The following is a 55,421-nucleotide window of genomic DNA, read 5'->3' as shown; positions in this document are numbered from 1 at the left end:
GAATCGGTGGTCCCAGTCGTCGATGACGTCAGTGACGTCGCCCTTGTCGACGACCCATCCCTCGTTCGTCAGGTTGCCGCGAATCGTGACCGAAATCTCGTAGTTGTGGCCGTGCGGGCGAGCACACTTGCCGTCGTGGTGCAGCAAGCGGTGCCCACTACTGATGCGAATCGGGCTGTCGTGGCCGATTCGCAGTTCGTGAACGCGCTCTGTGAGCGCAACCTCGTCGCGCATCGAGGTTCTTGAGAGCATACTGTGAGATTATTGAGAGAGTATATAGATGTTTCCACTTTGCGGACTATCAGAAAAATAGTTAGCAAAAGGAACGCTCTCAGTCCGTGTGCACGTGTTTTTTGGACGAATAATGATGAGACGCACAACCCGGCAATGCGTTGGGGTTACAGGGGTCGTCCGGATATTCGAATCAACTGCGACGTGGGCCGAAAATCGGCCGCTCAGGCGGACTCTTCGGCCGGTGGCATGAGGTGTTCCTGGCCCCAGTCGTGCATCGCCATGATGAGCGGTTCGAGAGATTTGCCGCGGGCAGTGAGCGAGTACTCGACGCGGAACGGTTTCTCGCTCACGACTGCCCGGTTGACCAGGCCGAATTCCTCTAAGTTTTCGAGGCTATCGGAGAGCACCTTCGAGGAGATGCCGTCTACGGCCGCTTTGAGCGCGTTGAACCCCGAAGGCCCGTGTTTCAGCAGGCGGTGGATGATGACGGGATGCCACTTCTTCCCGAGAATCGTCGCCGTCGAGGTGATGGGACACCAATCCTCGCCCACACACGGGATTTCGAGCGGTTCCGTACCGTCGTCCATGACGGCAGTACAACGCCCGCCGATAAAAGGTTACCCGCGACTACCGGATTACCGGGAGTAACTCACTTGCGGAGCACAACCTGCCCTTCGTCGGTGGAAAGTCCATGCCCAACCTTCACCTGCGAGCGGCTTGAGTATGCGTCACACCACAGCGGCGACAAGGTTTACGGCTCTCGTAGCGAGTATTCAGACGTATGGACACCGCCGAATCCACGCATACGTGCGAGGCCTGTGGCCGGGAATTCGAGACCGAAGCAGACCTCGAAGCCCACATCAACGCCGTCGGACTCGCCGAATAACGCACCCCCTATCAGCTGAGACGACTGGTATCATTTTTGTCAGACAATAGTATGACACATTGTAGCAAGGGTTATGACTCGTGGGTTGGTACCGTGGTATGTAGCGTACCAAAACACATCGCTACCTACCCCAAATGACCCCCACATCAGATCCGAAGCGTCGGGACGAACCCCCCACCGACGACTACCTCGAGTACGCACAACTCGAACTCGCAACGGGCGAGATCGTGATCTACGACCGAACGAACCCGGAAGCATGGATTCAGACAGACGAAGCCGTGATAATCGCGGCTAACGCCTGATTTTTTCGTTACCAGTTACTGACAAACAGGGATCAGAACCCTCCCTGAGTCGTCAGGCCGAAACGAGTTGCGTGACGCCTACCGTTCGAGTGTCTGGCGGAGTTTCCTTCGTTCCGAAGTTTCGTGTAGTCACGAAACTCGGGGATTGAACTGTCGATAGCTGAGAAGGTTGGCGTGAACAGTAGTTATTTACCGATTCTCAACAGCCATACGTAACGAATGAACTTGCGAGCGTGTCAACCGAACCGGACACACGAACGACGCCCAGCTGTAATCATATATGCCGATTCGGTGCGTCATTCGGCGGTCGCGAGGAGGCGGGGGCGGTGATCTTCGTCGAGGTACAACTGGACACGCCAGTCTTGCAGGCGGCCCTCACGGCCAGGACAGATGTGGTGGTCACCGTCGAAGAAAAACGCGCCCTCCCGTCCGGCGTGGTCCGGTTCCTCTTTTGGGCCTGTACTGAAGATTTCGACACCTTCGAGACGGCTCTCGCCGACGACCCGACGGTCAAGGCACCGTCGGTGTTACACGAAGTCGAGGACAAACGCCTCTACCGCGTCGAACTCACGGAGGAAGGGAAGGCGACGACCGTCCACCAGGCTTACGTAGAACTCGACGCAGTCCTCCTCGAAGGGAAAGGAACCCGAGACGGGTGGTTCCTCCAGATGCGGTTTCCAGACCACGCGACGTTCAAGGAGTTTCGACAACGCTGTGACGACGTGGGCGTCGAAGTCGACCTCTACACCATCTACAACCAGACCGAATCGTCGTCGGGAGACCCAATCTACGACCTCACCGAATGCCAACAAGATGCACTGGTCGCAGCTTACGACATGGGGTATTTCGAAATACCGCGGAACACCTCGCTTGCCGACCTCGCGAGTGAACTCGGCGTCTCCAGTCAAGCCACCTCTGAACGACTCCGGCGCGGAATCGAACGACTCGTTCGCCACTCGTTCGCCGAGCAAGCCAGCCACCGTAGCGGATGACAGTTCAAGGCCACCACGATGGATGACGTTTTCCGCTGCTCGCAGTGCGTTCGAAAACAGTTATCAATGGCCCGTTCGTGTCATTCGAGTATGCTTTTAGAGGCCGAGTGCGAACGTGCGCGTGCTCGGGGTGATGCGTGGGGGAGGTCTGTCGAAATCCAATGTGGGCCGTCACGGGACGACAGCACCTTGCCGACCGGAAAGCCAGCCCACCGGAACGGGATAGCGAACCGATGATTCTGGTCGAGTGTAAACTCGAAACACCGATACTCGCGGCGACTCTCGCCGAGAATCCCGCGTTCACGCTCACGTATGAAGAGGAGCGATTGCTCCCCGACGGGCGCATCAGATTCCTGTTCTGGGCCAGTGGCGGGGATTTCGACGACTTCGACGACGGCCTCGACGCCGACTCGACTGTGGAGAACCCGGCCGTCCTCGGCGTGGACGGCTCGGAGCGTCTGTATCGCGTAGAACTGGCCGACACCGTAGACGAGACGACGGTGTATCAGGCCTACACGGAGGTCGATGCCGTGCCCATCGACGCGACGGGGACGGTAGACGGCTGGAACGTGAAGATTCAGTTCCCCGGTCGGGCGAATTTCAAGCGGTTCAGGCGGCAGTTGCTCGAAAGCGGCGTGAGCGTCGAACTGTTCACCATCTTCACGACGCGCCCGGACGACCAGAACACGCCCCGTTCACTCACCCAGTGTCAGGAGGACGCACTCGTCACCGCACTCGAAAACGGCTACTTCTCGATTCCGCGGGAAACCTCGCTCGCCGACCTCGCGAGCGAACTCGGCGTCTCCAGCCAGGCCGCCTCTGAGCGACTCCGGCGCGGAACGGAGCAATTAGTACGACACACACTCACAGACCAGCCGTAGTGACGATGCCGACCGACGAGATTCACACGCGATCGGCTCTCCTCGAGCGGGCGAGTGCGTACGCACAAACGGTTCCGCTCGACGTGGAGTTGGAGACGGTGTCGTGGGAGATTTCAGCGCGCGCTCGGCGTCGCGCTGGGCAGTGTCGGTACGACGAGCAAACCGGGGAGGTGACGATTCGATTGACGTGGGCGGCGTTCGAGGCTTACGGCTGGGAGCAGTTTTCTGGCGTCGTTCGCCACGAACTCGTCCACGCCTGGGAGTTCCAGCAGTTTGGCGAATCGAGCCACGGCCCGCGATTTCGCGCGAAAGCGGGTGAGGTGGATGCACCGCGAAGGTGTGAACCCTTCACCGACGGGCGGCTCGTACTCACGTGTGTGGACGACCGGTGTGATTGGCGAGCAGAGCGCCACCGCGCCTCCGCGGTGGTGACCAAACCGTCGCGCTACCGGTGTGGGACATGTCGGAGCGAACTTGTCGTCACCCACGTCCAGACGGCCGAATCCTGGCGGACGAACGCCGGCTACGAGGACGCTCGCTCCCGAATCGGGGCCGAGTGGTGATGGCCAGATGATTAATCATTATACACCTAATACAGATATGCAGAATTTAACATGAACGACCATTAACTTTATCTGCATCTTCCGTCTCGAACAGGATGCAACATGACACCCGCCCAGTACACAGACGGCGAGAACACCGGCGCACCAATCGTCCCGCTGGTCACAGATACCGACATTGCTGCCGACGGCGGCCCGGACACCACGCTCGAATATCTCCGCGAGATGGTCTGGAGTCACCGAGCAGAAGAGTAATGTGCCCGCCACCAACCACACACGCCCACCCTGTACGGGGGCTGGCCCCGAATAGTTTACATAAATCGACCCGTGAATAGCGTTTATTTTTAATAAATTTCGCCGAATTAGATTCAAGTCAATGGACTAACAGACGTGGGTCTGTAGGCATGACGGACGAGAACGAACCAAGTAGTCGATCCGACCAGTCGGGACTGTCCCGTCGTACCGTCCTGAAAAACACGGCACTCGCCGCTGGCCTCAGCGCGGTCAGCCTCACCGAGGGAACCCACGTCGCGAAAGGCACGGAACGCGACGGCGACCAGTACGTCTCCGGGAACGTCGTCGAGGCGGCAGGTGGCATGGTCTCCTCGCTGCACCCCCGTGCCTCCGAGATTGGCGCGAAGGTCCTGAACGACGGGGGCAACGCCGTCGACGCGGCCGTCGCGACCCACTACGCGCTCAACGTCGCCGCCCCGCCGACCTGCGGAATCGGTGGCGGTGGCTTCATGATAATTTACTCAGCCGACGACGACGAGTTCACGCTCGTCGATAGCCGTGAGGCCGCTCCTGCAGGGGCGGAACCGGACATGTTCCTCGGCGACGACGGAGCGCCGATTCCGTTCGACGACCGCCACACGCACGGGCGTGCCGTCGGCGTCCCCGGCACCGCGATGGGCCTCCAGAAGGCGCTCGACCTCCACGGAACGCGCCCGCTCGCCCAGCTCATCACCCCCGCGATGAACCTCGCGAAAAACGGCGTCGAGGTTGGCGAGGTGCTCGCAGAAGAAATCGCGAACAACTGGTGGAAGCTCAACGACGCCGCCCGCGAGGTGTTCTCAGACGAATGTGGCGACCCACTCGAAGCGGGCGACCTCCTCGTCCAGCCGGAACTCGCAGAGACGCTTCGCCTCATCAAAACCCAGGGCACGGAAGCAGTGTTCGAGGGTGAAATCGCCGAGGGAATCGCACAGACGGTCCAGGAAAACGGCGGCACGATGACTGTCCAAGATCTGGCCGAATACGAGGTCACGCTCGACGAACCGACCCACGCGGAGTACAAGGACCTCGAAGTGGTCTCCCAGCCGCCGCCGAGTTCGGGCGGCCTGATGGTCTCCGAGATTCTGAAAATCGCAGAGGAGCGGGCCGTCGGCGAACACGACATCCGGGACGCAGAGAAGTACCACATCCTCGCAGAGGCAATGGGGCTCTCCTATGCGGACCGCGAGGCCCACGTCGGCGATCCCGAGTTCGTGGACGTTCCGCGTGAGGGCTTCCTCGCCGATGGTTACATCGAAGAACGCGCCGCAAACATCTCGATGGACGCGACGCTCGCAGATTACGAGGCCGACGAGTGCGTCGAAGCTGGCAACCCGTGGGCGTATCAGGAGGGTGACGGCGAACCCGCCGCGGAGGAAACCGCGTCGAGTACCGGCGGGCAGACGAGTCACTTCACCGTTGCCGACGCGGAAGGGAACCTCGTCAGTTACACGACCACCATCGAGCAGTTCTTCGGGACGGGGCTGATGGTGCCCGAGTACGGCTTCATGCTCAACAACGAACTCACGGACTTCAACGCGATTCCGGGCGGCCCGAATCAGGTCGAAGCCGGCAAGCGCCCGATGAGCTCGATGAGTCCGACCGTCGTCATGCGCGACGGCGAGCCGGACCTGACGGTTGGCTCACCGGGTGGCTCGACCATCATCTGTTCGGTCATCCAGACGATTCTTCACCACTACGAGTACGGCCTCTCGGTGTACGAGGCCATCAACGAACCCGCGTTCTACACCGACGAATGCCCGCCAATTTACTGGGAACCAGACTTCCCCCAGGAGGCGAAAGCGGACCTCGAATCACTCGGCCACGTCTTCCGCGACGAGTCGATGGTCCTCGGGAACGTGAATTGTATCGAGGTTCTCGAAGACGCCTACCGCGGCATCGCGGACCCGGCCCGCGACAGCGAGGCCGTCGGCGTCACAGCTCGCGGCGAGAGCGACGACTAGGCGCCAACTGCGGCTATTTTGTTTGAACTCGGCAAAATGGATTTTCGGCGGTCAGAACAGCGGGTCGAGCGACTCGTCCGTGTCTATCAGGTCAGCGAGTGCGCCCGGGGCAAGTTCCGCGCGGTCTGCGATGTTGCGCTGGGCTTCGATGGCGACCTGCTGGAGTTCCTTGATGCGCGGCACGTCGTACACCCCAGAGAGCAGGACGACGGCCCCGAGGTGGTCGGTCTTCGCGATGGGATAGTCCCCGCCGCGAACCTCCATGCTTCCGGTCTCGGCTTCGAGCCACCTGCGGGCGCGTTCAATGCCCTTGCGGTCAAGGTGCCGCGGCTGGCCCGCGACGACGACGAGCGCCCGTTCTGCACTCTTTACGTTACACGGGAGGCTGAGCCGACCGAGCGTCGCCCGGCGCACCACCGACAGGACGCGATTGGTCGCGTTGTCGTCTGGCGTCTCCGCGTGGCCGTTGCGGAAGCGCGCGAGCAAGCCAGGCGACTGGTGTTCGACCGCCGCCGAGGCATACCCGATGGTCGAGACACCGCCAGAGGCGAGCGTGTTGATGAGTTCACTCGCGTCCACGACGCTCTCTGCGACCTCTCCTTCGGCGGGTTCGCCGGCACTGAGCAGGAGGCCGATGTGGCGCGCGATTTCGCGGTTCATCTCGGTGTACCCGCCCTGCAAACTCTCTCCGCCTTTCCGCCAGGCGTCGTTGTCGAAGACGATGAGGTTGTCCACCTCGCGGACGAACGTGAGGAACGACCGCGCGGCGTTCAGCGTGTAGATGCCACCTTCCTCTGGACTCGGCAGCAGGCCGAGGCCGTAGACCGGTTCCGTGTAGAGACGCTTCAGTTCGCGGGCGATGACCGGTGCGCCCCCGCTGCCCGTCCCACCGCCGAGTCCGGCGACGAGAAAGAACGCGTCTACGTGGTTCATCGCGATGTCGTCGATGGCCGCGAGCACCTCGCCGATGTCCTCAGACGCGACGGTCGTCCCGAGTTCGTTGTCCGCGCCGACGCCGTGGCCCTTCACGTGGTACTGCCCGATGAGCACGCGGTTCTCCTCTGGGATGTGTCTGAGTCCCAGCAAGTCTGCCCGCGCTGTGTTCACCGCGATGGCGGCGGCGATGAAGTTCACTCGCGACTGTAATTCGTAGTCGATGAGCGCTTCTACGACCTTTCCCCCTGCCTGTCCGATTCCGATAAGTGCTACTTTCATCCGTAGTCCCCCCAGACTGGACGATAAAACGCGCTGAGAGGAGAAAAAGACGACTGTGAGCCAGGTCGTTTCGGGGCTGAAACCAGCGAAGAATTTCGATTCTGTGTCCCGTTCACCCGCACCGACCCATAAACCCATCCCCGAGGGAGACGAACCTGTTCCAGATGCTCACGGTCGATGGCAGTGACGGTGGCGGTCAGATTCTCCGGACAGCATTGAGCCTGAGCACCTGTTTCGGGCGGCCGGTCGAGGTGACGAACATCCGGGGTGCACGACCGAACCCCGGACTTCGAAATCAACACCTGACCGTCGTGGAGACGCTCGCGGAAATTTGCGATGCCACGGTGAGCGACGTGGCCGTCGGCACTGAGGAACTCACCTTCGACCCCGGGCCGCCCGCGGGCAGTCACGTCAGCGTGGACGTGGGCACGGCGGGGAGTCTGACACTCTTGTTCGACGCACTCCTCCCGCTCGCGACGACACTTACAGAACCGCTCACAGTCACCGCAACCGGCGGAACCGACGTGAAGTGGGCACCGACAGCGGCGTGGTACGAGCAGGTGAAACTCCCCCTGCTCGCACGATTCGGCCTCGATGCGCGTCTCACCGTCGACCGCAGCGGCTTTTACCCAGTCGGGGGCGGCGAAGCGACCCTCCGACTTCGTCCGTCGGAGATAACGCCCCTCACGCTGGGGACTCGGGGCAATCTCGAATCGCTCGCGGTCACCTCCATCGAATCGAACCATCTGTCGAACGCCGACGTCGCAGCGCGCCAGGCCACGGAGGCGCGTCGCCTGCTCGACGCCGCCGGCCACGAGGTGGCCCGCGAAACCGTCAACACTGTCGAGAGCGCGTCCCCGGGTTCCACGATACTCGTTCGGGCCGCCTACGAACACTCGTTCGTGGGGTTCGACGCGCTCGGTGAGAAGGGAAAACCCGCAGAGAAGGTCGCTGCGGACGCCGTCAACGCCTTTCGAGCCTTCCACCAGTCCGGGGCCACCGTCGATTCGTTCCTCGCGGACCAACTGCTCGTCTGGCTGGCGCTCGGGGGCGGAGAGTTTCTCGCACCCAGACGCACGTCCCACCTCGAAACGAACCGGCGAGTCCTCGACGCCTTCGGCTACGCAATCGAGGTCGAAGAAGCGAACGATGGACTCATTCGGTGTTCCGCGCTGTCGTCGTGACGTAGATGCCGGCGAGGACGACAGCCCCGCCAGCGATGGTGAGCGGCGTCGGAACTTCCGCGAGCAGCACGAGCGCGAGTAGCGTGCTGCCCACGGGTTCGCCGAGTAGCGAGACGCTCACGACGCTCGATTCGACGTGCGCGAGCGCCCAGTTGATGACCGTGTGACCGAAGATGCCGGGACCGATAGCCATCCCGAGAAACAGCAGCCACTCCTCTGTAGGGTACCCGGTGAGCGGTTCGCCCTCCGCGAGCGAGAGCACGAGGAGGACCACCGCACAGACGACGTAGACGACGGTGACGTAGGGGATGAGCGAGATGCGCTGGCGAAGCGACCGCCCGGCGAGGACGTAGGCCGCGGCGGTGATGGCTCCGACGACGGCGAGGGCGTTTCCGAGCAGTGGATTCGCTCCCGTTACCGCGCCCCCGGTGAGGAAGTCGCCGAGCGACATGACGGCCATTCCGGTGAGGGCAACGGTGATGCCCGCGACGGTTCTGCGGGTGACGCGCTCTGAGAGCAGGAAGAACGCGCCGAGCGCGACGAACAGAGGCTGTGACTGAACGAGCGTGACGGAGGCGGCGACGCTCGTCCAGTTCAGGCTCTCGAACCACGTCGCGAAGTGGAGCGCGAGGGCGATACCCGAGAGCGAGGCGAAACCGAGGTCACGCCCCGAGATGGCCCGAAGGTCTGCCCGGTAGCGCGTAACCGCCACGGGTGCGAGCAGGAGGATCGTAAACAGCACCCGGTAGAACGCTTTGATGAGACTCGGCGCGTCGCTCCAGCGGACGAGAATGGCGCTCGTGCTCACCGCGACGATGGCGACGGCGAGCGCGGCCATCGGCGGGACGCGGGCCTCGAATCCTGACAGGTCAGCCACAGCGAAGGTTCGCGCCCGACCCGACTTACGTGTATGGGTCCCGGCGGATTGGTTCGGGAACCGACTCATCTTTGTAGCTTCCCCGTGGGTGCCAATGTATGGAATCCGACCGTCTCGGCGTGGGGCTGATTTTCGTCTCAGCCGTCGGATTCGGCACGCTCGGCATCTTCGGGAAACTCGGAGCGAACGCCGGCCTCTCGAACGCGACGATGCTCGTCTTTCGGTTCGTCATCGCCACCGCCGTCGCGTGGGCGTATCTGCTCACCACCGGGTCGCTGCGCCCGCTTCGTGGCCGAAACTTGCTCGTCGGCCTCGGCCTCGGCGCGGTCGGCTACGCCACGATGAGCGGCCTCTACTTCCTCGGGCTCGAGTTCATGTCCGCGGGCCTCGTCGCCATCATCCTCTACACCTACCCCGCGTTCGTCGTGCTCCTGTCGGTGGCCTTCCTCGACGAGCGCGTAACGTGGAAAACCATCCTCGCCCTCGGGTTGGCCCTCGGCGGCGTCGCGCTCATCACGGGAGCGAACCCGGCCAACGCCGACCCAGTTGGAGTGGGGATTCTCCTGTTCGCCGCGCTCGTCTACGCCTCCTACATCACCGTGAGTCGGGCGACGCTCGCGGACGTCGAGTCCTCGACACTGACCGCCCACGTCATGCCTGCTGCCGGGGTGAGCCTCGCCGTCCTCGGCACGATGCAGGGCACGCTCTCGGTGCCGTCGGGGGTAACAGAATGGAGCATCATCGTCGGCCTCGGCCTCGTCGCTACGGCGCTCCCCATCTTCACCTTCTTCGCCGGTCTCTCGCGGATTCAGGCCAGTCGGGCGAGCATCGTGAGCACCGTCGAACCCGTCTTCACCGTCGCGCTCGGCGCGCTCCTCCTCGACGAAGTGGTCACGCTCACGACCGTCGTCGGCGGGGCGATCGTTCTCTCGGGCGTCATCCTGCTCCAGCGCGGGTGACTATTCAGCGTCCTCGGGCGTGTCGAAATCGTGGAACGGCTTGCCCTGCTCTTTCGAGAGAATGTCGAGTGCGGCGGCCGCCCCACCGCCGACGGAAATCGCGGCCTGAATCTTGTCCTTGCGGGCGGCCCATCCGGCGGCGTAGACGTTCTCGACGGAGGTTTCGTTGTCCGCATCGACGGCCACGGTTTTGTCGTCGTTCATGTCACAGTCGAGGTCCTTCGCCACGTCGCGGGACTGCCCCGTCGCGAGGACGACGTATCTCGCGTCGTACTCTCCGTCCCCGGTCGTGACCTGAAAACCGTCGTCCGTTTGCTCGACGGCGGTCACTTTCTCGTCGCGGCGGTCTGCGCCCTGTTTCGAGACTTGCTCGCGGCCGATGCGCAGGAACTCGTCGCCGTCGATGCTCTTGATGCCGAGGTAGTTGAACAGGTGGGCGTAGTGCAGGGAGGTCTTGTCCGTGTCGAAAACGATGGTGTCGAGGCCGTTTTTCGCGGTGAACAGCGCGGCGCTCAGTCCGGCCGGACCACCGCCGACGATTGCTACGTCTGTCATGGCGTGTCATACGGACGACGCGACCAAAAGGGTGTGGCCGGTGGGTGTCGCTTACTCCAGTTCGCGTTTCGTCGCCCGGTGGCGACCAGCGAACATCGGTTCGAACCCGATGCGCGAGGCGGGAGAGACCGCCTTCCCGAGGTCGCCGCCGGGGAGTTCGTACTCGACCCGGTCGTGGAGGATGGTCTCCTCGCCGTCGCGGGAAAACGAGTGGGTGTGGACCCACCGCGGGAACGGCCCACGCTCCATGATGTCCTCGAACATTGCCTCGCCGTCTGCCTCCTTTCGCTTCGTGATGACGGAGGTCCAGCGTTGTTTCGGACCGATGCCGAACGGCTGGAGCGACATCTCGATGCGCGTGCCGGTGTCGAGAATTTCGGGGTCGGCCTCGCCGTCCGGTCCCGTCACCGATTCGATGGTGAGGTCCATCCAGTCGGGCGTGACCGCCTCCAGTCCCTCGACTCGCGAGTGAAAGTCCCACACCTTCTCGAAGGGCGCGCGAATCCGCGTTTCACGCTCGAATACGGGCATGGCTGACAGTACGCTCGTGAGACGTAAATCTCCGATGGTGAGAACGACGAAGAAAGCGGAGTCGTCGGGATTACTTCAACCGCTCTTGCAGGAACGACGGGTGCGCGGCGGTAACGCCTTCGATAGAGAGAATGTCGTCGGAGATGACCTTGCCAACCGAGTCACCGTCGGAGGCACGAACCTCGGCCATCAGCATGTGGTCGCCACTCGACGAGTAGAGTTCCTCGACGGCGTCGAGTTCCTTCAGCGCCCGGGTCGCTTCGACGTAGCGTTCTGAGGCCACCTCGATGCCGACGATGGCGATGGTCTGACTCGTGAGTTTCTTCGGGTCCACGTCGGCGGAGTAGCCCACGATGACGCCCTCTGCTTCGAGTTTCGAGATGTACTTGCGGACCGTCGGCTTCGAGACGCCCGCCAACTCGGCGATTTCGGCGTACGACGCCTGCGCGTCCTGCTCCAGAACCGCAAGAATGCGATTGGCCGTAGACTCCGCGCTCATGGCAGGAGGTTTTCCGTCCGCGAAAAAATATCTTCCGTTAAAGAAAACTCCGTGATGGAGTTGGAAAGTTACTTGTGGCGGTCGAGCAGCGAGTCGGCGACGCGCTCCCACTGGTAGTCTTCGTCGAAGTAGCGCTCTGCGAGCGGTTCCTCCGGCATCTCGCCGGTGGCCTGCTTTTCTTGCTGGTAGGATGGGCGCTCGTCGTCGACGTAGAAGCGACCGGTGAGGACCTGGCCCTCGTGGAGGGCGTTCTCGGCTTCGAACATCATGTCCGCGGCTTCGCGGCGGTCGTGGGTGTCGAAGTCGTAGTCGTCAGAGTCCTGGATGTCCACGTACGGGACGTACTGCCGGGCGTCCTTGTTCCACGTCGGACACTGGGTCAGGAAGTCGATGTGGGCGAAGCCGTCGTGCTCGATGGCTTCCTTGATGATTTCCTTCGCCTGGTTCGGGTTGACCGCGGCGGTGCGAGCGATGTAGGACGCACCGGAGGCGAGTGCCAGCGACAGTGGACGGACGGGGTCCTTCGCGCTGCCGGATGGCTGGGTCTTCGACTTGTGACCCTTCGGGCTCGTCGGCGAGGTCTGGCCCTTCGTGAGGCCGAAAATCTCGTTGTTGAACACGATGTAGGTCATGTCGTGGTTCTCGCGGGCGGTGTGCATGAAGTGGTTGCCACCAATCCCGTAGCCGTCACCGTCACCGCCGGCGGCGATGACTTCGAGGCCGGGGTTCGCGAGTTTCGCCGCGCGGGCGATGGGCAGACTGCGGCCGTGGAGGGTGTGGAACCCGTAGCTCTCGAAGTACGAGGAGAGCTTCCCGGAACAGCCGATACCAGTAACCATCAGCACCTCATCTGGGGTGCGCCCGACGTCGGGCATGGCCTGTTTCAGTGCCTTGAGGACACCGAAGTCACCGCACCCTGGACACCAGGTCGCCTGTGGTTCGATGCCGGGCGTGAACTCGTTGCTGTCTATCTCGCGCTCTTCACCGATTGCGCTGAATGCACTCATTGGGTAACACCTGCTTCTGGAAGGAACTTCGTGTGTTCGTTCGAAACGTCGTCCTTACCTTCGACGATAGTCTCTTCGAACGCTTCGACGATGTTACGCGGGATGAACGGGTTGCCGTCGAACCGCAGCAGGCTCGACATCTTCTCGCCGTAGAGGCCGAGTTCCTTGCGGGCGAGGCCGCGGAACTGGCCGGTCGCGTTCATCTCGACGACGATCGCCTTGTCCACGCTCTCTAAGAACGCGGCGAGGTCTTTCTTCGGGAACGGCATCAGGTCGCTCACGCCGAGGCCCTTGACCGAGTGGCCGGCGTCGTTGAGTTCGGAGACGGCGTCCATGACGGCGCCCTGCTGGGAGCCCCACGTGATGATGCCGTACTCTGCGTCTTCCGGACCGAACGTGGTCTGGTGGCTCCCGTCCTGGGAGTCCAGGTCGTCGCGGATGGCTTCGAGCTTCTGTGCCCGACGGGCCATCTGCTTGATGCGGTTGACTGGGTCTTCGCTGATGTGACCCTCCTCGCTGTGTTCGTTACCGGCAGCGAGGAATCGACCGCCCTTCTGACCCGGAATCGTGCGTGGGCTCACGCCGTTTTCCGTGTCGTGGAGGAAGCGTTTGAACTTGCCCGACTCGTGGTGGGCCGCCTCGGCGATTTCCTCTTCGGAGAGGACGGTGCCAAGCGATGGGTTCGGTTCGCGGTCGAAGAACGATTCGTCCACGTTCACCATCTCGCCGGAAATCTTCTGGTCGATGACGATGATGGACGGAATCTGGTAGTCGTAGGCGATGCGGAACGCCTGTCGCGTCTGGTCGTACGCCTCTGCGGCGTTACCGGGCGCGAAGACGATGCGGTTCGAGTCACCCTGACTGGAGTACAGGATGGACTCTAAGTCGGATTGCTCCGGCTTGGTTGGCATCCCCGTGGATGGACCGGCGCGCATCGCCTCGATGAGGACGACGGGCGTCTCGGTCATCTCCGCGAGGCCGAGTGGCTCGCCCATCAGGGCGAAGCCGCCACCGGACGACCCGCTCATTGCCTTGACGCCAGCGTGGCTGGCACCGATGGCGAGAGCCGCGGCGGCGATTTCGTCCTCCACCTGCTCCGAGATGCCGCCGAATTTCGGCAGGTTCTGGGACATGATGGTGAACACTTCGGTCCACGGCGTCATCGGGTAGCCCGAGATGAACCGACAGCCCTCGTCGAGTGCGGCGTACGCGATACACGCACTCGCCGAGATGAGCAGCTGGTCCTCGTCGTGGTCGCCCGTCGGGACGCGAAGGTCGTGGGTGAACTCCTCTTCGGAGACGATGTCGTAGGCTTCCTGGAGGATGTCGAGGTTGGCTTCGAGCACGTCGCCGCGCATGGCGGTGCGCATGAGCTCCTCGATGTACTCGAGTTCGATGTCGAGGAGTGCGGCGGTGACACCGACACCGGCGGTGTTGCGCATGACCTCGCGCCCGTGTTCGCGGGCGAGCGAGCGCAAGTCCATCGGATAGACGTGCCAGTTATTTTCTTCTACGCGCTCCTCGAAGTTCGGCACTTCCGAGATGTCCACGAGCCCCTCGTCGTAGACGATGATGCCGCCTTCGTTGAGCTCGTTTAAGTTCTCGGTGAGCGGCTTGATTTCCTCGTTGCCGTAGATGGCGTTCTCCTTCGGGTTGCGAGCGAAGGAGTCACCGAGGGCAAGCAGGAAGTTGTATCCGTTACCGCGCGAGTTGACGGGATCTGCGCTCGCGCGAACTTCGACGTACGTGTGGCCGCCGCGAATGCGCGACGGGTAGTGGCGATGCGTGAATACGTGCAGGCCTGCACGCATCAGGGCCTTTGCGAAGTTCTGGCTGGTCGAGTCGATCCCGTCACCCGAACCTCCAGCGATTCGCCAGACAAGGTCCTTAGTCATTGAGAAATCACGGCGTCTGTGTGGGCCATACATTCACATAAGCCCTTGTGATTAAAGAATTTGCCATCCAATGGCACAGATTAATTATGAGAGATTGGTATATATTCACACGAAAGATAACGTAGAACGGAAACGCACTATTCTGCCGTTAGCCTTCCCCACGGGTAGGTCTTGTGTACGCTCCCTCGACACAGGTGGCTAGATATCGCCTCGGCGTGTACATCCGTGGAGGGCATGTCGCTCGTAGAAATCATCGCGGGAGTGGAAGCACACGAGAAACTGCTGACGGTGTTCAACCCACAGGCAGACCAGTCGCTCGTTCCGCAGCTCCGCGACGCGCTCAAAGACAGAAACGTTCGGGTCGAACTGGAGACCACGAAAGACGGCGCACCGTACGATTTCGCCGTGTTGAGTCGTGACGGCGAGTTCGAGACAGCGTTTCCGCTCTCGACGCTGGAGGCCATCACGAACCCTACCCCCGGCGACGACGACCTGGGGTGGAACGACGAGGCCTACCGGCCCATCCTCCAGCACTTAGACGAGACGATGTTTACGTCTCGGAGCATCAAAGAGATGGTCCAGGCTTCTCGTGAAATCGAAGATAGGGCCTGGCGTCTCGGGCGGGGGAGACTCCACGCGGGATTCCAGTACCTCTCTACGCTCAGCGGTGAACTTCACGTGTACGAGAAATTGGGCACGAAGGACATCGAGGTCCACGCGTACGCGACCCCCGACACGGACGTGCCCGACCACGAAGGGTTCATCCTGCACCTCGAACGCGCTTCGGAAATCGAAAAGACGTGGTTCGTCATCTTTGACGGAGCGGGCAACGACATCGACAAGTGTGCGCTGCTCGCGGAGGAACGCGCTCCCCGCGAGTTCTACGGGTTCTGGACCTACGACCCGAAAACGGTCGACTGGATTCTCGACTACCTCGACGAAACCTACGGCATCGTGGAACTATCATAGATAAAATAAAACTATACTTTAGTTTATAATCGTTCATGCTATCTTATACGTGAGCGATACTACATTATCGTCATGCAAACACTGGCGGCACCCAGCGCAGTCAGGGGGCAGAGATGAGAGGGGCCATCGCAGTAATTTTCGTACTTCTGGTCGCGGCGGTCACACCGGGCGTCGTGGCGGCGCAGGTCAGAGGTTCTCCCGACCTCGAACTATATCTCTCTGACAATCGCGTGACGCCAGGGGAGGAGACCGAGCTCTCCCTTTCGATTCTGAACACGGGCGACATCGACACCGGCGGCAACCCGGCGAACGAAGCGCGGGTGACGACGGCGCGCGGGACGACCCTCGAAGTCCGCGAGGGTGACGCCCCAATCTCGGTGAAGACCGGGAAAATCGCGGTCGGGTCGGTTCCTGAAGGGACGACCGGACCGATTCCGTTCTCCGTCGTCGTAGATGAAGACGCCGAACCGGGGACGTATACCATACCGGTTCGCGTTTCCTACACGCACACGAGTCAGATTTCCGAGCGCGAACCGTTCGTCCAGCAAGAGCGCAGCGTCAGCGAGACGCTCGAAGTCACCCTCGTGGTCGAAGACGAATCACGCTTTGAAATCCTCGGCACGTCGAGCGACGTGGCCGTCGGTGACTCCGGAACTGTCACTATGCAGGTCCGAAACACCGGCAATGCACCCGCGAGCGACGCGACGATTTCCGTCCAATCGCCCAATTCCGACGTGACACTCGGTGCGGGTGCGCAGGCCGCAGAATCGTACGTCGGGTCGTGGGCCGCAGGCGAGACAAAGGAAGTTACCTACCGGGTGAACGTCGCAGAGGAAGCCGAACGCCGGACCTACTCGTTACAGGCGACCATCGGCTACGACAACGAAGAAGGCCAGGCCCGTGAGGCCGGTCCGCTCGCGACTGGGTTCGTTCCGAGTGGGGCACAGGAGTTCGAAATCGGGAACGTAGAGAGTACCCTGCGGGTCGATTCTGAGGGCACCATCAGCGGACAGGTCGCGAACACGGGTGACGTGGTCGCGGAGAACGCTGTGCTCGTCCTCGAAACGCAGACGCAGAACCTGAATCCCGTCGAAACGGAAGTGGCTCTCGGCACGCTCGAACCCGGTCAGGGGGCCGACTTCGCCTTCGACGTGGAAGTCGGCTCAGAGGCGAGTGCGGGTCCACGCCAGTTCACCTTCCGCCTCGAGTACCGCAACGAAGAGGGAGAAAAGCGCCAGAGCGACCCGCTCGACACCCAGGTAACCGTCGGTGAGAAACAGAAGGAGTTCACCGTCCAACCGGTGAACGCGACAGTCGAAGCAGGCAGTGGAACGACGCTCGAAGTCACCGTGACCAACAACGGCGACGAACCGCTCACCGACATCTCCGCGAAACTGTTCGCAGACAGTCCCCTCTCGACGACCGACGACGAAGCGTTCATCCAGTCGCTTGGCCCCGGCGAGTCGGCGACCATCAAGTTCGCCGTGAGCGCCGATGGTGCTGCCCTCGAGAAGGACTACCCTGTCTCCATGGACTTCCAGTACGACAACGCGCGGGGCGACACGCTCCTCTCTGACACCTACCAGGTGGCGGTGCAGGTGGAAGAACCCGAAGACGGCGGCCTCCCGATCATCCCAATCGCCGCGGGCGCAATTCTGGTCGCCCTCATCGGATTGTACATCCTCTATCGCAGACAATAATGGACACGAGTCGCTTCCTCGACTGGGCCGACCACCTCATCGTCGACCGGTCGTTACAGGTCGTGTTTGCCTTCCTCGTCATGACGGCGATATTCGCGGTCGGACTCGGTAACGTAGAGACGGAAGCGGGCACCGAGCAGTTCGCAGAGGAGGTTCCGGCTCAGGAAGCACTCGAATCGATCAACACAGAATTCTCACCGACGTTTTCGACGGGCGGCGGGAGTACGCAACTCATCCAAACGGGCGAGAACGTCGTCTCGAAACAGGGGATGTTGCGGATGCTTCGCGCCCAAGAGCAGATGAGCGGCCGCGAGTCGCTGCGTGTCGCCCAGACGTCGAGCGCCGCGGCCATCGTCGCTCAGACGATAAACCCGAACGCGACGACGCTCGAAGCCCAGATTCGGACGATAGAACGCGCGCCGCCCAGTGAGATTCGAACTGCCGTCCGGACCGCGGCGGAGCGTCCCGGCTTTACCGGGCTGTTGAGCAACGACTTCAATCCGAGCGAGCCCTCTGCCTCCGCGACCATCGCCGTCGTCCAGCACAACCTGCCTATCGAGTTCAGTCAGGGAGCGGGGACCGGCGGTGCCGACCCGCTCACGAACATCCAACTCCAGATGCAGCGCATCGCAGACCAGCAAGGCGGTGACATCCGCGTGTTCGGCAGCGGCATCATCTCGGACGAGTTCTCCTCGGTCATCTTCGACTCGCTCATCATCGTCATCCCCGCCGCCGTCGTGTTCATCGTCTTCTTCCTCATCTTCGCCTACCGCGACCTCGCGGACCTGCTGCTCGGGGTGGTTTCGCTCGGAATGGCCATCGTCTGGACGTTCGGATTCATGGGTCTCGCCGGCATCTCATTCAACCAGATTCTCATCGCCGTCCCGCCGCTGTTGCTCGCCGTAGGTATCGACTTCGGGATTCACGCGGTGAACCGCTATCGCGAGGAACGCGTGGAGGGCAAGGAGATAGACGAGTCGATGTTGCTCACGACCGACCAGTTGCTGGTGGCGTTCTTCATCGTCACGACGACGACGGTCATCGGTTTCATGTCGAACCTGACGAGCCAGCTGCTCCCCATCCGCGACTTCGGCATCGTGGCGAGCGTGGGTATCATCTTCACGTTCTTCGTGTTCGGCATCTTCCTTCCGGCGGCGAAGGTGTCGCTCGACCGCGCCCGAAAGAAATACCCGATTCCGACGTTCAGCCAGACGCCGCTCGGGCAGGAAGGGTCGCGTCTCGGCCGAGTGCTGTCGGGTGGGGTGTTCATCGCGCGGCGTGCGCCGCGAGCGTTCCTCGTCCTCATGGTGCTGCTCAGCCTGGGGTCTGCCTACTACGCCACCGGCATCGATACCTCGTTCACACAGGAAGAGTTCCTGCCGCCGGAGGAGACGCCAGTCTACCTGTCGAGTCTGCCAGAACCGTTCAAGCCAAGCGACTACACCATCGTCGGGACGCTCAACTTCTTAGAAGACAACTTCGAGGCGAGTCAGGACAGTTCTGTGACCATATACATCGAGGGGGCGATGGAGAGAGACATCGCCCTCGAAATGATACACCGTGGGGCGGTTGACCCGCCCGACGCCTTCATTCGCGATGGCCGACGGGCGGAGGGGACGAGCATCGTCACCATCGTCCAGCAACGCGCCCAGAGTGACCCCGACTTCGCCGCGTTGGTCGCCCGCAACGACCGCGACGGCAACGGCATCCCCGACGACAACGTGGACGAGATTTACGACTACCTGCTCTCCTCGTCGTCACGTGCGGAGACGCTTCGCTACCTGAGCGAGGACCGCCGGAGCGCGCGGGCCGTTTACTCGGTGAAGTCGAGCGCCTCACAGGAAGAAATCGCTGCCGACGGCGAAGCGCTCGCGACCCAGTTCCGCTACACCGCGACGGCGACGGGCGGAACCATCGTGTTCCAGGCAATCTCCGACCTCATCTTGCAGTCGGCCATCGTGAGCCTCGCCGTCGCCCTCGGGGGGACGGTCATCTTCCTGATGTTCATCTTCTGGTTGTTAGAAGGCCGGGCCTCCCTCGGCATCGCGAATGTCGTGCCCATCGTCATCACCGTCGCCATGTTGGCGGGGACGATGCGCTATCTCGGCATCTCGTTTAACGCCTTCACCGCGACCATCCTCGCGATTACCATCGGGCTGGGTATCGACTACTCCGTCCACGTCGTCCACCGCTTCGTTGACGAACTCGAAGAGCAGGGCGCGACCATGCCCGCACTCGAACGGACGGTCCGCGGGACGGGCGGGGCGCTCACCGGCAGCATGTTCACCACCGTCTTCGGGATTGGGGTGCTGTTCCTCTCCGTGTTCCCGGCCATCGGCCAGTTCGGGACGCTCACGGCGCTCTCCGTCGTGTACTCGTTCATCGCGTCGATGGTCATTCTGCCCTCGACGCTCGTCGTCTGGGACCGCTACTTCAACCGGGGGATGCCGACCGAAGCAACAGCTCCGAAAGGCGTGCCGGCAGACGATTAAGTGTCGAGCAACGGGGAGAGACCCCACACCGCGGCGATTGTCGAGGGAACGAACGCGAAAATTGCCGCCGCCATCTCTATTGGCTTGAGAAACTGGTCAGTCATGAACGGCCCACGAAGGAGTAGCCACGAGGCGTAGAGGGCGATACCGAGGGCAACCGACCCGACCAGCAATCGATAATACTGGGTTTTCATCTTCGTTTGCTCGTTCGGAAATTCCGACAGTTACCAGTACTGTCGGGAGAGTTGGTAATGAACTTTGTCCCACCTATCTCCAGCGTTTCTGCGAGTCGTGGAATTGCGAGAGGTCGTGGCCGAACAGGACCGTGGCGTCGTGCTGGCGTTCGAGTTCGCGCACCCGGTAGAGACTCTCCTGCCACGCCTGATTGCTCCAGAGAAGACTCGTCGCCATTGGCCAGGCCTGCTCGTAGTTCTCCCGGAGATACACCTCGTCGCCCGCGACGATGACTGACTCGTCGGCTGTGTGGACGAGCGCCCCGAGCAGGCCGGGCGTGTGGCCGGGCAGATGGTGGAGTTCGACGCCGTCGAACAGGGTGTGGCGGTGGCCTCGGACGATTTTCCAGTTCAGATCGTGGTCGAAGTCGCTCGCGAGGTAGGCCACCGAGCCCTCCTGGGTCTTCGCGCTGAAGTAGGCGAAGGGAATCTCGTCGCGGTGGACGTAGATTGGCGTCTCGCTTCCAGCGAAGTGGTGGAGGCCGCCTGCGTGGTCCAGGTGGAGGTGGCTCATCACGACGGCGTCGATGTCTTCGATACCGTAACCGGCGGCGTCCAAGTCGTCGTCGAGTCGGTGGTTCGCCGGGTCGTCGGGTTTGAACGCCTGATAGAGCGGCGGCGGCCAGTAGCCCGCTGCGGCGTCGTGGTGGGGGCCAGTGTCCCAGAGAATCGTGGCTTCGGGGTGGTCGATGACGAGATTCCAGACCGCGAAGTCGTCGTAGGCGAGTTCGGGGTTCGGTTCGTCCGCTGTTCCCACGACGTAGCCGTCTAAAACGAAGTTGAGGTCCGCACTGATGGTGCCGCGGTCGACGAGGGTGAGCGAGGGTGCTCCCATGGCTCCCCTTAGGGCGCAGACAGGAAAAACTCAGCCCTGACGGTAGATGAGGTTTCGCTGGACGGCGTTCGCCCCCTCGTAGATGACCGGAATCCGCACGTCTCGGTAGACGCGGGCGATGCGACGCTCTGAGAGCACCGAGCGGCCGCCGTGTAGTTGCATGGCGCGTTCTGCGACCTCGACTGCGGTCTCGGTCGATTTCGTCTTGGCCATCGCCGCCCAGAGGCCGGGGCGCTCTCCCTCCGCGACCATGTCAGCGGCGCGCCAGTTGAGCGAGCGGGCCGCCTCGAACTCCATTCGCATGTTCGCGAGGTCGTGCTGGACGGCCTGGAACTCGCTGATGTCGCGGCCGAACGCGCGACGGTCGTGGACGAAGTCCCACGCCTCCTCGATGGCGGCGGCGGCGAGGCCGAGGCCGTGGCCGCCGACGATGATGCGGCCGTGGTTGAAGAACTCGGCAAGCATGTAGAAGCCAGCGCCCTCGAAGCCCACGAGGTGGTCCTCGGGGATGCGGCAGTCGTCGAGAACGATGTGGCCCTGCTTCGAGGCCCGCATGCCCATCTTCTCGGGGATGTGCTCTGCCTCGTAGCCGGGTGCGTCGGTTGGCACGATAAACAGCGAGTAGTTGCCGTAGCGGTCCTCCCCGTCGCCGGTTTTCGCGTACAGGGTGAGCCAGTCGCCTTCGACGGCGTTGCCGACCCAGTATTTCTCACCGTTCAGCACCCACTCGTCACCGTCTTTTTCGGCGGACGTGGTCATCCCGGCGAGGTCGCTTCCGGTGTCGGGTTCGGAGACCGCAAGGCCGGAGATTTGCTCGCCTTCGGCGACGGGGCGGATAAACTCCTCTTTCTGTTCTTCGCTGCCGTATTCGTAGACGAGTTCGCAGCCGAAACTCGCCAGTTGGAGGGTGAGTGCGATGCCGGCGTCGGCTTTGAAGAACTCCTCGCCGATGGCGAGCATTTCGTGGAGCGACAGGCCGCGACCGCCGTACTCCTCGGGAATGTCCTGGGCGACCAGGTTCGCCTCTTGGCCAGCCGTGAGGATTTCCCACGGATACTCGCCGCGTTCGAAAGCCTCCGCAGCGTTCGGTTCGATGTACTCTTCTGCGAAGGCGCGAGCTTCCTCCTTCACACCGCGGGCGTGCTCGGGGACAATTCGGGCATCGAGTAAATCCATACGCCCTCTTGGGATGCCATCCTATTATATTCAGTCCCGGCCTTGTTTGGCGTTACATTCATCCAGTCACCGGTCCGAGTTAGCATATGGCACTGGCTACGCCAGTGGCGCAGATTCGAGGAGGCGTAAAATGACTCCAGTGGGGTGGGACAGGAACGACATGCCCGGGATGGGCGAAAAGACCGTCGTGGTGACTGGCGCGAACAGCGGCCTCGGCTTCGAGGCGCCGCGAGCGGTGCGCACGTCGTCCTCGCGTGTCGAAGCCGCGACCGTGGGGAGGAGGCAATCGCCCGAATTCGAGCGGGATAGCCAGAGGCCTCGCTCGAACTGCTGGAACTCGACCTCGCGGACCTCTCTTCGATTCACGGGTTCGCAGAGAAACTCACGACCGCCCACGACAGACTCGACATCCTCGTCAACAACGCGGGCGTGATGCACCCACCTCGGCGCACCACGGCGAACGGGTTCGAACTCCAGTTCGGGGTGAACCACCTCGGACACTTCGCGCTGACTGGCCTCCTGTTGCCCCTGCTCTCGAACGCGCCCGGTACCGCACGCGTGGTGACAGTATCCAGTCGGTACGCTTGGAGTGGGGACATCGACTTTGCCGACCTTCAGAGCGAGGACTCTTACGACCGCTACGCCGCCTACGCACAGAGCAAACTCGCGAACGTCCTGTTCGCCGTCGAACTGCACAGCCGTCTGGAGGCGGCTGGCATCGACGTCGAAAGCGTGGCCGTCCATCCGGGATGGACGGAGACGAACCTGTTCGACTCGCTGGCCACGCCCGCGTCGGTCGCCGAGTTCGGGTATCAGGCGATGCTCGACGGGAAGGTGGTAGCTGTGCCGCGCGGCCAGCGCCGCGTTCCCCTCGCCGCTCGTTTCCTCCCCCGGTCTACGTTGCTGAAACTCTCTCGTGACGCGATGGAGACAGAATAGTTGACAAATCGACACGACCGGGTGATTCATTTGAATGGAGCAGCAAGCCAGTCATATGGCAATCCGTAGCATACGAAACGCCATCCTGTTCGGGCTGGCCTTCGGCTATTTCGCCGCATTTGCCCTGAGCGGGGTCGTGTGGTCCGTGGTTCCGAACCCGCTCTCCTTCTACGTCGTTTACGCGGTCGTGTTCGTGTGCAGCGTCGTCGCCGCGCTCTGCGTCCAACGTGACGGGAAGGAATCGAACAAAGACGACGTGTGGGATGCCATTCCCGACTGGCAGTACAGCGGTCGGCACGCCGAGTCGGGTGGCATCTCGCGGAGCGAACAAGAACGAGCGATTCGAGACATCGAGCGACAGGCCAGTGAGCGCGAGCAACGCTGACAGAGTTCTCACGCGCACGAAAGAGAGTACTAGTTTGTTGCCTCAGCGACGTGCCAGGAGGCCCTCGTAGATTGCCGCCGCGGGCGCGGGCGGGTCGAGCGCCGCGAGTTCAGCCTCTAAATCGAGTGCCGTGAGTGCCTCGTGGCCGGGCTTGTTCGCGTAGATGAGCGCGTAGTAGAGGTAGTTCGCCCTGAGCAACCAGACCGCGCGGTCCGCACCTGCCGCGTCAGTGACGTAGAACGTCGTCCAGCCGGCGTCCGGAAACAGATGGTGGGGGCCGGTGAGGCGTGCTTCGACGAGGGCGTCTCGGAATCGCTTTGGGTACGGAATGTCGGTCATGCCGTTTCGGTGGATGTGACCGATTTCTCGACCAGCGAGCTGGAATTCGACGCCGCCAAAGCGGTGGGATTCAGCGGTGACACCGGGCCACCCGGTGACGGTTTCGAGGATGGACGCGAGCGGCCCATCGAGGTGGGGGCTGGAGGTTGCCATGAGTATAGAGAGGCGCGCTATGGCAATAACGGCGCGTGGGGTTGCAGCCGCGATACGTTTTTCATTAATCGTGGTGAATATACACTGACACGCGTGGGGTACCCACGTCGTGGGGGATTTACCATGGCAGACAAACCGCACCAGAACCTGGCCGTCATCGGCCACGTCGACCACGGAAAAAGCACGCTCGTCGGACGCCTCCTCTACGAGACGGGGAGCGTCCCAGATCACGTCATCGAACAGTACCGCGAGGAAGCCGCATCGAAGGGGAAGACAGGATTCGAATTCGCCTACGTGATGGACAATCTCGCCGAAGAGCGCGAACGCGGTGTCACCATCGACATCGCCCACCAGCGGTTCGACACGGACAAGTACTACTTCACCATCGTGGACACGCCGGGTCACCGCGACTTCGTCAAGAACATGATCACCGGCGCCTCGCAGGCCGATAACGCGATTCTCGTCGTCGCCGCAGACGACGGTGTCGCGCCCCAGACCCGCGAGCACGTGTTCCTCGCCCGCACGCTGGGTATCGAGGAGCTCATCATCGCCGTCAACAAGATGGACGTCGTCGATTACTCGGAAGACACCTATCGAGAAGTCGTAGACGAAGTGAAGAAATTGTTACAGCAGGTGCGGTTCCGCTCCGAGGACGCGACGTTCATTCCGACCTCGGCGTTCGAGGGCGACAACGTCTCCTCGCAAAGCGACAACACGCCGTGGTACGACGGCCCGACGATTCTGGAGGCGCTGAACGCGCTCCCAGAACCGCAACCGCCCACCGACGCTCCGCTTCGCGTCCCAATCCAGGACGTGTACACCATTTCCGGCATCGGTACGGTCCCCGTCGGCCGTGTCGAGACGGGGATCCTCAAAGTCGGCGAGAGCGTGACGTTCATGCCCTCCGATGCGACTGGTGAAGTGAAGTCCATCGAGATGCACCACGAGGAAGTTCCCGAGGCCCGCCCCGGCGACAACGTCGGGTTCAACGTCCGAGGAATTGGGAAGGACGACATCCGCCGCGGTGACGTGGCCGGGCCGTCTTCCGACCCACCGAAGGTCGCAGAGACCTTCCAGGCGCAAATCGTCGTCATGCAACACCCGTCGGTGATTACCGCCGGATACACGCCGGTTCTGCACGCCCACACCGCGCAGGTCGCCTGCACAGTCGAATCTATCGACCAGAAAATCGATCCCGCAAGCGGCGAGGTCGCAGAGGAGAACCCGGACTTCATCAAGGCCGGTGACGCCGCCGTCGTGACGATGCGACCGCAGAAACCGCTCGTCGTCGAGCCGTCCTCGGAGATTCCCGAACTCGGCTCGTTCGCGCTGCGCGACATGGGCCAGACCATCGCGGCCGGCAAAGTGCTCAAAGTCAACGAGCGCTGAGTCTTTCGTTTTTGCGGCGAATCACCACGACAGCGAGAGGGTAGCGTGCGGTTCGAGCACCGACTGCCGAAGGGACCCCGGTATTTGCTAGCAAAAGGTATAGGCGTCGAACACCATACCTCTCCCGTGGGAAAGGACGACTTCAGTTCGATACTCAACCTGCCAGACGACTTCGGGCTCGGCGAAGACCTCGCTCGAAGTGAACAGCAACTCCGCATTCGCACGGAGAGCAGACGCTACGGCAAGCCCGTCACCATCATCGAGGGCTTCGATTCGGCGATAAACCTGAAAGAACTCGCCTCGACGCTCAAGAAGAAACTCGGAACGGGCGGCACGGTCGAGGACGGCACCATCGAACTCCAGGGCGACCACCGCGACCGCCTCCCCTCCCTGTTAGAAAACGAGGGCTTCACCGTCCTCAAGTGAACAGGGGGTCGTGAGCGGACGCGCCGGAACGCGTCGATTTTTTCGTGTGACAGTCCCCCATTGGAGGAGCGGACGCGCCTGCGGTGTGGCAACCAATGGGCCTAGCGCGTGTTAATATAACATAAGGTCATTAATATTATGTACTGGCGCTCGTAAGGGGGTAATCAATGGTGTGAAACCCCGGGGCGACCGCCACCTTCTTCGGCAGTTGCCCGTGGGTCCCCCACGCCGGGCAAGATGCGCCTCCCAGCGTAGTACGAGTCATGTCCACGACACTACCCAAAGACCAAGAGGAGACTGACGAAGTGACAGACCAAGAACCAGAAACGGCGCTCGCCACCGCACGACGCCAGCTCAAGCAAGCGGCAGCACACCTCGACATCGACGAGAACATCGTCGAGCGGTTGAACCATCCAGCCCGCGTCCACCGCGTGGCCGTTCCCCTGGAGCGCGACGACGGCAGCCTCGAGGTATTCACTGGCTACCGCTCCCAGCACGACGCCGTTCGCGGCCCGTACAAAGGTGGGCTCCGCTTCCACCCGCACGTCACCGAAGACGAGTGTATCGGCCTGTCGATGTGGATGACCTGGAAGTGCGCCGTGATGGACCTCCCGTTTGGCGGTGCCAAAGGTGGCGTCGTCGTGAACCCGAAGGAACTCTCCGACGACGAAAAGGAGCGCCTGACCCGGCGGTTCACCCAGGAACTGCGCGACTCAATCGGCCCGATGCAGGACATCCCTGCCCCGGACATGGGTACGGACGCCCAGACGATGGCGTGGATCATGGACGCCTACTCCATGCAGGAAGGCGAAACGACGCCCGGCGTCGTCACCGGCAAGCCGCCGGTCATCGGCGGGTCCTACGGTCGTGAGGAGGCTCCCGGTCGCTCCGTCGCCATCATCACGCGCCTCGCGTGTGACTACTACGACATGCCCCTCTCCGACACGACGGTCGCCGTGCAAGGCTTCGGGTCTGTTGGCGCGAACGCGGCGCGCCTCCTCGACTCGTGGGGTGCGAACGTGGTCGCGGTGAGCGACGTAAACGGCGCAATCTACGACCCCGACGGCCTCGACACCCACGACGTGCCGACCCACGAGGAAGAACCGGAAGCGGTCATGAAGTACGACACGCCACAGAAACTCGAGAATCACGAACTGCTCGAACTCAACGTGGACGTGCTCATCCCCGCCGCCATCGGTAACGTCCTCACCGAGGAGAACGCAGACAGGGTGAAAGCCGACCTCGTCATCGAGGGGGCAAACGGCCCAACCACGACCGGTGCCGACCGGATTTTCGAAACGAAGGGTATCCAGGTCATCCCCGACATCCTCGCGAACGCGGGCGGTGTCACCGTCTCCTACTTCGAGTGGCTCCAGGACATCAACCGCCGTCGCTGGTCGTTAGACCGCGTAAACGAGGAGCTAGAGACGGAGATGAACACGGCGTGGGAAAGTGTGCGAGAAGAGTTCGATTCGCGCGACGTGTCGTGGCGCGACGCTGCCTACATCGTTGGACTCAAGCGGATTGCTGAGGCGCATCAGGCACGCGGTGTGTGGCCGTAACGCCGGGTTCCACGACTCGAATCCGATAGAACGCGGTGAATTTTACGAATTCTCGTTCTTCGAGGTCGCCGATGAGCTTCGGCGCCAAATCTGTTCCCCGCGCTTCCCCCTCGAGCAACCGCGGCAAGACACGCTGTTCCGCCTCTGACAGCTGGTCGTAATCGCAGACGGTTGCGTCGACGGGGAGGTTCTCCCGACGTTCGATGACGATTTTCAACGACATAGTACGTATGCTACTCGTTAACAGTCTACATACTCATATATAATGATTGCGGCTAGAAAATATCAGAAAAGCGGTGGGAATCCCTACTCCGGGGCGGCGTCCTCGGGCGTCGAGCCGTCGAACACGGACGAGTCTGCGTACTCGTCGCGCAGCACCTTCTTGTCGAACTTCCCGGTCGCCGTCTTCGGAACCTCGTCGATGAACATGACGTCGTCTGGGACCCACCACTTCGGATACTCGTCCTCGATGAGCGCGAGCAAGTCGGCTTTCAGCGACTCCTTGTCAACGCCCTTCGCTGGGACGACGAACGCAACCGGGCGTTCCTGCCAGCGCTCGTGGGGAACGCCAATGACGGTGGCCTCTGCAACGTCATCGTTGGCCATCAGCGTGTTTTCCAGTTCGACCGAGGAAATCCACTCGCCACCGCTCTTGATGACGTCCTTCGCGCGGTCGACGATCTTCATGTAGCCGTCTTCGTCGATAGTGACCACGTCGCCCGTCTTCAGATAGCCGTCCTCGAAGTCCTCCTCGTTGGCGTCGGGCCGCTTGAAGTACTCCTGGGTCACGGTCGGGCCACGAACCCAGAGTTCGCCGAAGTCTTCGCCGTTCCACGGCACCTCGTCGCCGTCGTCGCCGACGACTCTGAACTCGATGCCGGGGACCATCAGGCCCTGCGTCTTGCGCTTTGCCATGTACGTCTCGTCGTCTGCGTCTTCGAGTCCGGCTTTCATGTGGGCGACCGAGCCAATCGGCGACATCTCGGTCATCCCCCACGCGTGGAGCACCTCGATGCCTTGGTCTTCGAAGTAGCGAATCATCGCTTCGGGGGCCGCAGAGCCACCGATGATGACCTGGTCGAGCGACGAAATGTCTGTGTCGTTCTCTTTGAGGTAGTCCATCAGGCCGAGCCACACCGTCGGCACGCCGGCGGTGATGGTGACGCCCTCTGCTTCGATGAGTTTCGCGAGGTCTTCCGGGCTTGGCGATGGGCCGGGATAGACGTGTTTCGCGCCCGCGGCCGTCGTCGAGAAGGGAAGCCCCCACGCGTTGACGTGGAACATCGGGACGACGGGCATCAACACGTCCGAGTCGTCCATGCCGAGGCCCTGCGGCGTGAGCGACATCAGCGTGTGCGCCCAGAGCATCTTCTGGGTGTACTCGACGCCCTTTGGCTTGCCCGTCGTCCCCGAGGTGTAACACATGCCCGCTGGCTGGTCTTCTGAGAGAACCGGCCAGTCGTACTCCGTGTCGTGGCCCTCGATGAACGACTCGTAGTCGACGACGTTGTCCAGATTCGTGTCCGGGACTTCCGAGTCCATGACGATGAACTGAGAGACGCCGTCGAACTCACTCGCGCCCGTCGCTGCACCTTCGAGCTTCGGGAGCAGGGAGGCGTCGACGAAAATCAACTGGTCGTCTGCGTTCTCGACGATGTACTGGATGTGTTCGTCGGGGAGCAGCGGGTTGATGGTGTGGAGTTGGGCACCGACGGTCGGAATCCCGAAGTACGTCTCGAAGTGCCGGTGGTGATTCCAACAGAAGGTGGCGACGCGGTCTCCTTGCTCGATGCCCGCCGCTTCCATCGCATGAGCAAGTTGCGCGGTCCGCCCGGCGAACTCAGTGTACGTGTAGCGCTCGATACCGCGATTCGTCCGGGAGACGATTTCCCGGTCGGGATACATCTTTTCTGCGCGCCACAGGAACGGTCGAAGGGTCATGTCTGTTCCGCCTGGCATACGTCATCAACAGTGCCGCCTCCTTATGATTCTTGTTACCACGACACCAGTGCTATCGCGGCGCAAGACATTAATATTCTAACACATAGTCCCACCACTAAGAATATCAAGACCTGCGACATATGTGATTTGTATGAACAGGAGAATGTTTCTCGGAATTACAGCAGGTGTCGGACTCGCGTCCCTCGCAGGGTGTGGGTCCGTCCTCGCGACGGTCCCCGCCCCGGAAGTATCAAAGGACAAACTCGAAGCGGGCGGGTGGAAACTCATTGACGAACGCGATGGCAACCTATTCACCGAACGCTACAGCGGGGCGACGGTTTCTGCGGCCGCGCACACGCTCACTTTCGAGGACCGGGCACTCGCAGACACGTTGGCAGAGCGCACGCTCGACACCGTCGACGCCCAGATGGCGGTGTTCTTCGCCGGTCGCGTAGACTTCTCCCCTGACCTGGACGACCTCCCGGCTGCTGTCGGGCGAAAGGAAGTCATGGAGCAGGTGAAACAGAACGCGAAAGCCGACTTCGAAACGCGCCTCGAGGACGCCGGCCTCACCGATATCTCGGAGGGCGAAGCCACGACGTTCACCCCCGACACCGGTGAAACTGGCGAACTCGTCGAGTACACCGCACGCTTCCCGTTCGAGGGGTTCACCTTCGACGTGACGACGGAGAAATCGGTCGCTATCTCGGGCGGCGACATCGCGATTACCGGTTGGCTCGCAATCTGGCACCACGGCGATTCGACGCTCGTCGCGGGTGGCGCGGCTCCAGCCGAAAACTACGCTGAATCTCTGACCGAAGAACTCTCCTCGGGTGTGAGCGTCACCGTGGACATCGACCTCGGACTGGAACCAGACGCTTACAGCGAGGAAATCTTCTCGCTCATGCGCTCGGTCAGATAGTTCGATAGCTCACGGCGATGCCCTCACCGACCGGCATCACCGCCGTCTCGAACGCCGGGTCCGTTCGAACCGTTTCGAGGTAGTCCGCGATTCCCTTCGTCTCTGCGTTCATCTCTGGGTCGCCGCCTTCCGCCCACGCGAGCAGTTTGTCGAAGTCCTGGACGCCCGAGGTCATCGCGTTGTCCGCGACGACCACGCCGCCGGGTGCGACCTTGTCTCGAACCGCTTCGAACGCCTCTGCGTACCGGTCTTTTTCGTTATCGATGAGCACCACGTCGAACGGGCCGTCGTAGTCGTCTACGATGTCGATGGCGTCGCCGTGCTCGAAGCGAGCGCGAGTGGCGAAGCCGCCGCGGTCGAGGTACTCCCGGGCGCGGTCGAGTTCGCCCTCGTCGATTTCGGTGAGGACGAGTTCGCCCGTCTCGGGTAGCGCGCGGGCGAACCAGTACGCCGAGTACCCGAATCCCGACCCGAACTCGAAGACGCGTTCTGCGCCCACCATGGTGGCGAGCACCTGAAGCCAGCCGCCGACTTCGGGGCCGACGGTCGGAAAGCCGATTTCCTCGCCGTAGGTGTCCATCTCGACGAGGATGTCGTCGGGTTCGGGGCCGAGCGCGCGGACGAAGCGGGCCGTCTCATCGGGGACGAGTTCCGTCATGGACAGAAGTTCACCCTCCAGCGTGAAAACGCTTCTAGCGGTTCCGTCCGACCGGGAACTTGATGCGCTCTGGGTGTTCGTTGAACGCGACGAGGATGCGCTTGTAGAGTTCGTTTTTCACCCGCTGGCCCTGGCGAGGATGGGTGAGGTAGCGCAGGCGGAGGTCCACCCACGATTCCTGCTGGCGGATGTTGACCGTTGGGCGGTCCCTGACTTCGAGTTCGACCGGCGTTTCTGCGAGTTTCCGTCGGTAGTTCGCGATGTGTTCTGCCATCTCGTCGCCGAGGTAGTCGTCTGCGACCTCGGTGAGCAGCGATTCCGCGAAGTCCATGTCCGTCTCGAAGGCGACCTGCACCGAGAGTTCGTTCCAGACGTGGGGAAACCCTTCCCACGAGTAGTTGTGGACGTGCGAGGACAGCACCACGCTGTTAGGCAGGGTGATGATTCGCCCAGAGGGTTGGTTCGAGGAGACGAGTTCGCCGTTTATCTCCCAGAGCGTTGTGATGAAGAAGTCCACCGCGACCACGTCGCCTTTCGACCCCTCGATTTCCACCCGGTCGCCCACCTGATAGGGTCGTTTGACCATGATGTAGAACCAGCCGATGAAGGAAAACAGCGGTTGCTGGAGGGCGAACGTGATGGCGAACCCGACCACGCCGAGCGAGACGAGCAGACCGACCCACTGCTCGGTGATGATGGCAAACGCGGAGACGAGCGCGAACAGGATGAACGCGAGTCGCACCACGTTGCGAATGTCGTGTTGCCGTCTGCGGTCTGCGAAGCGGGCGACGACGAACCGACTCGTGAACAGGTAGAGGCCGTAGGCGAGAAAGGCGATGGCCAGCGCAGAAAGCGTCTTTGCGACGACGACGGTCACCTGGAAGCCGCTCAGGACGAACTCGTCTGCCGGCAAACTGTTTACGAACGCCGCGAGGAACGAAAAGAGCCCCGCCAACAGGAACGACGCGAGTACGAGCGGACGTTTCACGCTCAGACAGTGTCACCCCGACAGTAAAATCATTGTCCACCCGTGTCACGCACGATTTTCCATGAGACGACGACCCTAGACAACCACTACCATAATTATCAATTCTGCGATAGGTTTATCACTGGCCGCGTATTTGGCATCCAGCACAGACAATGGAAGCACTCGAAACACTCTCCACGGTGTCGCTCCTCGGCGTGGCCCTCGCGGTCATCGGGGAATTCACTGGACTGCAGTTTGCGACGGTTACAGGGCTTGCGGCGTTCGCGCTCGCCCTCGTCGCTTTGTTCGCAGTCATGACGTTCCACCTCGCTCGTGCGACGGCAAACTGGGGACAGACTGGAGACCACCTGGTCGACCCGCTGTTCAAGTAAATAGTACAGATTTTTGATTGATACTCGACGTTCACGAGCGACAGCTCACTTCTCCCCGGCGTCGATTTTCATCCCGGCCGCGACGAGCGCATTTTCGAACGAGCCGAACGTCCGATGGTACTGGTAGAGCGCGAACGTTCCGCGTGCGGTCACATCCGCTTCAGCCGGCACGCGCCCGAGGCGGTCAGCGAGCCCAGTGAGGGCGGCGAGGAGTTTCGGCTCCTCGACCTGCCAGTCCGTCGCCCCGACCGTTTTCGACCGGTCGAACGCCGACTCGACACGGACGCCGTGTTCGTTGCTGGTGAGGCGAGTCCGCATCGCCGTGACGTGTTGCTCCATCGGGGTGAGGTCTGCCCGGATGAGGTCGAGTTGCGACTGGTGGTCTGCGAGACACCCCGCACACAGCACGATGTCCTCGAACCCAGTTTTCGCGAGCGCCTTCGACCCGGGCGACTGACAGGCCACACAGGTTGCAGCCCGGGTCACGGCCGTCGATTCTTCTGCGTCTTCGATGCCCATCCGAACGCGGTCGAGCGTCGTCTCTGCTTCACGGTAGGTCCGCAGTGCCTCGCGGTAGTTGCTCCGCGAGAACTGGTGGTCCGCCGCCTCGACGAGCGTCGCCGCGTTCTCGATGCCGTGTCTGAGCCGTCTTCGCATCGCGTCGAGCGCGAGTACGGCGCGTTCGTGGTCCAATTGCCCGACCAGCGTCGCGAGCGCATCTGCGAGGTGCCCATCCTCGACGACCGCCCGAGCGTCGAGAAACCAGTGTTTCGCCCGTTTCAGTTCCTCACCGGCGGCAAGCGGCGCACCCTCGGTCCGACGCTCGTCCGCCCGGGCGACGTGCTTGCGTCCGGCTTCGACGTACGCACCCATCTCCGTGGCGCAGGCCGTTTCGAGCGTTTCGTGGCGTTGAGAAAGGGCGGCAATTCGCGCGTCGAATTCCCCTGCCGCGGTGCTCTCGGCGCGTTCTGCGAGGTGTTTTGCCCGTCGGAAGTGACGGAGCGCCGCCGTGAATTCGTCGCGGGCGGTGGCGAACTCGCCACGTGAGAGTGACGCCGTCGCCGTCGCTGCATGGCGCTCTGCTCGCTGTCGCAGGCGGTCGAGGTCGGTTTCACCTCCCGAGCCCACTCGCTCTCGCCCCATCCGAACGTATTGGAAGTCTTACAGTGTTAATCATTCCCACACTACAGGAACGACCGCTCGTGGAAGTAGACGACGAGGATGAGCGTCATGAGGAACATCCCGAACAGGACAGCGGGATAGGCGTAGGGCCACGCGAGTTCGGGCATGTTGAGGGCGCTCCCCGTGATGTTCATCCCGTACAGTCCTGTCACGAGCGTGAGTGGCAGGACGATGGTCGCGACGACGGTGAGCGTCTTCATCACGTCGTTGGTCGATTGTGACAGGACGTTGAGATAGATGTCCCGCGCGCCGGTCGCGAGGTCGCGGTAGGTCTCGATGAGGTCGACCACCTGGACGATGTGGTCGTACACGTCGCGGTAGTATTTCTCGGTCGGTTGTTGGATTTGCGTTGGGTCACCCCGAGCCAGCAGGCCGATGGCCTCCCGGGAGGGCCAGGCAAGCTTTCGAAACGAGAGCAGGTCGCGGCGAACCGCGTTGATGGCTTCGAGCGTGTCGATGTTCGTAGAGGACGTCACCTCGTCTTCGATGGCCTCGATCTGGTCTTCGAGTTGGTCGAGCACGTCGAAGTAGCCGTCCACGATGCCGTCGATGACGCGGTAGGCGGTGAAGTCCGGGCCCTGCTGGAGGAGGCGTTCGTCCTCACGGAGGACGGCCTCCCACGTGTTGTCGATGGCCTTGATTTTCCCCGTCGAGAGCGTCACCACCCAGTCGTCGCCCATGTAGACGCCGACTGGAATGTCCCGAATCTCCTCGCTGAACGTCGTCTCTCCTTTCCGGAGTCGAGCCGTCTTCACGAGGACGAAGGTGTACTTGCGAAACTCCTCGGTTTTCGGGCGCACGTCGTTGATGAGGTCCTCGACGGTCAGGGGATGTATCTCGAAGGCCGCTGCCACCGCCAGCATCTCCTGTTCGTCTGCCTCCGTTGCCCGCACCCACGTCGTGCCGTGTGCGGCTTTCGCTTCCTCGATGTCGTCGTGGTGGGTGATTTCGCTGTCTGCGAAAACGATGGCTTCGACGGTCATGTGTTCACCCCGTCTATCCAGCTAATCGAAAGCAGGGTGATGCCGACCATCACGCCCGTGAGTGAGAGCTCGCGCCCGGGATAGGGAGCGAGGACCCCGATGGCGTACCCAACGAGGCTGAGAGCGGTAATCGCGAACCCAGCCCCCAGTACGGTGTTCATATACTCCGTGACACAGGCCCACAGGAAAAGGGTTACCGCGCAGGACAGCCGCGGTGCCAGCCCGGTTCAGTGCTGGATGCCCGAAATCAACTGGTCGACGCGCTCCTGTTCGCCGTCGATTTGCTGTGGGTAGACGGCGAGGCCGATGACGAAGTCCTCGCCGTCTGCGACGGGTTCGGTGACGTGGATGAATACGTCCACACTCTCGCCGCCTTGCACCTCGGCTTTGGCGCTGAACTTCGTCACGGTTCGCGACTGGCCGAGCATCTGGACGGAGCGTTCGCCCTCCTCCTGGACGTCGTTCAGGCCGTCGTAGGCCGACTGGAGTTGCATGACGAACTCACGGGCGGTCCACTCGCCGACCGGGTTGAACGTCTTGCCAGCGATGTCAACCTGCGGCGTCGAGAGGACGATGAATCGCGCAAGTTCCTGTTCGCCGAGCACCGGGAGACTCACGCTGCGTTTGTACTCCTGGATGTGGTTGGTCACGATGACCTCTCGCTCCTGGCCCGCAACCGAGAACGTTCGCTCGACTTCCTGTTCACCCGACGCGTCCGGAGCCTTCTCGTAGCCCGACTCCTCCAGTGATGCCTCGGAGACGGTCGCCGTCTCGGCAGAAAACTCGAGTGCTTCCGAGCCTGTCAAAAATCCAATACAACCACTGAGCGCACCAACTGCCCCCATGGACAGCATGGCAAGTGCTCTACGTCTACGTATCATACGTTGTGGGCGTCTACCCTCTTCTGACATATAAGTCCCGTGGCCGACCAATCAGAAACCCTAGAAGCGGTAGGTCGGACCGTCGTCTGAATCTTCGATGGTCACGCCGAGGGCTTCGAGTTCGTCGCGGAGTTCGTCCGCTCGCTCGTAGTTGCCCGCCTCGCGCTCCTGTTCGCGCACTCGGAGTACGAGGTCCACCACGTCACCGGCGAGCGAAACGTCGCTCTCATGTTCTCCGGCGAACGTGAAGCCGAGAATGTCGCCGCCCAACTCCTCGAACAGGTCGACGGCTTCGGTGAGGCCTCGATAGTCGTAGGTTTCGGCCTCGTCGGTGTGACGGTTGACCGCGGAGACGAGTTCGAGCAGCGCAGCGAGCGCCTCGCGGGTGTTGAAGTCATCGTTCATCGCGTCGGTGAACGATTCGCGGGTCTCCGCGACTGCCGTACGGAGGTCCGCGTCCTCGGCCTTGCCGGAGGCGTCCACACTGTCGCAGGCTTCGACGGCGCGTTCGTAGCCCCGCGAGAGCGTCTCCCAGCGTTTCTTCGCCTCGTCGAAGGTCGCGTCGTTGAACAACTGTTTGCGGTTGTACGCCGCGGACATGAGGAACATGCGAACGACGTCGGCCCCGAACTCCTCGACGAGGCCCTTTGCCGTAGAGAAGTTCCCGAGACTCGTGGACATCTTCTCGCCCTCCGTTTCGAGCAGACGGACGTGGAGCCAGTAGCGGGCGAACGGTTTGCCCGTCGCCGCCTCGCTCTGGGCGACTTCGTTTTCGTGATGCGGGAAGACGAGGTCCTGGCCCCCGACGTGGATGTCGATGGTCTCCCCGAGGTGGGTCATCGACATCGCAGAGCACTCGATGTGCCAGCCGGGTCGCCCCTCGCCCCACGGCGACTCCCAGACGTCGCCGCCCGCTGGCGCGTCGTCAGGATGGGCCTCACCCGCCTTCCAGAGCGCGAAGTCGGCCGGGTTGCGCTTGTCCGAGCGTTCGTCCGGGTCGCCCTGCGATTCTAATTCCTCTATCGACTGATTCGAGAGTTTGCCGTAATCCGGGAACTTCGTCACGTCGAAGTAGACCGAACCGTTCGACTCGTAGGCGTAGCCCTTCTCCGCGAGTTTCTCGATGAGGGCGACGATTTCGGGGATGTGCTCTGAGACGCGGGGATAAATCTCCGCGCGTTTCAGATTGAGCGAGCGCATGTCGGCGAGCGTCTGCTGGATGAAGTGGCGGGCCACCGCCGCCTCGTCATCACCGAGGTCGTCGTCACCGATTCGCGCGACGATTTTCTCGTTTACGTCAGTGAAGTTCTCGACATGGTGGACGTCGTACCCGAGGTGTGAAAGCCACCGGTGCATCACGTCGACGTGAACCCACGAACGGGCGTGGCCGAGGTGTGCGAAGTCGGAGACGGTCAAGCCACAGTAATAGAGAAGAACGGAATCGGGGTTCTGTGGCGTGAACGCCTCGCGCTCACCAGTGAGCGTGTTCGTCACGTGTAGCGTCATTACGAATTGATACTGAGCAAACCCGTTTGAATCCGTCGGTGGACGGTCAGGCCGTCGGGTCGATTGGCACGAGCGAGACGAAAAACGTCGCCCCGCCAATGTCGTTGTCCTCAACCCACACGTCGCCGCCGAAACTTCGGACGACGGTATCGACGAAGTAGAGTCCGAGCCCCGAACCTTCGCTTTCGAGCCCCTTCACATCGCGCTGGAAGATGGATTCCTTGCGGTCGTCGGGGACGCCCCCGCCGTTGTCCGCGATGGCGACGACGACTTCGTCCGCGTACACTTCACATGAAACGTCGATGGCGGGGGCAGCCGAGGAGTTGTGGGTCACCGCGTTGCCGAGCAGGTTGTCGAACACTTGCGAGAGCACGTCGTTCGCCCGGACGACGACGCCTCCGGGGATGCTCGTCGTGAGCGTGAGGCGTTCGTGGGCGTCACCGAGCTTCGCCGTCGAAGCCGAGAGGATTTCTGAGAGGGTGACCGGTTCGACCGCCTTCCCCGCGGAGTTGCTCATCGTCTCGACGATGAGCCGCATCTGCTTGGTCATCGAGACGATGTCGTCACACCACGCGTCAATGGTCTCCAGATACCGTTCGCCGGCGTCGTCGGTGTGTTCGTCCAGCATCTCCGCCCGCGACTGGATGACGAACATGCTATTCAACACGTCGTGGCGAAGGATGTGGTTGAGAAAGTCGAGCCGCCGGTTCTGGAGTTCGAGTTCCTCCTCATGTTCGAGGCGATCGAGGGCGGCCGTCGCGCTACCGGCAAGAATCTCGACGAAGTCAGCGTCGTTGTTGGTAAAGGCATCACACTCGCGTGCGCCGATGCCGAAGACCCCGTGGTCGCCGAGGGGGACCATGATTGCGCTGTGAATCGGCGTCTCGGGGATGACGAGGTCCTGGCTGTGGATGTCGTCGAAGACGTAGGTTCGACCCGCCCGATACACCGGCCAGACCAGCCCCCTGTTCGGACGGATTTCGTCGTAGAGGCTGAGTTCGGCGAGCGAGTCAGTCTGCGCCGTGAGACGCATCACGTCGCGGTCGTCGGCTTTCATCCAGACCGCAGAGAGCGACTCGCCGAGGACGTCCTCCGCGACAGCGACCATCGCCGCTGCGACGTCGTGACTGGAGTGGGTCGTGACCAGTTGGTTGCTCGCTTCTCTGAGCGCAGACAGCGTCTCCTCGCGTTCGACCCGCGCCGACACGTCCCGGGTATTGACGATGAACCCCTCGATGTGCGGGTCGTCGAACCAGTTTCGACCCCGCGATTCGAGCGTCATGTACGAGCCGTCTGCGTGTCGAAATCGGTGTTCGATGGTCGGAATGTACCCGGGGTTCTCCATCGCCCGGAAGAACTCCTGGAGCATCTCGTCTCTGTCGTCGGGGTGGACGTAGTCGAACGCGTTGTCCTCGAGGATGTCGCCGGGTTCGTAGCCGAGAATACGCGTGACCGACGGGCTCTGATAGACGATGGTTCCGTCTGTATCGAGAATGGTGATGATGTCGGAAGAACCCTCGATGAGCGTCTGAAACTGTGTTGCGCTCGTTATCGTATCGCCCATTCTACCTCTCAGTCGTCCGTTATTACTGATGAATATTACCTTTATTAATTTTACATGTTCGGGATGGATGAAAATGACGCTTCGACGACACGCAGCGCGGTGGGGGCGTCTCGCCGTTCGACGACGAACACGTGGAACTCGGCCGTCCCCGCACAGGCGAGTGGTTCGATGTCTGCGGCAGCGAGACGGGAGAGGGTGTGCGCGAGTGCTGTCACGTCGAAGTCTCCAGCGGCGCTGATGGCGGTCAAACGTCCGTTGCCAGGGGCGAAGTGTTTGTCTCCAATCGTGACCAACGCCTCCGCGGCAGGTCCCTCACCGAGGCCGCTCTGCATCGAGACGCGTGGCCGTCCGTCCGCCGTATCGAAGTCGGGGAGGTCCGCCGCGAAACGACGTAACGCCGCCGTCACGGCTTCCGTGTCGCCGATGTCGAGAAACCGTGCGGCGGCGGTGTAGTTCACCACGCCTGCGGCGAGCGCAGCGCGAAGAAAGGGATGGTCGCGGACGGCGGTTCGCGTCTCCGCTGCGAGTGACGACATACCGCTCTCTCACCGTCGTGCGAAAAAAGTGGTTCGGTGACACCAGTGCAAACACTCATATGCAGCGGCGTGTGACCACAGCACATGCTTCGGGCAACGCTCTATCTGGACTTGCAGTGTGACTGCGTCCTGAGCAAGATAACGAGTGAGGGTGACGAGGCGTTCACGGTGACGCAGGAGGAGGTGTTAGACGACGAGAACATCACGTTCCTCATCGAGGCGGGCGAGCGAAGCGACCGGTTCGAATCACGACTCCGCGCAGACGAGATGGTGAATTCCGTAGAGCGCGTCGGCACCTCTGGCCTGCTCGTCACCAAACAGTCCTGTGGCGCACTCCCCATCATTCGTAAGAATCACGGAATGCTCCAGGGGTTAGACCGCGTCAACGGGAACGAACGAGTGTTCGACGTCATCGTGTTCCGCAGAGAGGACCTGAAGGCAATCGTCGCCGACCTCCGCGAAATCGGCACCGTGAGGCTCCGGCGGTTGACGCCCGTCGGCGACACCACCGGGTCGCTGTCGCCGAGACAGGAGGAAGTAGTCAGAACCGCGCTCGAACAGGGATACTTCGACTGGCCACGGAAGATCGACGCCGAAACTCTCGCCACACAGCTCGATATCACCCATACGACGCTCTTAGAACACCTGCGCAAAGCGGAGAAGAAACTGCTCGCCGAAGCCCTCCATCGGTCGCCAAGCCAGGTGGCCGTCGGAAATCCCCCAATCGCCCACGGGCGGTCGGATTGACGTCGATTTTCCGGACGGTTCACATAAAACCCCTTCATATGTAGGGTAAAATCGTTACTCACGGACTATGCTAGTCCACGTCATGGCACAAGGGACAGGTACTCCAAATAGACGCAACACGACCCGACGACGATTTCTCCAGGGGACAGGGGCCACCGCATCGGCCCTCGCCCTCGCTGGCTGTCTCGGCGGTGGTGGAGACGGAAACGGCGGCGGTGGTGGCGGAGGCGGTGGTGGCGGCAATACCGTTCGCTACCTCTCAGACCGCGGCGATTCGAAGGAGGTCATGGACGCCATCATCGCCGAGTTCGAGGACGAGACTGACTACACCGTCGAAGTGACCTACACCTCGAAAGGCACCTCGACGGACCAAGAGATGCAGAAGATGGTGGCGGCGGGCAACCCACCGGACATCCTGTTCGACACCTCGACAGACGCCTACCGCCTCCAGCGCGACGGCGTCCTCGCACCGCTCACCGACGCGGTTTCGAACAACGACCTGCCGGACCCGGTAAACGTCGACGGCGAATCCTACTTTGCCGCCGCGATGGTCGAACCGTTGATGGGGTGGTATCGAAACGACATCTACGACGGCAACCCCGAGACCTGGGAGAACTGGCAGGCAGAAGCAAAGCGCGTCTCCGAAGAGGAGGACATGAAGGGGTACATCGTCCAGTCAGGCCAGACGAACAACGCCGACACGCAGATGACCCAGTATCTCTGGCAGAACGACGTCGAGATTTACTCCGGCCCCTCTGACAACATCGAGGTGACGCTGGACAACGGCGACAACCGCGCCGCCGCCATCGAGACGTTCGAGTGGGTCCAACAGATGGCCGAGTACTCCCCGAACGGCAGCGGCTGGGAGTGGGGTGACGCCATCGGCGCACTCCAGCAGGAAAACGCCGCCGCAGGCGTCTCTGTCGGTGGACTGCCCATCCTCATCATGTCGAGCAACCGCCCGGACCTCGTCGAGAAATTCAGTCCGATGCCGTTCCCGGTTCCACAGGGCAAAGCACAGGACAAGTGGTGGGCCTACATGGAAGGGCACCTCGTGCGAAACGACGGGCAGGCGACGGAGGGCGCCCAGGAGTTCGTGAAGTTCTTCAACCAGTCCGAGAAGTTCTTCGACTTCGTGCTCTCTGCGCCGCTGTTCCAGTTCCCCCCGAGTCGCGAACAACTGGACAGCGAGGCCGTCAAGAACAACGAGATGCTGAACCAGTACCCGGAGGTCCTGCAACTCGTCAAGGACAACTGGGACGTGTTCACCTCCGTGCTCGCGACGGGCGACGAGGGCGCACCGAACCTGCTCGCTGCAGACGGCTACGGCAACCAGGTGTTCGGACAGGCCGCAGACCAACTGCTCGTCGGCGGGAAATCTCCCGAAGAGACCGTCGATTGGCTCGCAGAAAAACTCCGTAGTCTCAAGCGATGAGCGTCGGCCTGCGAGAGCGGTTTTCCCCCCGCGAGTTGGACGGAAGTGCGTGGCTGCTGCTCGTCTCGTTCGTCCCACTGGTGGCGTTTTTCGTCGTCGTGTGGGTCGTTCCGATAGCCTACGCCCTCGGGATGAGTCTGTTCGAGAATCCAGTGCGAAATCCGGTGTTCGTCGGCCTCGGCAACTACGTCTCGTTGCTCACCGAACCCTCCTTCTGGGGGTTCCTCTGGAACAGCGTCGTCTACGCCGTGGCGACGACGGGTCTGAGCCTCGTGCTCGGTCTCGGCCTCGCACTCGTCGTGAACCAGAAGATTCGCGGCGGCGGGGCCCTGCGGACGCTGATGATTTTCCCGTACCTGCTGCCCACGCTCGTGGTCATCTTCATGTGGAAGTTCATTCTGGACCCGAACATCGGCATCCTGAATCAGGTGCTCGAAAACGCGGGACTCATCGACGAGCCAATCGCCTTCTTCTCGACGCTGACCTGGGCGATGCCCGCCGTCGTCATCACGAGCGTCTGGAAGTTCGCCTCCTTCGCCTTCTTCATCCTGCTCGCCCGGTTGCAGGCAATCGACCCCGACCTGTACGAACGAGCGCGCGTCGAAGGCGCGACGACGTGGCAGGCGTTCCGCGACATCACGATGCCCCACCTCCGGGGAGCCATCCTCATCATCCTCCTCGTCCGGGGCATCTGGATGTTTAACAAGTTCGACATCATCTACCTGACCACGCGCGGGGGGCCGCTGCAAGAGACGACCACCTTGCCAATCCGCGTGTTCCAGATTGCGTTCAACGAGGTTGACTTCGGTCGGGCCACCGCGCTCGCGGGCATCATGTTCTTCCTGCTCGCGGGGGCCGCCGTCGTCTACTTCCGCACGTTCGCCCCCGAGGCGGAGGTGAGCCACTGATGGCGACCGCCGATTCGAGTTGGTTCGACCACCGGACTCAGCAACGACTCCAGCGCGTGGCACTCTACATCACGGCGTTGCTCATCACGACGTTCGTCATCGTGCCCGTCTACCTGATGGTAGTCATCGCGTTGCAGTCACCTGCGGCTACCTTCGCGGGCGGCCAGGTGAACCTGATTCCAAAGGAGATTACGGCACGGAACTTCCTCGTGCTTCTCGAGACGACAGAGACGGTTCGCTACTTCACGAACAGCCTCATCGTCACGGCGAGTTCGACCCTCCTCTCGACGGCAATCGCCATCGCGGCGGGCTACGGCCTCACGCGATTCGAGTTCCGTGGAAAGTCCATCGCGGCGCGGGCAGTGCTGTTCAGTTACATGTTCAGCCCAATCGTGCTCGCGATTCCGCTGTACGTCATCTTCTTCAGCCTCGGACTGTTGAACAGCTACTTCGCACTCACGCTCGCGCTCACGGCCATCTCCGCGCCGTTCACCATCTGGCTCATGTGGCAGTACTTCCAGACGGTACCGCTCTCGCTCGAAGAGGCGGCGTGGGTTCGCGGCGCGAGTCGCTTCCGGACGGTCTGGGACGTGGTATTGCCGGTCGCCAGACCGGGCTACATCTCGGCGGCCATCTTCGCGTTCGCCGTCGCGTGGAACGATTTCACCATGGCGCGTATCGTCATGAGCAACGACGACATGTACACCATCAACGTGGGCGCGAGTCTGTTCTTAGACCGCGTCACCATCGGCTGGGGTGAGACGATGGCCGTCTCGCTGCTCATCTCTATCCCCCCATTCCTCATCGCGCTGTTCCTCCAGCGATACCTGCTGCAGGGGTTCAGTGTGGGAGGCCTCGAATAACTATGGCACAATCCATTCGACTCGACACGGTTCGCAAAGAGTTCAAAACGCTCGGGCAGACGCACGTCGCCGTCGATGACGTGTCGCTCGAAATTCCCGCCGGGTCGTTTACGACGCTCGTCGGCCCCTCCGGCTGTGGGAAGACAACCACCCTGCGGATGCTCGCCGGGCTCGAAACCCCCACGTCGGGGCGCATCCACTTCGGTGACGACGACGTGACCGACCTGCCACCCCAGAAGCGCAACGTCTCGATGGTGTTCCAGTCCATCGCGCTCTACCCCCACATGAGCGTCCGCGAGAACATCGGCTATGGCCTCAAGATTCACGGCGTCCCAAAGGCAGAACGCGACGAGAAAATCGAGGAGGCCGCCCGCGTGCTCCAAATCGAGGAACAACTCGAAAAGATGCCCGCGGAACTCTCCGGCGGGCAACAACAGCGCGTGGCCCTCGGCGGTGCGTTCGTCCAGGACCCCGAAGTGCTGCTGCTCGACGAACCGATGAGCGACCTGGACGCGAAACTGAAGTCGGAACTCCGCGTCGAGATTCAGCGACTCCACCAGGAACTCGACACCACCATCGTCTACGTCACCCACGACCAGACGGAGGCGATGACGATGTCGGACCGCGTCGTGTTGCTCCGCGAGGGCCACGTCGCACAGTTCGACCCGCCGCGGACCCTGTTCCACCGGCCGCAATCTGCGTACGTCGCCAGTTTCATCGGCACGCCATCGACCAACTTGCTCACGTGCTCGGTGACGAGCGTCGACGGCGTCCCGACCATCGAGGGCCACGGCATTCGGATGCCCGCGGGCGAGGCGCTCTCCGCACACGTGGGTAACTCGGTCACGCTCGGCATCCGTCCGCAGTACCTCCGCCCGAGCGGCGGCGAAATCCGCTTCGAAGTGACCGCCGAAGTCGTCGAACCGCTCGGCACGGAATCGGTGGTACACGCGAAAACCGCCGATGGAACCCGAGTTGACGTGGTCTCGCCGGAGGTAGACGACGCACGACCGGGCGACAGCATCATCGTGGGATTCGACCGCGACGATTGCTACGTGTTCGCCGCCGACGGCGAGACCATCTGCTTTGGCGACGATCTCGAAGCGAATCCGACCCAACTCCCATGACCGACCGACCACTCGCAGACGTGACGGTGCTCGAACTCGGCCACATCATCGCCGGGCCGTTTTGCTCGCTGTTACTCGCCGACCTTGGCGCACGCGTCATCAAGATAGAACACCCCGAGGGCGGTGACATCGTTCGCGACTCCTCGCCGCTCGGCAACAGTTCGTTCAACTACGTAAATCGGGACAAAGAGAGCATCACGCTCGACCTGAAGACCGCCGGTGGCCGCGAAATCTTCCACAGTCTCGTCGGAGAGGCGGACGTCGTCGTCGAGAACTTCAAGCCGGGCACCGCAGAACGCCTCGGCGTCGGTTACGACGCACTCAGTGAGGAGTTCCCGTCACTCGTCTACTGCTCGATAAAGGGCTTCAACGAAGGGCCGTACGAGGACCACCCCGCTCTCGACCCGGTTGCGGAAGCACTCTCCGGGCTGATGAGCGTGACCGGCCATCCCGGCCAACCGCCAGTGCGCTCGGGGACCAGTGTGGCCGACATGGCCGCCTCGTTGTACGGGGCGATTGGCGTCCTCGCCGCCCTGCGCCAGCGCGACCAGACCGGCGAAGGTCAGAAAGTGTCCGCGCCGCTGTTCGAGAGCACCGTCGCCCTCATGGGCTACTGGCTCTCGTTCACGCAGGCCTACGACGACGTGCCAGAGCCGCTCGGGGCGGGGCACCCGAACTGGGCACCCTACGACGTGTTCCGCACGGCGGACGAGAAGTGGGTGTTCGTCGGGCCGTCGGGCGAACGCCAGTGGCGGGCATTCTGTGAGGCACTCGACCTCTCGCTTCACGAAGACGACCGCTTCGAGACGCTCGCCGACCGCCGGGAGAACGTCTCGCTGCTCACCGACCTGCTCGCCGTCGAGCTCAGGCAGTTCGACCGGGTTGAAATCGTCGAGCGACTTCGCGAAGCGAGCGTGCCGGTGGCTCCGGTCAACAACATCCGAGAGGTGTGCAACGACCCACACCTCGCGGCGACGGACGCGCTCACGTCGGTCGCGGTCGCAGAGGGCGCAGGCGACACGGTTGCCGTACCCCGGTCGCCGATTCGCTCCTCCGCGTTCTCCCGTGTCGAGTCGCGCCCACCACCGCACCTCGGTCAGCACACGGCGTCGATTCTCGAGTCACTCGGCTACTCGACGGCTGAAATCGACGCACTGCGCGAAACCGGCGCTATTTGACCCGGCGGGCGAGCGAGAGCGCCTCGTTCAAATCTACTTCTTCCCGGTTTGCCAACGCATCGAGGAGCGTCGCAACCCGTTCGTCGGTGGGTTCGATACCGGCGCGTTCGAACAGTCTGCGGGCCGCTCCTCGCCCCGTGTCCGGGCCGAACAGCAGGCGTCGCTCGCCCCCGAAGCGGGCGGGGTCGAACGGTTCGAACAGCGCAGGGTCGTCGAGCATCGCGGCGGTGTGCAGGCCCGATTCGTGGGCGAACACCTGGTCGCCGAGCAGCGGTTTCCACGCCGAGACGTCCTCACCGAGGGCGGCGAGCACGGCCCGCGAGTGAGTGAGCAGGTCCGACTCGTCGATTTTCGAATCGACCGCTTCCTCGCCGAGGAGGCCCGCGACGACGAACTCTTCGAGCGGGACGTTCCCGGCGCGTTCGCCGATGCCGGCCACAGAGACGTCAACTCGCCCGACGCCCATGTCTGCGGCGGTGAGGGCGTTTGCCGTGGCGACGCCGATATCGTCGTGGAAATGGACGCCGACGCCGGAGAGGTCTGCGTCGAGGGCGGTGAGCGTTTCAGTGACGCCTTTGGGAGTTCGACTGCCGACGGTGTCCGCGATGGTCACGAACGCCGCTTCGACCTGTTCGACGACTTCGTTCAGAAACGCGAGTTCGGTCCGAAAGCCGTCCATCGCGGTGAAGTGGACTTCGAGGCCGGTGTCGTGGGCCGCGTCAAGAGCGTCGTGGACGGTTTCGAGCAGTTCCTCGCGGGAGGTGCCGAGCATGAACTCGCGCTGGGCGTCGCTCGTCGGGGCGAACAGGTCGATGACGTCCACGCCAGCTTCGACGGCGGCGTCAATGTCGCTCTGGATGGCGCGAGCGATTCCTGTCGTCTTCGCGTCGCCGTCGTACTGTTCGCAGACCCGGCGCGTTCGGTCGTCTGCGACGGGAAAGCCGAGCTGGATGTAATCGACGCCGAGGGCGTCTAAGTGGCTCGCGGCTTCGACCTTCTGGTCGACCGAGAAGCGTCGGCCGGGTCGTTGCTCGCCCTCCCGAAGCGTCACGTCGAGCAGTTTCATGGCTGGACAGAGGAAGCGGAGGACCAAACGGCTTCGCCCTGCATGTGTGGGCTTCCGCGGGCGAAGCCGCTAAGGCCGACCTGTCCTAAGAAGTGACAACGATGAAGGCGCTCGTGATAGCCGCACATGGCTCGCACCTGAACGCGGAGTCCAGCACCCCGACGTTCTCACACGCCGACACGATTCGGGCGACCGGCGTGTTCGACGAGGTGCGCGAAGCGTTCTGGAAAGAAGAACCGTCGTTCCGGGAGGTCATCCGCACTCTGGAGAGCGACGAAGTGTACGTCGTCCCGCTGTTCATCAGCGAGGGCTACTTCACCGAACAGGTGATTCCCCGCGAACTCAGACTCGCCGGGTGGGACGTGGCCGACTGGAACTCGGACGGCCTGAGCGCGACCCACGTCACGCTCGAAAGCGAAGATACGGGCAAGACAGTCCACTACTGTGGGCCGGTCGGCACCCACGAATCGATGACCGACGTCATCATCCGCCGGGCGGAGTCGGTGACGGGCGACCCCGACGTGGGGCCGGGCTTTGGCCTCGCCGTCGTTGGTCACGGGACGGAGCGAAACGCGAACTCGGCGAAGGCGATTCACTATCACGCAGACCGCATCCGGGAGTCCGGTCGGTTCGACGAGGTAGCGGCGCTGTTCATGGACGAAGAACCCGAGGTGGACGACGTGACCGACTACTTCGAGGCCGAGGACATCGTGGTGGTTCCGCTGTTCATCGCGGACGGCTTTCACACCCAGGAAGACATTCCCGAGGACATGGGCCTCACCGACGACTACCGCAAGGGATACGACGTGCCTGCCGTCGTCGACGGCCACCGCATCTGGTACTCGGGGGCCGTGGGGACGGAGCGACTCATGGCCGACGTCATCCTCGAACGCGCCGCCGACGCGGGCGTAGACGTTGGAGACACCCTCGAAACGGTCCGTGAAGCGACGCGGGCGGCCGGAGGCGCACGATGACCGAGCTTCAGCGCGTCACCCTGCGCCGGGCGGCCCCCAACGGTGTGGAATGCGACGGCCTCGTGGTGTCCCACGACCGAAGCGGGTACACCTTCGAGACGCCCGCGACCCGCCACGAGCAACTGGACGCGGAGGCGTTCGACGACGTGGCCGCAGACCACCCGTGGCTGGTGTCGAACTGGCACTACTGGCACCAGTTTGCAGAGCCGTCGCGACGCGACTTCCTGCGCTGGGTCGAGGGCGCGGACGACCGGAGCGTCGCAGACCGATACGACGCCCTCCCCGAGGGCCTCTCCCGGGAGTGGGGGCAACTCCACATCACCGCCGAACTGGCCGGTGCGGGTGAGCGGCGGTATCACCTCCGACACGTCGCCGACGCGGGTGCGGAAGTCGATTCGCTCGACACCTACACCGACCCACTGGACGCCCGCGACCTGGCGAAACACGACGACGCAGGGCGGTATCGGCCACTCAAGACCGCGCCCACGCTCGTCGATGGCTGGGCGTTCGTGGACCTGACCGGACGCGAACTGCTCCAGACGGTCGACTTCTTCTATCCGGCGACGGTGGCGAACTGGTATCGCGAGCAGGAAGGCGAACTCGACGTGACCCACTTCCGCGAGACGGCAGAACGCCAGACCGGCATCTACGACGTGATAGACGAACTGCCACAAGAGGCGGTCGAGTGGGTGGCCGGAGCCTGCTGTGTGGACTCCCAGTGTCTGAAGCGCCGCGAGTGGGACGAGGATGTAGAGACGCCCCTCGACGTACCCCGTGGTGACGGCGAATTCCCGTGCCGTGAACCGTGTTCACTCGTCGTCGCGGCGGCGCGAAAGTGGACGAAGTTAGAGCAAGAGGAGGAGCAGACCTACGAGGTGACGATGACCGAGAGCGAACTGGCACAGTTGGCCGACCTCGTGGATGCCGTGGCAGAGGGGCGCACCGACGAAATTCGCGAGGCGGACGTGTACGACGGCGCGAACCGCTATCGGGCGCGCTACCTGCGGGCGAAGCGAATGGACGACGCGGGCCGATTCGAGAACGTCACCGAGCGCTAGCGCAATCGCCGGTACAGCGGCCAGAACGGCAACACGAGCGTCACGGCCACGGCGATGATGAGCGGCATGAAGCTGATGCCGGTGACGGTGGTTCGACTATCGACGACGAGCAATGCGACGAGGCAGGCGAAGAGGTACAGCCACGCGAGTACCGCCTTCGACTCCAAACGGTCCGCAAGCGGAATTCGCCACGCACCAAACATAGCTACTCAGTACCACAGTTGAGGTTATAAATTTCAGTCAGACAGACGTAGGACAGTTAAAAACTCTCGAACACCTGAGTGTTCACGAGCGCAAGAAGGCCACCGCGACGAGAACGCCCGCGAGCAACGTGAGCACGCCGAGTAAGAACACCATACTGTCGGCGATAACCAGTGCGACGAGCGCGAGGACGAGCGCCGCGAACCCGAGCAGCAATACGGCGATGTCGCCGCCTTCGAAGGAGAGATTCTCCATCAGCCCGGGGGCCGGGTCAGGCTGTGGAACCGGCTTGCCGAGCGATTCGTCTACCTCGACCGGTTGTTTCTCGACGGTGGGTTCTGCCACCTTCACGTCCACGAACTTCGTCTCCGCGCCGTAAGCCGAGACGACCTTGAGTTTCCCGCGGACGGGACGTTTGCCCTCCCGCACGGAGATGCGAACCGGGCGGCTCGAATCGGATTTCACGTGGTGGTTTCCGGCCTCCATCTCCGCGACCTCGGAGAGCGCGTCGTCTAAGTGCAGGTGAACGTGGACCGCCTCGCCGTGGTTCACGAGATTGACGGTGAACGTGCCACCGGTCTCGAAGGAGTCCGGTGTCTCGAGTGCGTGGAGTCGGCCACGGTTGACGTGCACGGGAAGCGTATCGGACACGTCACTCAAAATGAAGCGCCAGTAGAAAAAGGTTCAGGCTGCGACGTCCTCCCGCATGTCCGGCGGGAGGAGATTCGGAATGCCGTCCTCGATGGGGAACTGCTCGCCACACTCGGTGCAGACGAGTGTTCCACTGAGAACTTCGTCGTCGTCACGTTCGTCGACCTCGAGTTCGAGGTCGCTCTTGTCCATCGGACAGCAGAGAATGTCCATCAGCGATTCCTTCATCGAAGCTCACCCTCGGTCATAGTGAAAGTGTAGGAAGGTATCGCTAAAAGCGTGACGGGTCGCAGTGGCGCGACCGCGTTATTCGAGCGGGTTCTCTAAGATGACCGTCTGGTCGCGGTCTGGACCCATGCCGACGGCGAAGATGTCGGTGTCGAGTTCCTCGCTGATGTATTCGAGGTAGGTCTGGGCGTTATCTGGAATCGCGTTCCAGCCTTCCTCTGCGACAGCGCTCCAGTCTACGTCCTCCCAGCCGTCGAACTCCTTGTAGTTCGGTTCACACCGCGCCCACTGCTCGGTGGTCGGTGGGACGGTGAAAATCTCCTCGCGATCGAGAGTGTAGGAATGGCCCACTTTGAGGTCGCCAAGGCCGGCGAGCACGTCGATGTGATTGATTGCGAGGCCGGTAAAGCCACTTGCGCGTTCTGCGTGGCGGAGCATCGGCATGTCGAGCCAGCCGATGCGGCGTGGGCGACCGGTGACGGTGCCGAACTCGCCACCTTTCTCGCGAATCTCGTCTGCGAGGTCCTCCATGTCGCCGGTGAGTTCGGTCGGGAGCGGTCCCGTGCCGACCCGCGAGAGGTAGGACTTCACGATGCCGACGACGTCGCCTTTGCCGACGATGGTCGGGGCGACACCCGTGCCGACGGCTGCGCCGCCGGAGGTCGGGTTCGAGGAGGTGACGTACGGGTAGATGCCGTGGTCGATGTCGATGGAGGTGCCCTGTGCGCCCTCGAACATGACGTTCTTGCCGTCTTTGATGGCGTTCGTGAGGAACTCACCCGCGTTGACGGTCATGTTGCCCTCGGCGAGGCGCTCGCCGTATTCTTTGTACTGTTCGAACAGTGCGTCTACGTCGAACTCTTCGCCCGTTTCGACGCCGAAGACGTCCTCCGCGAGGGCGCGTTTCTGCGGGACGACGTATTCGAGGCGCTCGCGGAGCACCTCGGGGTTGAGCAGGTCGCCGATGCGGATGCCGCGACGGCCGGCCTTGTCCTCGTAGGTCGGGCCGATGCCCCGGCCCGTGGTTCCGGCGTCTAAGTCGGAGTCGGACTTCGCCGTCTCCTCGATGCCGTCCAGCACTTTGTGGTACGGGAGGATGACGTGGGCGCGTTCTGCGACGCGGACGTCGGGGGTGAGGCCGCGCTCTGCGAGCGCGTCGATCTCAGAGAAGAGCGTTTCGGGATTCACGACGCAACCGTTGCCGAGGATGCCGATTTTGCCCCGGACGGCCCCGCTCGGAACGAGCGAGAGTTTGTATTTTTCGCCGTCGTGGACGACGGTGTGGCCGGCGTTGTCGCCACCCTGGTAACGAGCGACGATGTCGGCGTTGTCGCCCCAGAGGTCGACGACGCCGCCTTTGCCCTCGTCGCCGAGTTGCGAACCGACGATGGTTACGGTCATACGCGGGAGTTCCTGTTACCGGGGTAAACCGATTACGGAATTGGCGACCGGATAAACTCACGACGAGTGTCATGTTTTGTCTCGAGCCGAAGCGTTAATAAATCACACACCCGAAGTCGGAATCTACGATTTTGTTTGGCCTCCGACGACAGCAACCTTTAAAGGCTTCAAACACAAGTTAACAAATGCCATGATAGACCGACTTGAGAAGGAAGTCGACATGCTGGAACGTCACCTTCAAGTCCTGAAGATGGTCATCGAAAACGAACCAATTGGGATCGTGAAGATGTCCAACGAAACCGGGTACCCGCACCACAAGGTCCGCTACTCTCTCCGCGTGCTCGAAGAGGAGAACCTCATCGAGCCGTCGAGCCAGGGCGCTATCACGACCGACCGCACGAAGGAGTTCGTCTCCGACTTAGACGGGAAGGTCGACCAGATTATCGAAAAGCTCGAAGGAATGAAAATCGAAGGCGCGACCGAACTCGCGTAACCGTTCTTCGCTCGCTGTTGAAACTCCGTCTGCACTGCGCAGACTCCTCTCTTTAGCCCGGGCAGTCGATTCTCTGCCCCGCTACAGTTCGGGGAGGTTCATGTAGAACTCCCCGCCCCGTGCTTCGACGAGACAGAGGTGGTAGCCCTGCTTGCGCGATAACTTCACGTAGCTCTTGCGCTTGTCACGACTGAGCAGGCCGCCACCCGTCGCGTCGGACGCCGTTTCGAGCGCGTCCGGGTCGTAGAAACTCGACGTGACGAAGAACGCAGCGCTCAGGCTGTCTGCGGTCTCTGCGACGCGACTGCCCTCCGTAATCAGCGAGGCGAGCATCGATTCGGTCGCCGGGTCGCGCGAGTCGTTGAAGTCCGCGACGACGAGCGGATTACCCATCCGGTCGCGCAGGACGACGTCGAAGGTGAGTTGCTCTCTGTGTTCCTCGCCATCCTGCTGGTACCTGATGCTCACCTTCGCGTTGAGTTCGGCGCGGTCGATTTTCGGTATCGCGGCGAACAGTTCGCGCACTGCCTCCTCGTTGCCCGTATCGCGTATCTCGAACAACAACGAGCGCGTGAGCCACTCGACGAATCGATACTGCACCGTCTCCGTGAGGAACGCCTCGAACTGCTGACCATCGACCGACACGTCCGCGGCGTCGAACTGCGTGTGATACTCGATGCGGAGGTTCTCGACAATGTCCATCGCTTCCGCCTCGCCTTCGAGAACGGATTGCAGGGTCGTCTTGGACTTCGAGTTGTACCGGACGAACAGATTGGTTCCCGAAAGCGCCTCTGCGGGCGTCATGCGCTCGTCGCGTCCGACGGCCGTGCCGTTTTCCCGTGCCTCGTCTAAGAGCGTTTCGAGCCGAGCAACCTCGGCTTCGAGGCGGGAGACTTCGGCTTCGAGCTCCTCGCGCTCTGCTTGCAACACTTCCCGGTCGTCGGTCACCGATTCGAGTTGCGTTTCGAGGCGCGCGACCTCATTTTTCTGGTTCTGGAGTGCAGCACGCAAGTCCTCGACTTCGGAATCCGGTTGCGGTGACTGCGGTGGGTCCTGTTTCGGCGGGGCGTTGGGCGTGCCGGTCGGCCGCCGGGAACTGGACTCGCGGACGAGCGACTGCTCCGTGCGCTCCGGTCGGTTGGCCGTATCGATGCGCCCGCCGGCCCCCTCGTCGGTCTTCGCCGGGTCGAGCGACGGAATCGACCGAGTTTCGAGCGCCCGTGTACTCAACCCCGACGCCGGAGCACGGCTGACTTCGGCTGGTTCGCGGTCGTCGGGCAACGGACTGTCCGGAGGCGTCTCAGACGGGTCTGCGAGCGGGTCTGGTGGGGATGTCGGCTCTGCGTCGTCGGACGCGGCGTCGGCGTTATCGACTGTCGTACCCGGGCTCTCCGTCCCCACGTCAATCTCCTCATCCTCGGCCGCTGCGTCGGCCTCCTCACTGGCGGCAGCCGCCGACTCGGTGGGCTCCCGTGCGTCGGTACCCGGCGCGGTCGGCGTTTCCTCGGTGGTCGGCGGTGCCTCGCCTGCGGTCGCTCCCGCGTCGTCCGCTGGTTCGACTGTGCTGTCCGCGCCGTCCGGCGAATCCGACGTGGATTGCGCTGGTGCTTCGTCGGTATCGACGACGGTGGCCGAGGCCGAGTCGGGTTCCGCCACGTCAGGGATGTCGAGGATGTCCACGTCCACCGCTTTGACGGCGTAGATGCCGACTTCGTCCGCTGCCCGGTCGAACGCTTCGTCGTCGGTCAACATTCGACCGCTGTTGCCCACGAACGCGACGGCCTTCGAGCGCCCGGCGTAGTAGACGAGATAGTAGTCACCGGAGAGGACGTTGTCCGAGAGTTCGACGTAGCCACTGAAGTTGCCGCTCGTCAGTTGGTCGTCCACCTCGCGAAGCGGCGTGTCGTTTGTGTAGTACTTTGCGCGCGTCTCGCCGCCCTCGTGTTGCATGAAATAGAGCAGCGGGAGCGACGAGTGCGGCGCGGCGTACGCTGTGCCGCTCGCGTCCTCGAACGCCGAGAGTGCCCCGTCCGCGATGCCGACGACGCGTCCATTCTGCATGAAGAGCCACGCGCTGCCCGCCACAACCGCGCCCGTGAACTGGTCGTCCGCGAGCGCGTGCAGGCCACGATAGCCGCCTTCGAACGACCGAGCCTCCCAGTCTCTGATTCGTTCGACGGTCGTTTGGTCCATAGTCTCACAACCAAGAATAACGGCAAATAGTTACCGCACGACTGGTCAGCGTTTGGAGAGGACGGCGCGGGGAGAACGGGTCAGTTTACAGCTTCGATTCCGCATCTTTCGCGAGTTCAGCCATCCGCTTTCCGATGCGGCCGGCGTTCGAGAACTCGTCTTCGCTCATCGCGTTGGCGAGCGCGTTGCCGAGGACGAACACGGCGTGTTTGTGTTCGCTTTTCGACTTGTGAACGTCGTCCGGCGTGACGTCTAACTGGTAGTACGGGTCGAAGACGCTCGCGTCGACGCCCGACATCTCGGCGTAGTTCTCCATGATGGTCACCATCTGCTCGTGCAGCTGGAGCAGTTCGTCTTTGTGCATTAGCGGGTGTTTGGCGAGTACGCCGCTTAAGAATTTCTGACAATCAGTACCACAAACCGCCAAAACGTGTTAGAAGACGTACTCGTCTTCGTGGCCCATCATCCCGTCGTCTTCGAAGCCGCCGACGGGTTCGTCCTCTACGTGACCACTCGTTTTGTACGCCTTCAGCCCGGCTGAGATGAGTTGCTGAACCGCCTCTTCGCGGTTCATGAATTCGCCCTGTTCTACCATCTGGGTAATCTGCATCTCGAGGTGTTCCGGGATTGTGAGCTCAACTTTAGGCATCGGAATAGTCGCCGCTTCGTGGGAGCCGTATTTAACTCTGACGGGGAGGTGATTCGTATTACGTGAACCGTGCTGACTGTTTTGCGAACAATTATCTTGAACGCAGGCGCTAAAACCCCGTCCTGAAGGACGGGGATACAGCGTCCCCAGAACACTTTGCGTTCTGGTGTCTCGGTATCCGCTGGATTCCGACGAGTCCGCAGGACCTGTGGTCCTGCGAGATGCGAACGAGACGCGTTGCTTCTCGTCAACGCCGTCTGTGTGTGGCAAAGAGTTACATTGATTCCCACCGTCCACCATCCGTCGGCCCGAAGGTTATGACCCCTTCGGTGCCCGATGGCCCGAAACTGGCGGTTCGAGTGTCCGCCCACCCCGGCAACGGGATGCGCCCCTCGTGGGAACAAAAACCAAGCATCGGGCTTCGGAACGCGGTCGAAGTAACTCCGAGTCCGCTGACGGCCCAACCGAACCCTTCGGAACCGAAACGGCGGGTTCGGGCGGGAGTGAGGAGAGGAGTACCGGCGGTGTGGCACCGCCAGCAGTCCACCAGTACCCTCACGGGACTGCGCTCGGAGATTCGGACTCCGACTGCGGTAGTGGAGTGCAAACCTGCAACCACCCAAACCAGCACGCCTTCGCGTGTGGGAAGCCCCGTCGTTTACGACGGAGAGGATGTCACTTCGACGCCCACACGAGTCGGTGGGTCAGGCGGAACTCCCCCTCGCTGGCGGTGAGTACCGGTGCTATCGACAACTCTTACGGCTATCCGACACGTATCTCGGGGTATGAGCGCGCGAGACGTTACGAACCTCTATCAGGAGTTCGGCGAGAAACGATTGCCGCCGGGACAGCGAGAGACCTCCCGGTTTCCCGTCCTGTCGAAAGGCGGGACGCCGAAGTGGAACCGCGAGACGTGGAAATTCGAGGTGTGGGGCGCGGTGGACAACCCCCTCACGCTCTCGTGGGAGGAGTTTACCGACCTGCCGAGCGAGACGCAGTTACAGGACTTCCACTGCGTCACGGGCTGGAGCAAACTCGACTGTACGTGGACGGGCGTCACCTTCCCAACGCTCGCAGAGGTGGCGCAGGTGCGCGACGACGCCACCCACGTCATGTTCTACGGGATGGACGACTACTCGACTGACCTGCCCCTCTCTGAGTGCATGCGCGACGAGGTACTGTTTACGTGGGCGTTCGACGACGAACCACTCGAACCCGACCACGGTGGCCCGCTGCGCGTCGTGACGCCCCACCGCTACGCCTACAAGGGGGCAAAGTGGGTGAACGGCGTCGAGTTCCTCACCG

58 protein-coding genes and 1 pseudogene (2 of these 59 cut by a window edge) are annotated in these 55,421 nt (G+C 62.3%); 28 read left to right on the top strand and 31 right to left on the bottom strand.

Annotation, left to right across the window (positions count from 1 at the left end):
* Together P0648_RS08925 and P0648_RS08920 are read right to left on the bottom strand one after the other, a co-directional pair.
* Positions 1–252 carry the 5' portion of a 6-pyruvoyl tetrahydropterin synthase family protein gene (locus tag P0648_RS08925; RefSeq protein ID WP_276247623.1) on the bottom strand. It extends 204 nt beyond the left edge of the window, so 252 of the gene's 456 nt are visible here — the first part of the coding sequence; it begins with the start codon at positions 250–252; its stop codon lies off the left edge, out of view.
* 203 nt (positions 253–455) lie between these two features.
* Positions 456–821, bottom strand: a complete 366-nt coding sequence (locus P0648_RS08920; protein WP_276247624.1) for a helix-turn-helix domain-containing protein — start codon at positions 819–821, stop codon at positions 456–458.
* Between the two features lie 433 nt (positions 822–1,254).
* On the opposite strand from P0648_RS08920, the gene P0648_RS08910 reads away from it, so the two are divergent.
* The 6 genes from P0648_RS08910 to ggt all read left to right on the top strand — a co-directional run bounded on the left by P0648_RS08910 (position 1,255) and on the right by ggt (position 6,092).
* Entirely contained in the window at positions 1,255–1,422 is a 168-nt protein-coding gene (locus P0648_RS08910) for a hypothetical protein (RefSeq protein WP_276247626.1), read from the top strand.
* A gap of 326 nt (positions 1,423–1,748) precedes the next feature.
* The gene (locus tag P0648_RS08905) at positions 1,749–2,414 is read left to right on the top strand and encodes a helix-turn-helix domain-containing protein (protein WP_277503621.1); all 666 of its coding nucleotides are present in this window, start codon (positions 1,749–1,751) and stop codon (positions 2,412–2,414) included.
* A gap of 161 nt (positions 2,415–2,575) precedes the next feature.
* Positions 2,576–3,295: a helix-turn-helix domain-containing protein gene (locus tag P0648_RS08900; protein WP_277503620.1), complete on the top strand. Its 720-nt coding sequence runs from the start codon at positions 2,576–2,578 to the stop codon at positions 3,293–3,295.
* Between the two features lie 5 nt (positions 3,296–3,300).
* Complete coding sequence (locus P0648_RS08895; RefSeq protein ID WP_277505869.1) at positions 3,301–3,858, top strand: SprT-like domain-containing protein; 558 nt, start codon at positions 3,301–3,303, stop codon at positions 3,856–3,858.
* Positions 3,859–3,960: 102 nt separating this feature from the next.
* A complete protein-coding gene (locus P0648_RS08890; protein ID WP_276247629.1) occupies positions 3,961–4,110 on the top strand; it encodes a hypothetical protein in 150 nt (49 codons plus the stop codon).
* Between the two features lie 149 nt (positions 4,111–4,259).
* Positions 4,260–6,092, top strand: a complete 1,833-nt coding sequence (ggt, locus tag P0648_RS08885) for a gamma-glutamyltransferase (protein WP_277503617.1) — start codon at positions 4,260–4,262, stop codon at positions 6,090–6,092.
* Between the two features lie 51 nt (positions 6,093–6,143).
* Here ggt and P0648_RS08880 read toward each other — a convergent pair whose 3' ends face one another.
* Complete coding sequence (locus P0648_RS08880; protein ID WP_277503616.1) at positions 6,144–7,307, bottom strand: tubulin/FtsZ family protein; 1,164 nt, start codon at positions 7,305–7,307, stop codon at positions 6,144–6,146.
* Between the two features lie 164 nt (positions 7,308–7,471).
* On the opposite strand from P0648_RS08880, the gene rtcA reads away from it, so the two are divergent.
* The gene (gene rtcA / locus P0648_RS08875; RefSeq protein WP_277503614.1) at positions 7,472–8,491 is read left to right on the top strand and encodes an RNA 3'-terminal phosphate cyclase; all 1,020 of its coding nucleotides are present in this window, start codon (positions 7,472–7,474) and stop codon (positions 8,489–8,491) included.
* Here rtcA and P0648_RS08870 read toward each other — a convergent pair.
* Complete coding sequence (locus tag P0648_RS08870) at positions 8,463–9,329, bottom strand: DMT family transporter (RefSeq protein WP_276248483.1); 867 nt, start codon at positions 9,327–9,329, stop codon at positions 8,463–8,465. The genes rtcA and P0648_RS08870 overlap by 29 nt on opposite strands.
* A gap of 137 nt (positions 9,330–9,466) precedes the next feature.
* Here P0648_RS08870 and P0648_RS08865 point away from each other — a divergent pair, with 137 nt between their 5' ends.
* The gene (locus tag P0648_RS08865) at positions 9,467–10,327 is read left to right on the top strand and encodes a DMT family transporter (RefSeq protein ID WP_277503612.1); all 861 of its coding nucleotides are present in this window, start codon (positions 9,467–9,469) and stop codon (positions 10,325–10,327) included.
* On the opposite strand, the gene P0648_RS08860 is transcribed toward P0648_RS08865, so the two are convergent.
* The 5 genes from P0648_RS08860 to P0648_RS08840 all read right to left on the bottom strand — a co-directional run bounded on the left by P0648_RS08860 (position 10,328) and on the right by P0648_RS08840 (position 14,814).
* Complete coding sequence (locus P0648_RS08860) at positions 10,328–10,882, bottom strand: NAD(P)/FAD-dependent oxidoreductase (protein WP_276247634.1); 555 nt, start codon at positions 10,880–10,882, stop codon at positions 10,328–10,330.
* A 51-nt stretch (positions 10,883–10,933) separates the two neighbouring features.
* The gene (locus P0648_RS08855; RefSeq protein WP_277503609.1) at positions 10,934–11,413 is read right to left on the bottom strand and encodes an SRPBCC family protein; all 480 of its coding nucleotides are present in this window, start codon (positions 11,411–11,413) and stop codon (positions 10,934–10,936) included.
* A 70-nt stretch (positions 11,414–11,483) separates the two neighbouring features.
* Positions 11,484–11,912, bottom strand: a complete 429-nt coding sequence (lrpA1, locus tag P0648_RS08850; protein WP_276247636.1) for an HTH-type transcriptional regulator LrpA1 — start codon at positions 11,910–11,912, stop codon at positions 11,484–11,486.
* 68 nt (positions 11,913–11,980) lie between these two features.
* Positions 11,981–12,919, bottom strand: a complete 939-nt coding sequence (locus tag P0648_RS08845) for a thiamine pyrophosphate-dependent enzyme (RefSeq protein ID WP_276247637.1) — start codon at positions 12,917–12,919, stop codon at positions 11,981–11,983.
* A complete protein-coding gene (locus tag P0648_RS08840; protein ID WP_277503608.1) occupies positions 12,916–14,814 on the bottom strand; it encodes a 2-oxoacid:acceptor oxidoreductase subunit alpha in 1,899 nt (632 codons plus the stop codon). The genes P0648_RS08845 and P0648_RS08840 overlap by 4 nt, the downstream gene beginning before the upstream one ends.
* A gap of 234 nt (positions 14,815–15,048) precedes the next feature.
* Between P0648_RS08840 and P0648_RS08835 the strand changes: the two genes are divergently transcribed.
* From P0648_RS08835 to P0648_RS08825, 3 genes are all read left to right on the top strand, one after another.
* A complete protein-coding gene (locus tag P0648_RS08835) occupies positions 15,049–15,783 on the top strand; it encodes a DICT sensory domain-containing protein (RefSeq protein WP_276247639.1) in 735 nt (244 codons plus the stop codon).
* Positions 15,784–15,896: 113 nt separating this feature from the next.
* Complete coding sequence (locus P0648_RS08830; protein WP_277503607.1) at positions 15,897–17,483, top strand: COG1361 S-layer family protein; 1,587 nt, start codon at positions 15,897–15,899, stop codon at positions 17,481–17,483.
* Positions 17,483–19,975, top strand: a complete 2,493-nt coding sequence (locus P0648_RS08825; protein WP_277503606.1) for an RND family transporter — start codon at positions 17,483–17,485, stop codon at positions 19,973–19,975. Before P0648_RS08830 ends, P0648_RS08825 begins: the two co-directional genes overlap by 1 nt.
* Here the strand turns inward: P0648_RS08825 and P0648_RS08820 are convergent.
* The 3 genes from P0648_RS08820 to P0648_RS08810 all read right to left on the bottom strand — a co-directional run bounded on the left by P0648_RS08820 (position 19,972) and on the right by P0648_RS08810 (position 22,219).
* On the bottom strand, positions 19,972–20,169 hold the full coding sequence (locus P0648_RS08820; protein ID WP_276247642.1) for a hypothetical protein: 198 nt from the start codon (positions 20,167–20,169) through the stop codon (positions 19,972–19,974). The genes P0648_RS08825 and P0648_RS08820 overlap by 4 nt on opposite strands.
* A 73-nt stretch (positions 20,170–20,242) precedes the next feature.
* Positions 20,243–21,043: an N-acyl homoserine lactonase family protein gene (locus P0648_RS08815; RefSeq protein ID WP_277503605.1), complete on the bottom strand. Its 801-nt coding sequence runs from the start codon at positions 21,041–21,043 to the stop codon at positions 20,243–20,245.
* A gap of 30 nt (positions 21,044–21,073) precedes the next feature.
* Positions 21,074–22,219 (bottom strand): acyl-CoA dehydrogenase family protein, encoded by a 1,146-nt coding sequence (locus tag P0648_RS08810; protein WP_277503604.1) that lies wholly within the window; start codon positions 22,217–22,219, stop codon positions 21,074–21,076.
* A gap of 130 nt (positions 22,220–22,349) precedes the next feature.
* Here P0648_RS08810 and P0648_RS20555 point away from each other — a divergent pair.
* Together P0648_RS20555 and P0648_RS08795 are read left to right on the top strand one after the other, a co-directional pair.
* A pseudogene (locus P0648_RS20555) lies at positions 22,350–22,987 on the top strand (SDR family NAD(P)-dependent oxidoreductase); the annotation flags it as partial.
* A 226-nt stretch (positions 22,988–23,213) separates the two neighbouring features.
* Positions 23,214–23,543: a hypothetical protein gene (locus P0648_RS08795; RefSeq protein WP_277503600.1), complete on the top strand. Its 330-nt coding sequence runs from the start codon at positions 23,214–23,216 to the stop codon at positions 23,541–23,543.
* A gap of 42 nt (positions 23,544–23,585) precedes the next feature.
* Here the strand turns inward: P0648_RS08795 and P0648_RS08790 are convergent, their stop codons facing one another.
* The gene (locus P0648_RS08790; RefSeq protein WP_277503599.1) at positions 23,586–24,035 is read right to left on the bottom strand and encodes a luciferase family protein; all 450 of its coding nucleotides are present in this window, start codon (positions 24,033–24,035) and stop codon (positions 23,586–23,588) included.
* Positions 24,036–24,158: 123 nt separating this feature from the next.
* On the opposite strand from P0648_RS08790, the gene tuf reads away from it, so the two are divergent.
* The 3 genes from tuf to gdhB all read left to right on the top strand — a co-directional run bounded on the left by tuf (position 24,159) and on the right by gdhB (position 27,412).
* Entirely contained in the window at positions 24,159–25,424 is a 1,266-nt protein-coding gene (gene tuf, locus P0648_RS08785) for a translation elongation factor EF-1 subunit alpha (RefSeq protein WP_276247647.1), read from the top strand.
* A 126-nt stretch (positions 25,425–25,550) separates the two neighbouring features.
* Positions 25,551–25,850, top strand: a complete 300-nt coding sequence (gene yciH / locus P0648_RS08780) for a stress response translation initiation inhibitor YciH (RefSeq protein WP_369685093.1) — start codon at positions 25,551–25,553, stop codon at positions 25,848–25,850.
* A gap of 263 nt (positions 25,851–26,113) precedes the next feature.
* Complete coding sequence (gdhB, locus tag P0648_RS08775; RefSeq protein ID WP_276247648.1) at positions 26,114–27,412, top strand: glutamate dehydrogenase GdhB; 1,299 nt, start codon at positions 26,114–26,116, stop codon at positions 27,410–27,412.
* A gap of 306 nt (positions 27,413–27,718) precedes the next feature.
* Here the strand turns inward: gdhB and P0648_RS08770 are convergent, their stop codons facing one another.
* Positions 27,719–29,371: a long-chain fatty acid--CoA ligase gene (locus P0648_RS08770; RefSeq protein ID WP_277503598.1), complete on the bottom strand. Its 1,653-nt coding sequence runs from the start codon at positions 29,369–29,371 to the stop codon at positions 27,719–27,721.
* A 133-nt stretch (positions 29,372–29,504) separates the two neighbouring features.
* Here P0648_RS08770 and P0648_RS08765 point away from each other — a divergent pair, with 133 nt between their 5' ends.
* A complete protein-coding gene (locus P0648_RS08765) occupies positions 29,505–30,275 on the top strand; it encodes a hypothetical protein (protein WP_277503597.1) in 771 nt (256 codons plus the stop codon).
* Here the strand turns inward: P0648_RS08765 and P0648_RS08760 are convergent.
* Entirely contained in the window at positions 30,268–30,933 is a 666-nt protein-coding gene (locus tag P0648_RS08760; RefSeq protein WP_277503596.1) for an O-methyltransferase, read from the bottom strand. The genes P0648_RS08765 and P0648_RS08760 overlap by 8 nt on opposite strands.
* A gap of 34 nt (positions 30,934–30,967) precedes the next feature.
* Positions 30,968–31,921: a mechanosensitive ion channel family protein gene (locus P0648_RS08755; protein ID WP_277503594.1), complete on the bottom strand. Its 954-nt coding sequence runs from the start codon at positions 31,919–31,921 to the stop codon at positions 30,968–30,970.
* A gap of 152 nt (positions 31,922–32,073) precedes the next feature.
* Here P0648_RS08755 and P0648_RS08750 point away from each other — a divergent pair, with 152 nt between their 5' ends.
* The gene (locus P0648_RS08750; RefSeq protein WP_277503593.1) at positions 32,074–32,292 is read left to right on the top strand and encodes a hypothetical protein; all 219 of its coding nucleotides are present in this window, start codon (positions 32,074–32,076) and stop codon (positions 32,290–32,292) included.
* Between the two features lie 45 nt (positions 32,293–32,337).
* On the opposite strand, the gene P0648_RS08745 is transcribed toward P0648_RS08750, so the two are convergent.
* The 7 genes from P0648_RS08745 to P0648_RS08715 form a co-directional block, all read right to left on the bottom strand.
* Positions 32,338–33,435 (bottom strand): homing endonuclease associated repeat-containing protein, encoded by a 1,098-nt coding sequence (locus P0648_RS08745; RefSeq protein WP_277503592.1) that lies wholly within the window; start codon positions 33,433–33,435, stop codon positions 32,338–32,340.
* A 41-nt stretch (positions 33,436–33,476) separates the two neighbouring features.
* Positions 33,477–34,457: a magnesium/cobalt transporter CorA gene (corA, locus tag P0648_RS08740; RefSeq protein ID WP_277503591.1), complete on the bottom strand. Its 981-nt coding sequence runs from the start codon at positions 34,455–34,457 to the stop codon at positions 33,477–33,479.
* A complete protein-coding gene (locus P0648_RS08735; RefSeq protein WP_276247656.1) occupies positions 34,454–34,618 on the bottom strand; it encodes a hypothetical protein in 165 nt (54 codons plus the stop codon). The genes corA and P0648_RS08735 overlap by 4 nt, the downstream gene beginning before the upstream one ends.
* A gap of 66 nt (positions 34,619–34,684) precedes the next feature.
* On the bottom strand, positions 34,685–35,263 hold the full coding sequence (locus P0648_RS08730) for a DUF6517 family protein (RefSeq protein WP_369685655.1): 579 nt from the start codon (positions 35,261–35,263) through the stop codon (positions 34,685–34,687).
* A 135-nt stretch (positions 35,264–35,398) separates the two neighbouring features.
* Positions 35,399–36,844 (bottom strand): cysteine--tRNA ligase, encoded by a 1,446-nt coding sequence (gene cysS, locus P0648_RS08725; protein WP_277503584.1) that lies wholly within the window; start codon positions 36,842–36,844, stop codon positions 35,399–35,401.
* 46 nt (positions 36,845–36,890) lie between these two features.
* Entirely contained in the window at positions 36,891–38,408 is a 1,518-nt protein-coding gene (locus tag P0648_RS08720) for a PAS domain S-box protein (RefSeq protein WP_277503583.1), read from the bottom strand.
* 50 nt (positions 38,409–38,458) lie between these two features.
* On the bottom strand, positions 38,459–38,944 hold the full coding sequence (locus P0648_RS08715; protein WP_277503582.1) for a hypothetical protein: 486 nt from the start codon (positions 38,942–38,944) through the stop codon (positions 38,459–38,461).
* Between the two features lie 84 nt (positions 38,945–39,028).
* Here P0648_RS08715 and P0648_RS08710 point away from each other — a divergent pair, with 84 nt between their 5' ends.
* From P0648_RS08710 to P0648_RS08685, 6 genes are all read left to right on the top strand, one after another.
* Positions 39,029–39,691, top strand: a complete 663-nt coding sequence (locus P0648_RS08710; RefSeq protein WP_276247660.1) for a helix-turn-helix domain-containing protein — start codon at positions 39,029–39,031, stop codon at positions 39,689–39,691.
* An 82-nt stretch (positions 39,692–39,773) separates the two neighbouring features.
* Positions 39,774–41,126, top strand: a complete 1,353-nt coding sequence (locus tag P0648_RS08705) for an ABC transporter substrate-binding protein (RefSeq protein ID WP_277503581.1) — start codon at positions 39,774–39,776, stop codon at positions 41,124–41,126.
* Positions 41,123–42,034, top strand: a complete 912-nt coding sequence (locus P0648_RS08700; protein WP_276247662.1) for a carbohydrate ABC transporter permease — start codon at positions 41,123–41,125, stop codon at positions 42,032–42,034. Before P0648_RS08705 ends, P0648_RS08700 begins: the two co-directional genes overlap by 4 nt.
* Positions 42,034–42,897 (top strand): carbohydrate ABC transporter permease, encoded by an 864-nt coding sequence (locus P0648_RS08695; protein WP_276247663.1) that lies wholly within the window; start codon positions 42,034–42,036, stop codon positions 42,895–42,897. Before P0648_RS08700 ends, P0648_RS08695 begins: the two co-directional genes overlap by 1 nt.
* Before the next feature lie 2 nt (positions 42,898–42,899).
* Positions 42,900–44,024 (top strand): ABC transporter ATP-binding protein, encoded by a 1,125-nt coding sequence (locus P0648_RS08690; protein ID WP_276247664.1) that lies wholly within the window; start codon positions 42,900–42,902, stop codon positions 44,022–44,024.
* Positions 44,021–45,202, top strand: a complete 1,182-nt coding sequence (locus P0648_RS08685; RefSeq protein WP_276247665.1) for a CaiB/BaiF CoA-transferase family protein — start codon at positions 44,021–44,023, stop codon at positions 45,200–45,202. Before P0648_RS08690 ends, P0648_RS08685 begins: the two co-directional genes overlap by 4 nt.
* Here the strand turns inward: P0648_RS08685 and P0648_RS08680 are convergent.
* Entirely contained in the window at positions 45,195–46,268 is a 1,074-nt protein-coding gene (locus tag P0648_RS08680; RefSeq protein ID WP_276247666.1) for a LeuA family protein, read from the bottom strand. The genes P0648_RS08685 and P0648_RS08680 overlap by 8 nt on opposite strands.
* 101 nt (positions 46,269–46,369) lie before the next feature.
* On the opposite strand from P0648_RS08680, the gene P0648_RS08675 reads away from it, so the two are divergent.
* Positions 46,370–47,242, top strand: coding sequence for a CbiX/SirB N-terminal domain-containing protein (locus P0648_RS08675; protein WP_276247667.1), 873 nt, complete (start codon positions 46,370–46,372; stop codon positions 47,240–47,242).
* Entirely contained in the window at positions 47,239–48,300 is a 1,062-nt protein-coding gene (locus P0648_RS08670) for a DR2241 family protein (RefSeq protein ID WP_277503576.1), read from the top strand. Before P0648_RS08675 ends, P0648_RS08670 begins: the two co-directional genes overlap by 4 nt.
* Here P0648_RS08670 and P0648_RS08665 read toward each other — a convergent pair.
* The 4 genes from P0648_RS08665 to P0648_RS08650 all read right to left on the bottom strand — a co-directional run bounded on the left by P0648_RS08665 (position 48,297) and on the right by P0648_RS08650 (position 50,781).
* Positions 48,297–48,503 carry a hypothetical protein gene (locus P0648_RS08665; protein WP_276247669.1) on the bottom strand — a complete coding sequence of 69 codons (207 nt, stop codon included), beginning with the start codon at positions 48,501–48,503 and terminating at the stop codon, positions 48,297–48,299. The genes P0648_RS08670 and P0648_RS08665 overlap by 4 nt on opposite strands.
* Positions 48,504–48,585: 82 nt before the next feature.
* Positions 48,586–49,152 carry a hypothetical protein gene (locus P0648_RS08660; RefSeq protein WP_276247670.1) on the bottom strand — a complete coding sequence of 189 codons (567 nt, stop codon included), beginning with the start codon at positions 49,150–49,152 and terminating at the stop codon, positions 48,586–48,588.
* A gap of 33 nt (positions 49,153–49,185) precedes the next feature.
* Complete coding sequence (locus tag P0648_RS08655; RefSeq protein WP_276247671.1) at positions 49,186–49,380, bottom strand: methytransferase partner Trm112; 195 nt, start codon at positions 49,378–49,380, stop codon at positions 49,186–49,188.
* A 78-nt stretch (positions 49,381–49,458) separates the two neighbouring features.
* A complete protein-coding gene (locus P0648_RS08650; protein WP_277503571.1) occupies positions 49,459–50,781 on the bottom strand; it encodes an adenylosuccinate synthase in 1,323 nt (440 codons plus the stop codon).
* A 190-nt stretch (positions 50,782–50,971) separates the two neighbouring features.
* Between P0648_RS08650 and P0648_RS08645 the strand changes: the two genes are divergently transcribed.
* Positions 50,972–51,274 carry a hypothetical protein gene (locus P0648_RS08645; RefSeq protein WP_276247673.1) on the top strand — a complete coding sequence of 101 codons (303 nt, stop codon included), beginning with the start codon at positions 50,972–50,974 and terminating at the stop codon, positions 51,272–51,274.
* A gap of 81 nt (positions 51,275–51,355) precedes the next feature.
* Here the strand turns inward: P0648_RS08645 and P0648_RS08640 are convergent, their stop codons facing one another.
* The 3 genes from P0648_RS08640 to P0648_RS08630 form a co-directional block, all read right to left on the bottom strand.
* Complete coding sequence (locus P0648_RS08640; RefSeq protein WP_277503569.1) at positions 51,356–53,467, bottom strand: hypothetical protein; 2,112 nt, start codon at positions 53,465–53,467, stop codon at positions 51,356–51,358.
* Positions 53,468–53,552: 85 nt separating this feature from the next.
* The gene (locus P0648_RS08635; RefSeq protein ID WP_276247675.1) at positions 53,553–53,831 is read right to left on the bottom strand and encodes a UPF0058 family protein; all 279 of its coding nucleotides are present in this window, start codon (positions 53,829–53,831) and stop codon (positions 53,553–53,555) included.
* 69 nt (positions 53,832–53,900) lie between these two features.
* Positions 53,901–54,116, bottom strand: coding sequence for a ribbon-helix-helix domain-containing protein (locus P0648_RS08630; RefSeq protein ID WP_276247676.1), 216 nt, complete (start codon positions 54,114–54,116; stop codon positions 53,901–53,903).
* A gap of 785 nt (positions 54,117–54,901) precedes the next feature.
* On the opposite strand from P0648_RS08630, the gene P0648_RS08625 reads away from it, so the two are divergent.
* Positions 54,902–55,421: the 5' portion of a sulfite oxidase-like oxidoreductase gene (locus tag P0648_RS08625; protein WP_276247677.1), read on the top strand. Its footprint extends 77 nt past the window's final position; only the first 520 of its 597 coding nucleotides appear in the window; it begins with the start codon at positions 54,902–54,904; the stop codon falls past the right edge of the window.

It is taken from the genome of Haladaptatus sp. DYSN1 (assembly GCF_029489995.1).
GTDB lineage: Archaea > Halobacteriota > Halobacteria > Halobacteriales > Halococcaceae > QDMS2.
This window is presented reverse-complemented; position numbering and strand designations above follow the sequence as displayed.

Excerpts from the sequence above, each read along its gene's own strand:
- P0648_RS08920 (WP_276247624.1), bottom strand. The coding sequence starts at position 821 with ATGGACGACGGTACGGAACCGCTCGAAATCCCGTGTGTGGGCGAGGAT.
- P0648_RS08910 (WP_276247626.1), top strand. The coding sequence starts at position 1,255 with ATGACCCCCACATCAGATCCGAAGCGTCGGGACGAACCCCCCACCGAC.
- P0648_RS08900 (WP_277503620.1), top strand. The coding sequence starts at position 2,576 with ATGTGGGCCGTCACGGGACGACAGCACCTTGCCGACCGGAAAGCCAGC.
- P0648_RS08895 (WP_277505869.1), top strand. The coding sequence starts at position 3,301 with ATGCCGACCGACGAGATTCACACGCGATCGGCTCTCCTCGAGCGGGCG.
- P0648_RS08890 (WP_276247629.1), top strand. The coding sequence starts at position 3,961 with ATGACACCCGCCCAGTACACAGACGGCGAGAACACCGGCGCACCAATC.
- ggt (WP_277503617.1), top strand. The coding sequence starts at position 4,260 with ATGACGGACGAGAACGAACCAAGTAGTCGATCCGACCAGTCGGGACTG.
- P0648_RS08880 (WP_277503616.1), bottom strand. The coding sequence starts at position 7,307 with ATGAAAGTAGCACTTATCGGAATCGGACAGGCAGGGGGAAAGGTCGTA.
- rtcA (WP_277503614.1), top strand. The coding sequence starts at position 7,472 with ATGCTCACGGTCGATGGCAGTGACGGTGGCGGTCAGATTCTCCGGACA.
- P0648_RS08870 (WP_276248483.1), bottom strand. The coding sequence starts at position 9,329 with ATGGCCGCGCTCGCCGTCGCCATCGTCGCGGTGAGCACGAGCGCCATT.
- P0648_RS08865 (WP_277503612.1), top strand. The coding sequence starts at position 9,467 with ATGGAATCCGACCGTCTCGGCGTGGGGCTGATTTTCGTCTCAGCCGTC.
- P0648_RS08860 (WP_276247634.1), bottom strand. The coding sequence starts at position 10,882 with ATGACAGACGTAGCAATCGTCGGCGGTGGTCCGGCCGGACTGAGCGCC.
- P0648_RS08855 (WP_277503609.1), bottom strand. The coding sequence starts at position 11,413 with ATGCCCGTATTCGAGCGTGAAACGCGGATTCGCGCGCCCTTCGAGAAG.
- lrpA1 (WP_276247636.1), bottom strand. The coding sequence starts at position 11,912 with ATGAGCGCGGAGTCTACGGCCAATCGCATTCTTGCGGTTCTGGAGCAG.
- P0648_RS08845 (WP_276247637.1), bottom strand. The coding sequence starts at position 12,919 with ATGAGTGCATTCAGCGCAATCGGTGAAGAGCGCGAGATAGACAGCAAC.
- P0648_RS08840 (WP_277503608.1), bottom strand. The coding sequence starts at position 14,814 with ATGACTAAGGACCTTGTCTGGCGAATCGCTGGAGGTTCGGGTGACGGG.
- P0648_RS08835 (WP_276247639.1), top strand. The coding sequence starts at position 15,049 with ATGTCGCTCGTAGAAATCATCGCGGGAGTGGAAGCACACGAGAAACTG.
- P0648_RS08830 (WP_277503607.1), top strand. The coding sequence starts at position 15,897 with ATGAGAGGGGCCATCGCAGTAATTTTCGTACTTCTGGTCGCGGCGGTC.
- P0648_RS08825 (WP_277503606.1), top strand. The coding sequence starts at position 17,483 with ATGGACACGAGTCGCTTCCTCGACTGGGCCGACCACCTCATCGTCGAC.
- P0648_RS08820 (WP_276247642.1), bottom strand. The coding sequence starts at position 20,169 with ATGAAAACCCAGTATTATCGATTGCTGGTCGGGTCGGTTGCCCTCGGT.
- P0648_RS08815 (WP_277503605.1), bottom strand. The coding sequence starts at position 21,043 with ATGGGAGCACCCTCGCTCACCCTCGTCGACCGCGGCACCATCAGTGCG.
- P0648_RS08810 (WP_277503604.1), bottom strand. The coding sequence starts at position 22,219 with ATGGATTTACTCGATGCCCGAATTGTCCCCGAGCACGCCCGCGGTGTG.
- P0648_RS08795 (WP_277503600.1), top strand. The coding sequence starts at position 23,214 with ATGGCAATCCGTAGCATACGAAACGCCATCCTGTTCGGGCTGGCCTTC.
- P0648_RS08790 (WP_277503599.1), bottom strand. The coding sequence starts at position 24,035 with ATGGCAACCTCCAGCCCCCACCTCGATGGGCCGCTCGCGTCCATCCTC.
- tuf (WP_276247647.1), top strand. The coding sequence starts at position 24,159 with ATGGCAGACAAACCGCACCAGAACCTGGCCGTCATCGGCCACGTCGAC.
- gdhB (WP_276247648.1), top strand. The coding sequence starts at position 26,114 with ATGTCCACGACACTACCCAAAGACCAAGAGGAGACTGACGAAGTGACA.
- P0648_RS08770 (WP_277503598.1), bottom strand. The coding sequence starts at position 29,371 with ATGCCAGGCGGAACAGACATGACCCTTCGACCGTTCCTGTGGCGCGCA.
- P0648_RS08765 (WP_277503597.1), top strand. The coding sequence starts at position 29,505 with ATGAACAGGAGAATGTTTCTCGGAATTACAGCAGGTGTCGGACTCGCG.
- P0648_RS08760 (WP_277503596.1), bottom strand. The coding sequence starts at position 30,933 with ATGACGGAACTCGTCCCCGATGAGACGGCCCGCTTCGTCCGCGCGCTC.
- P0648_RS08750 (WP_277503593.1), top strand. The coding sequence starts at position 32,074 with ATGGAAGCACTCGAAACACTCTCCACGGTGTCGCTCCTCGGCGTGGCC.
- P0648_RS08745 (WP_277503592.1), bottom strand. The coding sequence starts at position 33,435 with ATGGGGCGAGAGCGAGTGGGCTCGGGAGGTGAAACCGACCTCGACCGC.
- corA (WP_277503591.1), bottom strand. The coding sequence starts at position 34,457 with ATGACCGTCGAAGCCATCGTTTTCGCAGACAGCGAAATCACCCACCAC.
- P0648_RS08735 (WP_276247656.1), bottom strand. The coding sequence starts at position 34,618 with ATGAACACCGTACTGGGGGCTGGGTTCGCGATTACCGCTCTCAGCCTC.
- cysS (WP_277503584.1), bottom strand. The coding sequence starts at position 36,844 with ATGACGCTACACGTGACGAACACGCTCACTGGTGAGCGCGAGGCGTTC.
- P0648_RS08720 (WP_277503583.1), bottom strand. The coding sequence starts at position 38,408 with ATGGGCGATACGATAACGAGCGCAACACAGTTTCAGACGCTCATCGAG.
- P0648_RS08715 (WP_277503582.1), bottom strand. The coding sequence starts at position 38,944 with ATGTCGTCACTCGCAGCGGAGACGCGAACCGCCGTCCGCGACCATCCC.
- P0648_RS08710 (WP_276247660.1), top strand. The coding sequence starts at position 39,029 with ATGCTTCGGGCAACGCTCTATCTGGACTTGCAGTGTGACTGCGTCCTG.
- P0648_RS08705 (WP_277503581.1), top strand. The coding sequence starts at position 39,774 with ATGGCACAAGGGACAGGTACTCCAAATAGACGCAACACGACCCGACGA.
- P0648_RS08700 (WP_276247662.1), top strand. The coding sequence starts at position 41,123 with ATGAGCGTCGGCCTGCGAGAGCGGTTTTCCCCCCGCGAGTTGGACGGA.
- P0648_RS08695 (WP_276247663.1), top strand. The coding sequence starts at position 42,034 with ATGGCGACCGCCGATTCGAGTTGGTTCGACCACCGGACTCAGCAACGA.
- P0648_RS08690 (WP_276247664.1), top strand. The coding sequence starts at position 42,900 with ATGGCACAATCCATTCGACTCGACACGGTTCGCAAAGAGTTCAAAACG.
- P0648_RS08685 (WP_276247665.1), top strand. The coding sequence starts at position 44,021 with ATGACCGACCGACCACTCGCAGACGTGACGGTGCTCGAACTCGGCCAC.
- P0648_RS08680 (WP_276247666.1), bottom strand. The coding sequence starts at position 46,268 with ATGAAACTGCTCGACGTGACGCTTCGGGAGGGCGAGCAACGACCCGGC.
- P0648_RS08675 (WP_276247667.1), top strand. The coding sequence starts at position 46,370 with ATGAAGGCGCTCGTGATAGCCGCACATGGCTCGCACCTGAACGCGGAG.
- P0648_RS08670 (WP_277503576.1), top strand. The coding sequence starts at position 47,239 with ATGACCGAGCTTCAGCGCGTCACCCTGCGCCGGGCGGCCCCCAACGGT.
- P0648_RS08665 (WP_276247669.1), bottom strand. The coding sequence starts at position 48,503 with ATGTTTGGTGCGTGGCGAATTCCGCTTGCGGACCGTTTGGAGTCGAAG.
- P0648_RS08655 (WP_276247671.1), bottom strand. The coding sequence starts at position 49,380 with ATGAAGGAATCGCTGATGGACATTCTCTGCTGTCCGATGGACAAGAGC.
- P0648_RS08650 (WP_277503571.1), bottom strand. The coding sequence starts at position 50,781 with ATGACCGTAACCATCGTCGGTTCGCAACTCGGCGACGAGGGCAAAGGC.
- P0648_RS08645 (WP_276247673.1), top strand. The coding sequence starts at position 50,972 with ATGATAGACCGACTTGAGAAGGAAGTCGACATGCTGGAACGTCACCTT.
- P0648_RS08640 (WP_277503569.1), bottom strand. The coding sequence starts at position 53,467 with ATGGACCAAACGACCGTCGAACGAATCAGAGACTGGGAGGCTCGGTCG.
- P0648_RS08635 (WP_276247675.1), bottom strand. The coding sequence starts at position 53,831 with ATGCACAAAGACGAACTGCTCCAGCTGCACGAGCAGATGGTGACCATC.
- P0648_RS08630 (WP_276247676.1), bottom strand. The coding sequence starts at position 54,116 with ATGCCTAAAGTTGAGCTCACAATCCCGGAACACCTCGAGATGCAGATT.